The following is a 57671-nucleotide window of genomic DNA, read 5'->3' as shown; positions in this document are numbered from 1 at the left end:
CGGGACCTGCGTGGTGGATTTGTTCTACCCCGACGCCGGGATGGACGCGATTCACCTGCTGGAACGCGAAGGCATTCGTGTCGAGTATCCGCAAGGGCAAAGCTGCTGCGGGCAACCGGCCTACACCTCGGGTTACACCGAACAGGCAAGGACCGTGGCGCGCTCGCAACTGGCACTGTTCGCCGGGGATTACCCGGTGGTGGTGCCGTCGGGCTCCTGTGCCGGCATGTTGCGCGAGCACTACGCCGACTTGTTCAAGGATGAGCCGCAGACGTTGAAACAGGTTCAGGCGCTGGCTGCCCGGACGTATGAGTTGGCCGAGTTTCTGTTGTTCGTCTGCAAGGTGCAGCTCAAGGACCGCGGCACGCCGGTAAAAGTGGCGTTGCACACGTCGTGCTCGGCACGCCGGGAGATGAATACACACCTGCACGGTCGCGAATTGTTGGCACAACTGAGCAACGTGGAGCGGGTCAATCACGATCACGAAAGCGAATGCTGTGGCTTCGGTGGGACATTCAGCGTCCGTATGCCAGACATTTCCGGCGCGATGGTGGCGGACAAGACCCGGTCGTTGAAGGAATCCGGCGCGCACCAGGTAGTCAGTGCCGACTGCGGTTGCCTGATGAACATCAACGGCTCGCTGGAGAAACAGAAGGAAGCGCTGCGCGGCCAACACCTGGCCAGTTTCCTCTGGCAGCGGACCGGGGGTGTTCGATGAATGCTTGCGAGATTATTCCTACGGTTGCCGTGGAAGAAGACTTTCGCAGCCGGGCTCACAAGGCTTTGGATGACAAGCAACTGCGAAACAACTTTCGCACTGCGATGGATTCACTGATGACAAAACGGGCAGCGTCCTTCAGCGATGCCCACGAAAGAGAACATTTGCGCGCGCTGGGCAATGCTGTCCGCGCCCGTGCGTTATCGAAGTTGCCCGACCTGCTCGAGCAACTTGAACAAAACCTGACCCGCAACGGTGTGACAGTGCACTGGGCGGAAACGGTGGACGAGGCCAATGGCATCGTCCTCTCGATCATCCGCGCTCACGAGGGGCGGCAAGTGATCAAGGGCAAATCGATGGTCAGCGAAGAAATGGAGATGAATCACTTCCTCGCTGATCAGGGCATTGAATGTCTGGAATCGGACATGGGCGAGTACATCGTCCAGCTCGACCACGAGAAGCCTTCACACATAATTATGCCGGCGATCCACAAGAACGCCGGTCAGGTCGCGTCCTTGTTCCACGACAAACTTGGCGTGGAATACACCAAGGACGTTGACCAACTCATTCAGATCGGTCGCAAAGTCCTGCGACAGAAATTCTTCGAAGCGGACATCGGCGTCTCCGGCGTCAACTTCGCCGTGGCCGAAACCGGCACTCTGCTGCTGGTGGAAAACGAAGGCAACGGGCGCATGACCACCACCGTGCCGCCGGTGCACATCGCCGTCACCGGCATCGAAAAAGTCGTGGAAAACCTGCGTGACGTGGTGCCGCTGCTCTCGCTGCTGACCCGTTCGGCGCTGGGCATTCCGATCACCACCTACGTCAACATGATCTCCGGCCCGCGCCAGGAACATGAACTCGACGGCCCGCAGGAAGTGCACCTGGTATTGCTCGACAACGGTCGCAGCCAGGCGTTTGCCGACAGCGAATTGCGCCAGACCCTGAACTGCATCCGCTGCGGCGCCTGCATGAATCATTGCCCGGTCTATACTCGAATCGGCGGCCACGCCTACGGCGAGGTTTACCCTGGGCCTATCGGCAAAATCATCACCCCGCACATGGTCGGTCTGGCGAAAGTCCCGGACCATCCGAGCGCTTCGTCGCTGTGCGGCGCCTGCGGTGAAGTCTGTCCGGTGAAAATTCCGATTCCGGCGCTGCTGCGTCGCCTGCGGGAAGAGAACGTCAAGGCGCCGGACAACCCGCAGCAGGTCATGCGTGGCCAAGGCAGCAAGTATTCGCGCAAGGAACGGTTTATCTGGAACGCCTGGGCGAAACTCAACAGCTCGCCGACGCTCTATCGCCTGTTCGGTTTTTTTGCGACGCGATTGCGCGCCCTGACGCCGAACAACGTCGGCCCGTGGACGCAAAACCACAGCGCCCCCAAACCCGCCGCCCGCTCATTGCACGACATGGCCCGCGAGCATTTGGCCAAAAAGGGAGACCGTTGATGAGCGCCAAGCAAAATATCCTCGCCAAGTTACGCAAAAGTCTGACCGGCACCACGCCGGTGCCTGACGAGTTCGACGTCGAACTGCTCACCGCGCCCTACACCTACACCGCCGAACAACGCATCCCGCAGCTGCGCAAATTGATGGAAGCGGTGCACACCGAAATCCATCTGACGTCGGCTGAAGCATGGCCTGCGTTGCTGGCGCAGTTGATGCGGGATCGTCAATTGCCGAGCCTGTTGATCGCGCCGACCACGGCGCATGGGCAACGCATCACTCAGCACTGGGCGAAAAATCCTGGGCTGCCGACGCTCCAGTCCTACGACCGCCCCGTTGAAGAGTGGAAAACCGAATTGTTCAACGACACACCCGCCAGCCTGACCGGCACCCTCGGCGCAATCGCCGCCACCGGCAGCCTGATTCTGTGGCCGACGCGGGAGGAACCGCGCCTGATGAGCCTGGTACCACCGGTGCATTTCGCCCTGCTCAAGGCCAGTGAAATTCGCGATAACTTCTATCAGGTGCAGCAGGAATTCGAGTGGGCCCAAGGCATGCCGACCAATGCGTTGCTGGTGTCCGGCCCGTCGAAAACCGCTGACATCGAGCAAGTGTTGGCCTACGGCGCCCACGGCCCGAAAGACCTGGTAGTGCTGATTCTGGAGAACCAATGAGTCTACCGACGGCTTTCCTGCGAGATGCGCAGCAACTGATTCCCCAAGACCGACGTTTCGACGACCCGCTGTCGACCCTGGCCTTCGGCACCGATGCCAGTTTCTACCGGCTGATTCCGAAACTGGTGATCCGCGTCGAGTCCGAAGATGAAGTGGTCGCGCTGCTGCAACTGGCGCAGCGCGATCAGGTTCCGGTGACCTTCCGCGCCGCCGGCACCAGTCTGTCCGGCCAGGCGATCAGCGATTCGGTGCTGATCGTGCTGGGGGATAACTGGAACGGTCGCGAGATTCGCGGGCAAGGCACGCAAATCCGCTTGCAACCGGGGGTGATCGGCGCGCAGGCCAATGCGTGGCTGGCGCCGTTCGGACGCAAGATCGGCCCGGACCCGGCGTCGATCAACGCCTGCAAAATCGGCGGCATCGTCGCCAACAATGCCAGCGGCATGTGCTGCGGCACCGCACAGAATACCTATCACACGCTGGCCGGAATCCGCCTGGTGCTGGCCGACGGCAGCCGTCTCGATACTGAAGACGCCGTGAGCGTTGCAGCGTTTCGCCAGAGCCACGCGTCCCTGCTTGAGCGCCTGGGCACCTTGGGCCGCGAGACCCGCGCCAATGCCGTATTGGCCGCGCGAATCCGCCACAAATACCGCCTGAAAAATACCACCGGGCTGTCGCTCAATGCCTTGGTCGATTTCGACGAGCCTGTGGATATCTTGAGCCACTTGCTGGTCGGCTCCGAAGGCACGCTCGGCTTCATCAGCGCGGTGACTTACGACACCGTGATCGATCACCCGAACAAAGCCTCGGCGCTGATCGTGTTCCCGGACGTCGAAACCTGCTGCAACGCCGTCACTGTGCTCAAAAGCCAACCGGTGTCGGCCGTGGAACTGCTCGACCGCCGCAGCCTGCGTTCGGTGCAGGACAAACCCGGCATGCCCGCTTTCGTACAGCAGCTGTCGAACAATGCCTGCGCGCTGCTGATCGAGTCCCGCGCCGCGTCGACCACATTGCTGCGCGAACAACTGGCGCAGATCATGGCGTCCCTGACCGCGTTCCCGGTGGAGAAGCAAGTCGACTTCACCGAAGACCCGGTGGAAAACGCCCGGCTCTGGGCGATCCGCAAGGACACGTTCCCCGCCGTCGGTGCCGTGCGTAAAACCGGCACCACGGTGATCATCGAAGACGTGACCTTCCCGGTAGAACAACTGGCGATCGGCGTGAATCGCTTGATCGAGCTGTTCGACAAACATCACTACGACGAAGCGATCCTTTTCGGACACGCGCTGGAAGGCAATCTGCACTTCGTCTTCACCCAAGGCTTCAACAACCCGCAAGAAGTCGCACGCTACCAGGCGTTCATGGACGACGTGGCGCAACTGGTGGCCGTGGAGTTCGGCGGGTCGCTGAAGGCCGAGCACGGCACCGGTCGCAACATGGCGCCCTTCGTCGAACTGGAATGGGGCAGCGACGCCTATCAGTTGATGTGGCAACTCAAACGCCTGCTCGATCCCAACGGCATTCTGAATCCGGACGCGGTGCTCAGCGACGATCCGCAGATCCACCTCAAGCATCTCAAGCCATTGCCCGCCGCCGACGAGATTGTGGATAAGTGCATCGAGTGCGGCTTCTGCGAACCGGTGTGCCCGTCGAAAGGCCTGACCTTGAGCCCGCGCCAACGCATCGTCATCTGGCGGGACATCCAGGCGAAAAAACGCGCCGGCGTCGACACCGCCGAACTGGAAGCCGCCTACGAATACCAAGGCATCGACACCTGCGCCGCCACGGGTCTGTGTTCAGAACGTTGCCCCGTAGGCATCAACACCGGCGAGCTGGTGAGAAAGCTCCGCAGCCGTAAGGCGACGCGTGTGAAAACCGCCAACTGGCTCGAAGGAAATTTCGCCACCGCGTTGCAGGGCGCCCGCTTCACGCTGCACGTGGCCAACGGCGCGCGCATGCTGTTGGGCGCACCGCGTCTGGCCAGGCTTTCGGCGACGCTGACTAATTTGTCCAAAGGACAAGTCCCGCAATGGACCCACGCGATGCCGCAACCGGAAAAAGCCATTCGCTTCAGCCCGGCCGTATCGGACGACCGCCCGCGCGTGGTCTACCTCGCCGCCTGCGTGTCGCGGGTCATGGGGCCAGCGGCGGGTGATAAAGAGCAGATGTCGCTGTACGACAAAACCCGTGGCCTGCTGGAAAAGGCCGGTTATCAAGTGGTGTTCCCGGACAATCTGGACAGCCTCTGCTGCGGCCAGCCGTTCGCCTCCAAAGGCTACGCCGAACAGGCCGAACACAAACGACAGGAGCTGATCGGTGCCTTGCTGCACGCCAGTCGCGGCGGGCTCGACCCGATTTATTGCGACACCAGCCCATGCACCTTGCGCCTGGTTCAGGACCTGGGCGAAGTTCGCCTGGACTTGTATGACCCGGTGCGCTTTATCCGCACGCATTTAATGGATCGACTCGATTTCACGCCACAAGAAGCACCCATCGCATTGCACGTTACGTGCAGCACCCAGCACCTCGGCGAGAGCCAGGCATTGATTGATCTGGCGCGCAAATGCAGCAAAAACGTGGTTATTCCGGAAGGCATTCACTGCTGCGGGTTTGCCGGTGACAAGGGTTTCACGACGCCGGAACTGAACGCCCATTCGCTGCGCACGCTCAAGAATGCGGTGCAGCAGTGCAGCGAAGGGATCTCGACCAGCCGCACCTGTGAAATTGGTCTGACGCGACACGGCGAAATTGATTACCACGGGCTAGTCTATTTGGTGGACCGGGTAACGCAGGCAAGGGTTATGCAAAAAAAATAGAACCCTGATGCGCCACCGTAGTCCACAGCATAAGCCCGGACATACCGGGCTTTACCCAAACTCGGCAGCCCGTCCTGATGGCCAGCGAAGCCTGGACCCTCAGTTCAAGGAGATATACATGAAACGTTCTGTACTGTTAGGTCTGTTCGTTACTGCCTCATTGATGGCGTCCACCTCGTTTGCCGAAGACCTTTGTGCGGTCAATATAAAGACCATCGAAAATGCCAAGGCGCAAATTTCTCCGGATATGACTGATCAGGTGAAGGACAGCGTCGAGCAAGCCAAAGCCGATCAGGCTAAAGGCACCAAGCAAGGGACCGATGATTGCATCGCCGAGACGACCCAAACTATCCAGGACATCAAGAACGCGAACAAAGGCGGGAAATAACCCGGCATGACGCCAACCTTCGGGTTGGCCTTGTTGGCGTGCACCGCGCAGGCTTGTTGCTCATAGAAATCACTGGGCAGCAGGCCCGGGGCGGCTCTGCATTTGGTAAACCAAAACCCGCCACGTGCGGGTTTTGTTTCATCCGGGCTTGGCTGTGAACCGCCCGCGTCGCTGAGAGAAAGACTTGGCAGCTGTCAAAGAGACGGAAGGCGCAAGTGCTCCACCTTTTAGCGCTATCGCTTTGGCACTCGGAATTTTCATAACCTTTGCCAGGGAAACGAATTACTGCGCACCGCCGGAGTCTTTTAAGTAGGCGCGCTTCAATCGTTGCCAATTTTCAGACCTCGGCCAAACCGCCGCTCATACGGCAACACCGAGGCCATCCGTTCAAGGAGATACCCATGAAACGCACCGCACTCGCTGGTCTTTTCATTTCTGCTGCAATGTTGGCCTCTCCCGTGTTTGCTGCGGACAACAACCTGTGTACGAGCAAGCTGCAGGAGCTCGAAGCCAAAGTGAATTCGCTGCCAGCGACCTCCGCCAACGCACCAGAGATCAAACGACTGCTGGCCAGCGCCAAAGCTTCACAGGCCGCCAAAGATGACAAAAAATGTGCCACCGAAGCCAGTCAGGCATTGTCCATGGCGAACTGAGCAGTCACCTGCGATCACTTGCGGCCAACCTTCGGGTTGGCCTTCTGACGCGGGTTGGCGTACACTGCGCACGCCTGTCGCTCACTTTGATTCACCGAGCAACAGGCACGGGGCCGTTTAGGATTCGACGCCGGTCGCGAAACTTTAGGTGCATGCCGAGTTGGTAACAGAACTCGTAAATCCACTGTTGCAACTACTTATAGTTGCCAATGACGAAACCTACGGCCAGGAATTCTCTCTCGCTGCGTAAGCAGCTTTAGATCCTGAGCTTCTGGTACCTTCGGGTCCAGCAATCACCAGGGGATGTCTGTAAACCCAAAGTGATTGTCATATAGAACAGAATCGCCGTGCAGTACGTTGTGGACGAAGCGGCTAAAACTTACACAACTCGCCCAAAGCACCCTGCCCTTCGGGTCGCTGAGGGTTAACTTAATAGAAACGGCTACGCATGTAGTACCGACAGCGGAGTACTGGCGGACGGGGGTTCAAATCCCCCCGGCTCCACCAAACACGAAGCAAAACAAAACCCGCCAAGTGCGGGTTTTGTTGCATCTGGAGGTTGGGAATCATGATCCAAGCCAAGCGCAACGTTTAAATAAACCCGCCCCCTTTCCCGCACTTTCAATTTCAACGTCGAAATTTCAGCAAGCCCGGAGATCTGCCGCTACCAGGATCTCGCGGTCTCCCGCCCGCGTATGCCTGGGTATTACTCAGGCCCCCGCCAGTTTTCGTCGCAGCCTCAGCGAGTCAATGCGCTATCGCCATGCGACGCGTATCGTGTTTCCCATCAATGCCCTTGTTACGAATTGAGATGATGACCAAAAGCATTTTCTACGCCTTGGGGGCTGCTGCGCTCTTTGGTGCCAGCACTCCGCTCGCCAAGATTCTGGGACTCAATGTCTCTCCAGTCTTGCTCGCCGGTTTGCTGTACTTGGGAAGCGGCTTAGGCTTGACGGTCAGTAGACTGATCCGTGATCGCGGCTGGCAGCCTTCCGGCTTGACTAAGTCAGAGTGGCCATGGCTCCTCGGCGCGATTGCTTTCGGCGGGGTGTTGGGGCCGGTGTCTTTGATGTTCGGCCTTACCCTGACCTCTGGCACCACTGCTTCGCTGTTGCTGAACCTTGAGGCTGTGTTGACCGCCCTTCTTGCATGGATGATTTTCAAGGAGAACGCCGACAGGCGGATCGTCATTGGAATGCTCGCAATCGTTGCAGGGGGCGTTTTGTTGGGATGGCCTCAAACCTCAGCTGAGGTCCATGGGTGGATTGGCCCGGTCGCCGTTGCAATCGCCTGTCTTTGTTGGGCCATTGATAACAACCTGACTCGGAAGGTTTCAGCCTCAGATGCTTTGTTCATAGCAGGCATCAAGGGTTTGGTTGCCGGGGTCGTCAATTGCGCTTTGGGGATCGCCCTTGGATTGCATCTGCCCGAATTATCTCTGCTCGGGCCAACGCTGCTAGTAGGCTTCTTGGGGTACGGCGTAAGCCTGGTACTTTTCGTGCTGGCTTTGCGGGGACTTGGAACAGCACGGACGGGCGCGTACTTCTCTACTGCGCCATTCTTGGGAGCAGCTATTTCAATCCTGTTTTTAGGCGAGGCCGTGTCATGGGTGTTTTGGGGCGCTGCGGGCCTGATGGGGATCGGTGTCTGGATACACCTCACCGAGCGTCATTCACACGAACATCAACACGATCCGCAGACACATGACCATCCGCATGTTCACGACGAGCACCATCAACATGAACACGCCTATGAGTGGGACGGCACTCAACCTCATAGCCATTTACACAACCACGCGCCAATCCAGCACAGTCATGCTCACTTTCCCGATATCCATCACAGGCACCCACACTGAGCCACAGAATTGGCCCCTGATATCGTTCTGTCGACCGAACACGATCCGTGTTTTTCATGGCTATCGGCTGCCCATACGACGGCACCGCTGCCCGGCTCATTGATTAGCAGCAACCATCAGGTATCTGGATGCTCACTCGACACCGAGTTGTTAGCCTCCACATCAGACATGTCTTCCTCCAGCGGCACCTCGTCGTCCGCTGGCCGTGCAGCCTCACTTTCGCTGTGCTTGGGATCATGGCCCGTTTCGTTATCCGTCCCCCCCGTTACACCCTGCTGAGACAAATTCCCCGGTGCATTCTTATCAATGTCCATGCTGACTCTCCGTTGTGATGCGCGGAATACCCGTGCTTGAACATGAGAGACGGCACAGTGTTGCAAGTGCCAAGCATTGGACGAACGGAGGAAACAACAGTCCTCCCCTGGCACGCGGCTGCCTGCCGCCCATGAAAGACTGGAATTACACCGTGCGCCTGTATCGTCCACAGGAAGCTATCCTCTCCGGGGCCTGGAATTTCCTGGGTCTGAACCGGTTCAATAAGGTATGACTGAGGCGCCTGTTGATGCGTGGTTAAACAGCCCAGGCCCTACTCATCCGATCTACTCGCAAGGAAGCCGCCATGAAACTCAACGTTCTGTTTGTCGCGTTAACCCTGTCCCTGATGTCCGGGTGCGCGCACTACAACGACCGCACCACCGACACCAGCAAGAACGGGCGCATTGCCTGTGATGCCGAGCCTGTGAATCAGCCCGGTTGTTACACGAAAGAGTCGAAGGATTGGAATTGGGGCGGTTTGAAGTTTGGGGTTGGGGCTTCGAACTAGGTTCGGGGTCGACGAATCTTCTGGCGCTGGAAGCATTTTTTTAAACAAAAAATCTCGCACCGATCCTACAGACCTCGTGATTCTCACAGAGCTTTCCGACACGTTCCGGCGGTTGTCAGGTAGGAAGATGAGTGGATAGTCTCTGCCGGTCGCTGCTCATCAGCGACCGGGTCTGGAAACCCGAGGAATGAGCTAATCAGTAGTCTGCATGACATACTGCGGCGTTTTTTCGGCCAGCAGTTCTAAGTTATGGCGGCTGTGTGCGGGAGGCCTTCGGGTCTGCCAAGGGTTAGCTCCTACCTCGGTTTTCCAGCCCGCGCACAGCTGCCACCCACTCGCCTGGAAACGAAAAGTGGCAGCTCCAATTATTCAGGAGCTTTTGCAATGATCAAACCAACACCCAATCCGCCCCTAGCGGACGACGTTTCCCCCTACGAATTCCCCGATTCAAAAAAACTCAACGATGCCGCTGACCGCGCGCTCGATCATTACCTCAAACCCTTAAACCTGAAGTCCCCCGCCCCCCGCAAACCGAGCACGATGTTTTTCGTGTCGCCGGACATGAAGGACGAAGACCTGTTGGCCCATGCCTGTGAGTCGTTGGCCTCGGCGAGTGTGATGACGAGTGATTTTGCCGGGTATCTGGAAGGGCCGCATCGGCATACCGCGATGGCGATTCAGCAGATTGTGATGCTGGCGGAGCTGGCGGTGAACCGGATGCTGGATAACGTTGAAGTGCCGAAAGCTTTGCCGCGCAGTTGATCCCCCACTGTGGGAACGGGCTTGCTCCGGGTGGCGTTCCGACGAACGCGGTGTATTAGTTGATATCAATGTTGAATGACAAACCGTATTCGCGAGCAAGCCCGCTCCCACATTGGATTTGTGCAGGTCGTCAAATCCGCGATCATCGGGCAAAAAAAAGGCACTGCGCGATTTGATCGCCAGTGCCTTTTTTGTGCGGCGAAAAGGCTTAGCGCGACATCATGAACGTGTCGTACTCCAGGTCTTCCAGCGCGGTCGACAGCCTGTGCAGACCCAGCAACACGCAGATCAGCAACGACAAGGTAAACCCGTACCCGAAGAAGCTTGGGCCGAGGTACATGCTGAACAGCGTCAACATGGCGTTCAACACCGCAAACAGCACGCACAGTTCCAGTACCACGGTGCGTTTGTCGAGGTAGAAGAACACGTTGAGCAGCGCCATGAACACCACTTGAATACTCACACCGATCAGGTCGATGTAGAACAGCGGCAGGTAGTAACTGGAGATGCCCAACCAGTCCAGCAAGCGCGGGGCGAACAGGAACAACAGCACCGCCGTCAGCCCCTGGACCTTGCAGATTTCCAGCAAACCCTGGCGGATCGACAAGGTCATTTCGGTTTTCAGCTGGCCGATGTGCTGCAAGGTCTCGCCTTCACGAATCGCCCGGAACAGACGGTCATACCACTCGGCGAAGTCGGTCTCGATGCGCACCAGAAACACCGCCATGCCGGGGATGATCGCCAGGTACGCGAGGAAGATCGGCAAGTCGTAGAGGATCGACGCCCGCAGCGGGCCGACGATTTCGTTGGAGGTGCCGGGGTTGAACCAGAACAGGAACTTGTCGATCCAGATGCCCAGGTTGTAGAAGAAACCGGTGGCCAGCAGGCTGAGGAACACGTTGCGCCGGTCGAGGAAATCGAAGGCGATCAATTTCTCGGCGCGGTACTCGCGCAGGATGTCGTAGAGGAACAGAAACAGCAGCGTGCTGTGCCCGATCAACAGCGCCAGCAGCAAGCCCGGCATCTGCAAAAAGCTCAGCAGGTAAGCACTCGCGACCATCAGCGTGTAGCCCACCAGCATCACCAGCAGAATGCGGTTATAGGCCTTCATCCCCGAAAGGAAGATGATCACCAGCCACAGGTTGCACAGCACCACGAAGTTGGCCAGCACCAGCACGCGGTAGGTCAGCGGTTGATCGAACAACGTCGCCAGCACGATAATCCCGAGCACCCCGGCGCCCAATGTGACCAGCAGCAACACGCCCAACAGGTTGGGCAGGATCTGATCGTATTTTTGCTCGAACAAGCGGTCGGACACGAAGCGGGTGAAGAACAACTGCAAGCCGCCCGTCAGGATCAACGAACTGGCCATCAGGTACGTCACCGTCACCAGGAATTGCCCGACCAATGCGTTCGGCAGCAGCAAGCCGATGCTGATGATCCCCACCAGCATCACGCTGATGATCGACAACACCCACGGCCCGGAGCTGATCAGCCCGGCGTAGACGTAGGCGTGCAAGGTTGCGGTGTAGGAATCGCGCGAAAGGATTTTGCGCAGTTCAAAGCCAATACCAGCCATTTAGCTGTTCTCCATGGCGGCTTGATACAGGTCGCGGTAACGCTGCAGCATCAAGGCTTCGGTGTAATAACGAGTGACCCGCAACAAGCCGCTGGCCTGGGCGGCCTGCCAGCGTCGCGGGCTGCGCAACAGTTCAAGGATCGCGTTGGACGTGGCTTGCGGGTCGGCAATCGCCACCACTTTGCCGGCGTGCCCGAGGTCGCGGTCTTCAGCGCTGCCGCCCTCGATCAACTCGCGGCACGAACCGACGTCGCTGCTGACCACCGGCGTACCGGCGGCCCACGCTTCGAGGATCACCAGCGGCTGCGCCTCGCTAATCGAGGTCAGTACCATCAGCCCGAGTTTGGGCAGGATTTCCTGAATGCGCTGGAAACCGAGGAAATGCACCTTGCCCTCCAGGCCCAGGCTGGCCATGAGGCTGCGGCATTCGCTGACGTATTCCGGGTCTTCCTCTTCCGGTCCGACGATCCAGCCTTCGGCTTGCGGCATGGCGCTGATCACGCCGCGCATCGCCCGCAGGAAAGTTTTGACGTCCTTGATCGGCACCACACGCCCGATCAAGCCGACCACCGGGGCAATGCCCGGCGCGCGCGATTGCAGCGCTTCGGTCCACAGCGGCAAGTCGATGCCGTTGGGGATGACCTGGGTGCGGGACGGGTTGGCGCCGTCCTTGATCTGCCGCTGACGGTTGCCGTCGTAGAGCGCGATGATGTTGTCGGCGCTGTTGTACGTCAGTTGGCCAATGCGCTCGAAGAACCGCACCCACAACGTGCGGATGTAACCCGAGCCGGCATCGAGGCTGCGGTTGAGTGCCTGGCCGGAACTCTCGGCGATCCAACTGGCCTGGGCCAGGTCGATCTTGCGTTCCTTGGTGTAGATGCCGTGCTCGCTGAGCAGGTACGTGCAGTTCCAGCGCTGCTTGAGGATGCACCCCAAAAAACCCGCATAACCGGTGGAAATCGAATGCAGCACCCGCGCTTTCGGCATCCGTCGCGACGCTTCGGCGAGCATCAGCAACGGCGACTGCATCGAGCGCAGGGTCCAGAAATAATTGACGAAGGACGGGTCGGCGCAGTGCTGGCGATAGCCTTCGCTCAGCGTTTCCCAGCTGGCGCGGCTGCGCAGCACATCGTCAAGGGTCATGCGGCCCTGGGCGATGCAATCGAGCAGGCGTTCGCCCAATTCGAGGTCTGGCGCCTCCGGGTGATGCAGGAAGCGATACAAATCCTGCAACTGCTGTGCGTCCGCCACGCGCGGATCGTTCAGCGAGTGGGCCTGATGCGTGGCGTCTTCGAGGAACACTTCTTCGATGTGCAACACGTTGCCCGGCACTTCGTAACGCCGCGCGCCATAGGCCTGGCGCTGACCACCGATGAACATCACCGAGAAGGTCAGTTCCGGCAGGCCGAGGATCATCTGGTGAATCCAGCTGGAAACGCCGCCGCGCACGTAAGGCCAAGTGCCTTCGAGCAGCAGGCAGATGTCGGCCACCGGTGCCTGTTCCTTGTGCATCATGTCCAGCTCCTGACCAATGCGGCGAACGGCGGCCGCTGACGGGTTTCCTCGGGAAGGCGCGCGAGCAGGCCGGGGATTTCGTGGTAACGCCCGGCCTCGAACGCCAGCTCGGCACGGAACGGCAGTACTTGCGCGGCGCCCATGCCGTTTTCCTGCGCCAGGCTCAGCAGCACTTCAGCGCGCTCGATGTTGCCGCGCTCCAGCGCGATGCGACCGGCCAACAGCACCAGCTCACCTTCCTCGCCCGCCGCCAGGCCCAGCTCGGCGTGTTCGCTGGCTTGGTTCAGCACGTGATCGAGCACGCTGCCTTGCGCCAGGCCCAGATACGCCAGCTCCCAATACCAACGCGCCAACCGACCGTGCAGCAAACCGGCGGCCTGGGGCGTGGCGTCGACCAGTTCGCCGAGGGCGATCTGGATGTGCAGGTTGATGTCGCTCTCCTGCTTGTCGAGCATCGAATACGCCAGCAGCCGCACGTCATCGTTCGGATCACCGAGCGCCAGTTTGAGGATCGGCACCGCTTCTTTGCCGGGCATGCGGCGCGTGGCCAACAACGCGGCCAGACGCTGATCCGGGTCCGGCGCATGACGCAGCACGTCCTGCAAACCGCCGTCGGCAAAGATCGGCGAGTGCACTTGCAGTTGCGCGCGGTACGGCAGTTTCGGGATGCCCACCGCTTGCCAGGCCTGCTTGTCGCGTTTGCGCGGCAAGTACAGCGCCGGGAAAATCGCCGCCACCACGCCGACCGCACCGAGTACCGGCACGAAGAACGCCAGGCTGAAAATAAACAGCGGGCTCCACGGCAGCGGCGAACGATAACGCGCCGGCAACAACAGCCACACGGCCGCGCACAACATCACGCACGCCAGACCATGACTGAAGGTGAACACCAGCAATTGTTGTAACTCGGGCGCAGCGACCCACAAACTGGCCCAACTGCCCGCCTCTAACAACAAGGCTCCGCTAAACAGCCACTTGCTGATCATTCAAGCCACACTCGTTGAACAGGAAATTACGCAGCCCGTCGCGTTCACAGCCAGGCTCCAAATTGAACGGCAGCACGCGAACGCCGAGGCTTTCCAGGCTGCTTTCAATGCCGAAGTGTTCGTGCAGCAACAGGTTCATGCGCGCCAGATAACCTTCGGTGCCTTGCGGGCTGGTCAACGGCAAGAGCACCAGCAACAGCTGATGATCGCGGTTGTTGCGCAGCGGCAGTTGCAGGTCGAGGCCACGCTGGCTGCGTTCGAACAGACGCGACAGCTCATCGTTGGGGCGGGTCATTTCGAACGCAAATAACCCGGCCGCCAGCTTGTGCTGTTCAACGTCGACCAGCGAACGCTTGAGCTGCAACGTGAACTGCTGCGCATCGGCGTCGGCCAGTTGCAGCACTTGCGGGTCGCGGCGCAGCAGGTCGGCGATATGGCCGGCGAGCAACGCCAACAGGCTCAGGGTCCGATCCTGGAAGGCGAAAAACGGCATTTGCCGCACCGCCAGAATCGCCAGCAGGCGACCTTCGGCATCGATCAGCGGAATGCAGGCCTGCAACGACGAGAACTGCGCCGAGCTGCCGGCATCAATCAATTCCTGACGCACGCTGACCAGTTCGCCGCGCTCCAGGCACAGCTTGACCAGACCGTCTTCGGTGCCCAACGGCCCCATGACGCCAATGGTCGCCAACGCTTGCGGCAAGACATGTTCTTCACGCTCGTCGACGCGGTACAAACCGGCCACGCGCAAGGCGCCGTACTGACCCAGCAGGGTGACAATCGGCTCGGCCAGCGCCACCAGCGCATCACCTTCGTCCGGCATCACACGGAGCTTGTCGCGCAAGCCCAGCAACGAACTGCGCAAGCTCTGATCGCTGCCCGCCACGCGCTGCTCCAGCAGGTCGTGAGAGACCCGCAGAATCTGGTGCGCGCGGGTGAATTCGTCGAGACGATACTGGCGGTAATCGTTGGCCATCTGCAGACGCTGCAAGCGCCGCTCCCACAGATCGCGAACCTCGCCCACCAGCATGCCGCTGACCAGTACGCCGACAATGAACGACGGATCAAGCTGCGCGTAGCCTTCATGCCCGGTGTAGCGCAGGGCGAACAACGCCATCACCAACAGGCTGGCACTGACCAGGCCGCGCACAAAACCGTAACGCACACCAATCAACAGCGGCGCCAGCACCGGCCAGGGAAAACCGGCGTGCATTTGTAACGGGTCCTGCGGCGTCAGCCACAAGCCGAGGCCGATGGCCGCGCCGGTGACCAAAAGCGTTTCCAGCCAAGACACCGGGCCGCTGGCACGCGGCGCGAGGCTGTAATCCATGTGGGGAGAATTCATTGCATTCACTCGAACCGAAGGGCGCCAACAAGTGTGTCGAGCACCGTCTGCGCGGTGCCGGCGAGGCTTTCACGGGACCAGCCGGCGCGGGCGCCGCTTTTGCTCCAGAGCACACGTCCGGTGCTGGCTTCGAGCACGCGCAGGCTGATGCCCACCGCCGGTTCGCCGTCCAGACCGTTCTTGTATTGCCACTCTTCGACGCTGCCGGAGAGCACGTAATCGAGCTTCTGATCGCGGGCCCAATCGAGGGCGCCGGCCAGGCGTTCGTTATCGTCCATCAGTGCTTGCTCGCCCTGAGTGCTGGCCGGGTAGACCCGTGGTTGCAAGCCGTGGCTGCTGAGTACGCTGAGCAGGATTTGCTCACTGCGCTCGCCGGCCTGTGGCGTCTGCGAATAGTTGATCATCGGCACCACGCCCCACTTTGCAGTGCGTGGCAGGTTGGGGCTGGTGTCGCCGGTGAAGCTGGCGCAACCGGCGACGAACAGGACTGCCAGAGCCAGGCTCAGATTACGAATTGCTTGCATCAGTTTTTCTCCCGTAAACATTTCATGATCAGCGTCCGAAGCGCACGCCGTAGCTCACACCCAGTGTTCCGCCGGCCTGCCCATCCCCGCCCTGTGGCGCGGATTGGTAACCGAAGGTAAAGGCCAATTCGTCATCGCCCAGCACTTCGACGCCGATCCCGGTGTTGATGCCGTAGTTGAAGGTTTGATCCAGCCATTGCCAACCCGCCGTCACGTCCACCAGCCAGGTGTATTGCGGACGTGTACGCACCAGCGCGCCCGGCAGACCGCGACGCCATGAGCTGCCGACATACAGTTGACCGTAACGGCTTTGCAGCAGGTCGCTGGCGGTGACAATCGCCGGATCGTCCGAGTTATTGACGTTTTTCACCGGGCCGCCGTTGGCGCTGGACAGGTAACTCAGCTCGCGGTCTTTCACGTTGTTGTGCTGGTAATCGACACCGCTGCGCACGGTCCAGTTCGGCCCGGCGAATTCCAGCGTGTGGTTGTATTCCATCTTCAGTTCCTGGCCGCTGCCCAGGTCATCGCCGGCTCGGGTCGAGAACGATTTCTGCGCCACTTCCCAACTGATCTGATCCCGCGCCGACAAGCCATGACGACCGCCGACCCACAGGCTGTCGTGCTGACCGAAAGCGCGCATCAGGCCGCTGTCTTCGCTTTTGCGATTCCAGTCCAGGCCGGTTTCGATCTGATTGCTGGCGCCCAACTGCCAGATCCGGGAAAGGCCCAGACCATTGCGGTCGTCGTCCTTGCGTTGACTGGTGTCGGCGAACAGTTTGTAGCTGCCGTCTTCGACGAATCGTTGCAGGGTCAGCGCGGCGTTATGCTCGTCGCCCATGCGCGATTCAATCAGTTGATCGCTGTTGTAAGTGCCGTTCTCCAGCTCAACGTCGGCGTACCAGTTATCGCCCAGGTTATGCGCCACTTCCAGGCGCGGCCCGGTGTAATCCAGACCGCCGAAGTCCTGCTGATGCAAGGACAACTGCACGCCTTGCGGCGTCAACTCTTGAAGCTCAACCGCCTGACGGCGCAGTTGCTCACGCACGGCCGCCGGTTGATCGTCACCCAGCGACGACTGGCTGAGGTCAAGGGCTTCGCCGAAGCGACCGAGACGGCTGAGGGCCTGAGCGCGTTGCGCCGGGTTCAAGTCATCACTGGCCAACAGCGTTTCCACTTGCTGCTTGTTACGGCTGCGCAAGGCTTGCTGGATTTGTTCATAACGCTCGACTTTCAAACCTTGGCTGCGCGCCCAATCCAGCCACTGGTCTTTCTGTGATTCCTGGTTCGTCGCGTCGAGACGCGCCAGCAAACGCTCAAACCACAGTTGCAGCATGGCCGGCGAACCGTCGTGCCACTTCGCGACTTCCTGCGCGGCCTTGCCCGGCGAATAACTGCTGGCCATCAGGCGCAACCAGATCCCGTAGCGCTGCGACGACGGCTTGATGTCTTCGCCTTCAGGGCTGCGCAACAGCTTCAGGCGCAGACGTTGCGCGGCATCGCGGTAACCGGCGCTTTCGAGGGCATCGGCGTAGGCCGCGCGCACCAGCCAGTCTTGCGGACTGGTCTTGAGGTACATGCGATACCAGGCCAGTGCTTCGCTTTCACGGCCGAGCAACTGGCTGGCACTGGCGAACGGCAGCCACAGGATCCGGTCTTCGCGCGCCTGCTTGCGCCATTGCGTCAGCAACGGTTTGAGCGCGCTGGTGTCGCCCTGATCGATGTAGAGCCACATCAGGCGCTCGCGGAACTGGTTGTCATCCGGGTATCGCGCCAAGCCCAGCAGGTAAAGCCGTTTGGCTTCCTCGGTTTGCCCTTGCTCTACCGCCAATGCGCCACGGATGGCCATGACCTGAGCTTGCTCGTTAGCGTCCGGGTATTGTTCGGCGTCCTTGAGCAAGGCGGCCACTTGCGTCCAGTCCTGCAAATCCTGGGATTGTTGCAAGGCTTCAACCAGCCGCTGCGGGTTGTGCGTGCGCTGCCAGCTGCCGACCATCAGCGTCAACGCACGCTTCGGATCGCTGGCGCGATACATCGTGATCAACTGACCTTCGTCGCCCAAGGTGAGCGAGCCTCTGAGCGCGAGGAGCCGTTCCAGCGACGTCTGCAACTCGCTGTCGAGTTCCAGATCCCAGGCCAGCGACGAGCGCAGGCTCCAATATTCTTCGTCGGTGATCTTGCGCGTATCGATTTGCATCACCGCCCACGCCGACTGGTTATCAAACAACTTGAGGTAGGTGTTGGCCCAGTCGATGCGCTCGGTGGTGGTCAGCGCAAACCGTTTCGCGTAGGTCTTGTAAGCCTCGGTCTTCTTGGCGTACTGCTCGGTGTTTTCGAGGTTTTGCACCAAGCGGGTCCAGGCCAGGCGATGGGCCGGGTATTTGCTCACGTATGCACGCAGCCACGCTTCAGCCTCGGTCGGCGTGCCACGCGATTCGTGGCCGTAGATCAGCGCATCGAGTTCGACGTCGGTCAGCGCACGCTGGTCCATGATTTGCGCCAGTAACGGGATCGCCTGATCGAAGTCATATTGCTGACTCGCCAGACGCCAAGCGTGTTCGCGGGTTTGCGGGTCTTCGTGCAGTTTCAGCAAGCGAATCCAGTAAGCCAACGCGGCTTCACCGTCGCCACGCCATTCGCCCAGATGCGCCATCTGTTCGATCAGCGCCTGGTCGTCCGGGTGTTCGGCGACGAGTTGCTCGCCCGTTTCCCAGGCACCGGCCAGGTCGCCGAGGGCCAGGCGCATGCTGAATTCCTTGCGCTGGATTTGCGGGTTGTCCGGTTGCAGCACGCGCCACTGATCCAGAAAGCGCTGCGCCAGATCAAAGCGCTTGCTGCCGACCGCGACATCGACGCCCTGCTCCAGCCATGGCGAATCGGCTTGCGGATCTTTCAGTTGCTCCAGTTCATCGGCAAGTACCCGCGCTGCTTGCTCGCCACGGCCGGCGGCCAACAGGCTGTTGAAGGCCAGTTGCGCGTATTCACGACGCTCGGACGCTTGTTGGCTGTCCTGTTTGAGCAGCAGGTAAATGTCAGCGGCGCGCCCCGGTTGTTCACCGCCCAGATACCACTGCGCGGCCGACTTGAGCGACTCGATGCGCAGAGCCGGATCGCGCTCGGCGATTTCTTCGTAGACGCTGGCGGCGAAGGCTGGCGCCTGTAGCGTCAACGCGAGCTTCGCCAGGTTCTGCAACTGCGGCACCGGCAGCATGCGGTGATCGAAGCTTTGCAGGCGTTCGATCAAGGCTTTCTGCGCGACCGGATCTTCGGCTTTCGCCGCTTCCAGGGCATCGAGTTCCAGACGGTAATACGCCTGCAACCCAAGCTCCGGTTTCGGCCAGCTCTCCAGGTATTGACGGGCCTTGGTGTAGTCACCGAGACGGATCAACAGATCGACCAGTTGCAAACGCAAGTGATCGTCATCCGGGTGCGAAGCGAGCAGCAATTCGGCGTAGTTGGCCGACACCGCATCAGGCTCGCGGCCATCGGGCTGGAACACTGCCTCGCGCTGGAACGTTACCCACAGCAGGCCGCCCACGGCCACCGCCACCACCGCCAATGCCCAAGGATTGAGCAGGCGGCTGCTTTTAGTTGCCGAGGAATTAGATGCAGAAGAGTTGACCATGACTCACCTGCTTCATTGGTAATTGAAAAGTCCACAGACCGGCGGATGCCTTGCCTGCAAAATGTTGTCCGGCCACTTCAACCCGGCACGTGCCCGCCGCCCGCACGGAGAAGCTCAGGTCGACCTGCCCGGCGAACGAGAAATCCACCTGGCGCTCATCCACGTAGCGCCATTCCACCAACGGCAGGTTGGCCTCCTCCAGCGCCGGTCGGTTGTCCCGATCAGAGCGCAACACCAGCAACGCGTGATCACTGCTCAGCGCCACATAACGGCCTTGCGGCAAGTCACGCACGCCGGCAACGCCTTGCGAGCGCATCAGGTCCGGCCAGCCCATTTGCGGGTCGAGGCGCAGCGTGCGCAGCGCATCCATCCCGCGAATCTGCCAGGCGCCATCGGCGGTGCGGGCCATGCTCGCCTGATACAAACCGTGCAGACGATCCAGGTAATCGCTCATCCACAGCGACATCGGCTCCTGGGTTTTCATGTAGCCGTAGATCTCGGCCATGGCCTTGATCGACGCCTGCTTGGTGCTCGAATAGAAGTGGTAATACAGGTGCAGGCCGCGCAAGCGGCGCGGGCTGTCGGTGAGTTCGAAGGTATCGATCACATCGCGAAAGCCGTAGTACGGGCCTTTCCACAGGTTGGTGTAGAGGTTTTCGTTGATGATCGGCGCGTAGTACTGCAAGCCGCCTTCGGTGGGACGCAGCAACGGGTTCAGACCGGTCAGCGACGGGTTGGCCTTGGTCAGCATGGTCTCCGCGCCGTTGACGTTCTTCAGCCCGGCGTCATACGCCAGTTTGATGGTGGCCGCCGACGGCAGCGCATCACCCGGCCAGAACACCATCTTCACCGGTTTGTCCGGGGTGGTGAGGTGCTGGTTGATGTAGTCGCGCGAACCAAAAATCTCGCGGCGGAAATCGATTTTGTCGTAGCCCGGGATGGCCATTTTCAGGCCGTATTCCGGGGTGAAATTTTCGCGTTTTCTGGCGGCTTCCGGTTGCATGAAAAACGGATGGCTGAAGGTGTGCGTGGCGACTTCGACTTTCGGGTCAGCGAACAATTCGCGAGCAATCGGCTCCAGTTCGCGGGCAAGGAACGGGAACATCCCGCGCGGCGAAATTTCACCTTCGATCACCGACACCGAGGTCAGGAACGGATTGGGCCGAATGAAATCGTCGAGCACCTGTTTGCCGGCATACGGTGTGCCCCGCACTTCGGCGCGCGAGGGAAAACCATCGCCATCGATGTGCACGGTGGCGATGCGTCGACCGTTTTCAGTGGTGGTGTCCGGGCGCGGTTGCGCTGGCAGGCGCAGGCTGGCTTGCAGGAACGCGAACGGGTCGAGAATCCAGCGGCTGCGTTCGTTGTTCGCTTCGAGAATGTAGGGCGCCAGCGCCAAGCCGCCCCAATCGGCGACCGCCACCGGCGTGAAGGTCTGGCCGTCAGCAGCGGTCAACAGCAGCGCGGCTTTCGGGCCTTTGGGCAGCAGGGAGATCGGTGTCAGGTCACGGGATCGGGGCTGCACCGGTGCTTCGAACGCTCCGATCAGCGCCTTGTCCTGATAGGTAATGCTCAGCGCTTGCGTGCTGATGGGCGTCGAACGATTGAGGCCCAGACGTTTGAGCAGCAGCGGGTCCTGAATCGGCAGACCGGAAAAGAACACCACCGGCACTTGCTCGTCCAGGCGCTTGGCGATCCAGCTGTTGAACGCCGGAGCATCGTCGGGCGGCCCGCTGGTCATCCAGGTAATGACACCGGCGTACAAACCGCTGAAGCGATAGGCCGGCAGGTTGCCGTCGACCGGCAGGTAATCCACGCGATAGCCGAGGTACTCGAGCAAGCCGCCGAGCAACGTGTGCCCGGCGTTGCGGGTCAGGTCACCTTCGCGCGGGTCGTACAGCATCGCCACCCGGCGCGGCTGAACCTCGATGTTGCTGACGCCCATCGAATCCAGCTCGGGCGTACCGATGTACGGAATAAAGCCTTCATCGCGCAGTTGCTTGGCCAGTTTGCGCGCTTCGTCGCGACGCTCCGGCGGCAAATAGTCGATGGCGACCAGCGGAATGCCTTTGGCGCGCAGCGGCTGGATCTGGGTTTCCAGCCACTGGCGATCGGCTTCCGGCACCGGGCGATAGCGCTTGGCGCTGGCATCCCAACCGGCGTGAATCGACTCGACGGCCACGGCAGCGGCGACGCCATCGAGCTCGGGCAGCACTTCAAAGCCACGGTTGAAAAACAGCTTCAGGTTCGGCTGACGCTGGTGCAATTCACGCAGGAAACTGGCGAGCGCCTGACGCTGAGGTTCACGCGCCGCCTCGGGTTGCAGCTGGAAGCTGTCGAGGGTGTCGAGGAACAGCCCCGCGTAGCCTTCGGCTTGCAAGGTCTTGGCGCGACTGAACAAATGCTCACGCCAGGCCGGCGCGGCGAGGTTCATCACCTGACTGTCCCAGGCGCCGTTGCGCACCGGGCTGACGGCGCCGCTGAGGTGGGCCTTTTCGATGTCATCCTTGCTGCCGCTGAACTCGCCGATAGACAGGTAGGCGAACGGCTGGCTGCCCAGATCGCGCAGGGTTTTGACGTCACCCTTGGACATATGCCCCGGCTCGACCACCGACCAGTCGAACTGCGCGAGTTCAGAGATCGGCGGCTGATCGGCGTACCAGAACGTCACGCTGGAGGGTTGTGGCAAGGCAGCGGCCTGGGCGGCCGGGCCACTCACGATTAGCGCGATGGCAGCCAATAGCCGTTTAGCGGCCGAGCGGACACGCGTCCTGCGAAAAACGATTTCCATAACGCACTCTTGAGAATGACTGAGCTGATACCGCTTGAACGTCGGGCAGTGAGCCGAATGCGTTACAAACTGCGGATGAGTTGCGCTAGACCGTCGCCGATTGAAGTCGGTTCCGTCAGCTTGAATCGCTCGAGCAGTCGAGCATTGTTGGCGCGCGAATGGCGAATATCGCCCTGACGTGGCGCGTTATGAGTCACCTGCAAAGGGCTCCCGGTCGCGTTGCCCAATTCAGTGATCAAATCGTTGAGACTGGTGGAACGGCTGAGGCCGACATTCACCGCGCCAGGCTTGGGCTCGTTCGCCTCCACCGCCTGCACCAGAATGCTCACAAGGTCTTTAACGTAGACGAAGTCTCGGGTTTGTCCGCCGTCACCGAACACCGCCACCGGCCGCTCGGCCATGGCCATCTTGGTGAAAATGCTGATCACGCCGGAGTACGGCGACGACGGATCCTGGCGTGGACCGAAGATGTTGAAGAAGCGCAGGATCACTGGCTCCAGGCCATGCTCGCGGCGATAAAAGTCCAGGTAATACTCACTGGCCAGTTTGTCGGCGGCGTAGGGAGTCAGCGGCGCTTTGGGCGTGTCTTCGTCAATCGCCGAGCCTTCGCCGTTGTTGCCATAGATGGCCGCACTCGAGGCAAACACCACGCGCTTGATGTCCGCCTTCAGCATGTTTTCACAGACGTTGAGGGTGCCGACGAAGTTGCTTTGATGGGTGCCGACCGGATCGTCCACCGACGCCTGTACGGAAGCAACGGCAGCCAGATGCACGACGGCGCTGCAATCGCGCATGGCTTGCGCCACCACATCGATGTCGGCGACATCACCGACCACCACGTTCAGGTTGGCATTGCCCATCGGCAAATTACCGACCTTGCCGGTCGACAGGTTATCCAGCACACGCACTTTATAACCCTTGGCCAACAGCGCTTCGACCAGGTGAGAACCGATGAATCCCGCACCGCCAGTGATCAGTACACGCTCGACAAACATGAAGTTTCTTCCTGAAGATTCAAGCGGATTACTGAGGCGAGAGTCCGCTAACAGTGGTCTGTAGACATCGTCGTCCGGACTGATGGCATTTAGCCGATCCTGCCCTCGAATGCGACCGTCCGCCCTTGCGGTTGGTTCAAGATCAGCATTCAAACTGGCACGTCAATGTGTCGTTTCCATGGCGCAAGGCCAGCAAAACGCCGCCGATAATGTGAGATCAAACTGACACTGTCAATACTTTGTCAAATATATCGCCGACCGGTAATTTTCCCGCGAAAACGCCACTAATTTGACGACATTTATTAGTTACAATCTGTCATACAAATGCCACTCCGGAGCGGCAGACTGGGTCTGGGGCGGGGGTTTACATGCTTTTTGGCAAAGGGTCAGAAGAAGGGACGAGGCTGGGGTTGAGCGCAGCAAGCCATCAGCAGCGCTCTCGATTTACCGAAAGGTCATCGCGAACGGTGCAGCGGCCTGCTGAATGGCCCTGACAACATGCGGCGCCCGCTCGTGATGTTGCGGATTACGTTGCAGCACCACTTCCACGGCCGCCAGTAGTGTCTGGATACGCGCTTTGGGCTGGTCGATTTCACACGTCTGCGCGAACTCCAGCAGTCCCTGGCGGGAGGCAAACAATGATTTGTTTCCCGCCAGATCAAGCGCTAACACGTCTTCAGGAATATAGGCCGTGGTGTTGACGATGTCGTATGCCGGCGCCAGGCGCGCATCGCGCTGCGTCGGCACCGAATAGAGCAAGCCAAAGTTCTTAAGGTGAGCATCACCGTTGCCGACGATGCAGCTCAGGGCGACGCTATCGAACAGTTGATCAAGGGATGAACGCTGGTGCTCGGCAGGGCAAAACAGCCGCACCGCTTTGGCGATGGCCGCGTAACTCTTGCTGTACTTCTGATCCGCCGAAAGCCCCATCAACGCGGCCATGTCCTCGAAACCAATCGGGTTCAATTGATCGTCTCGATCAAAGCGACGCATCACAAAGAGCTGCGTATTGTCGGACAGGAAAAACTCCGGCACGGGTATCCCCGCCTCCTTGGCGATGGACATGCAAAGGAACTCGTTGATCGCAAGACCCGGAAATTCTTCACGACCACTTTTTATGATCAAGTCCGACGTTTTCGACGTGACCCGCGCCAGCCCGGCTTCACGCTGTTCAGGCACCAGCACTTTAGGCTGAACACCCGAAATGCCGGCGCGCAGGATGTAGCGATCAAGCAGCTCCTCGAAAAGATCTTCCGTGCCGTCCCACATCAGAATCTCTTCGAGTTTTTCGCCTGGGAATGGGTGATTGGCGAGCAAAGTGTCAACCGTTTCGGAACGCACCTGAACCCGCCCAATCGGTGAGCTACTGCCCGAAAGCGCCAGCAGCAGCATCGGATCAACGTTGACAGTTTTAGCCAAGCGGTTACGCAGTTGTTCCAGGACATAACCTTCAGGCAGGTTCATTTGAAAAATCGGGTGCAGATCTCGGGCTCTGAACTCGTCCGCTCGCACAGGCATCGACAGGCTGATAGCTGCGGGAGGTAATGCATTTTCGTCGTAGCGGAAAATGAAATCCCCGGAACTGATCAGCATCCGGCCGCTGTGCCCTTCAGGCGTACTGACATTGAGTGAATTCATTTTCATTCAAACAACTCCGCAAGTTCTTCAAGCGTCGGCATCGCGGCCGGGACCACGGCGAACTCACAATCAAGTGCGCCCAGTACCCGCGCATAGGCAAGCATGCTGACCGATAAAGTGCCCTGTTCCACCGCAATGACTTTCTGGCGAGTAAGGCCGGCCAGCTCAGCCAGTTTTGCCTGGGTGAAACCTCGATTTATACGTTTTTCGCGTATTAGCTTGCCCAATCGAGAGATTAAAAGAGCGTGGTCCATGTTCAGTTACCGTGACATTTATTGGTGAATGTAATGTATTCAGGACATTTAATCGACTCCAAAACCCAAATTCGCTTTTACCTCAAGCCAAACCCCAACGAAAATTGCCTCAAAGTCCACTTGAAACAAGGCAAGCATGCCCGCGAGTCGTCGGCCTCGGCGAGTGGGATGACGAGTGATTTGGCGAGGTATCTGACGGAGGCCGCATTCGGGATATCGCGATGGCGCAGGTTGGGAGGATGGCAGTGGCGGTTCGTGGCGCCGTCGTGAGCCTGCGCAGGCCTGGTAGCACAGATCAGAAGCGATAAGAAATCACCATTCTTAAAGCACCACAAAAATTCCGACAATTTTAAGTAATTAATGAATAAGCATAGTCACCACCACTAATGACCACTTATCTTTCTCGCTACTTCCTTCAATCTATCATCGCTTTCACGAACATGATCATGATCATGATCATGATCATGATCATGGGAGGATATGTAGCCTTCGTAATTTAGAAAAAATTTATCAACATTAGATTTAACTTCACTCCATTCTGTCTTACCGCCAGTACCATGCATTGGAAATAACTTTGAATGCACATGGTTGACTCCAAACCCTTCAAAAATCATCCCGGTCCGGCCAACATCATTGAATGCTTGGTCTATTAACCTCGCTACCTTTTTTGAGGCAATAACTAACTCTCCGAGCGTTATGTCGTCAAGGTCAAAGGCATAACTGGGGTAATGCTTTTTAGGTAAAACCACACTAAACCCCTCAGTATTTGGATAGATTGATAGTATTGCTATATATTTCTCATCTTCCCATATTTTGTGGCCTGGAGATTTTCCACTGACAATATCGCAAAAAATACACGGCATTTTGGCATCAGCCTCTTACTGATTTTCTTGGAAACACCATCGAATCCCAAAGATAGTTAAGACCTTGCGACCAGTTTCGGTTTGGGATTTTGCCAATTACATAATTGATCGTAAACGATGCAATCATTCCAGCAAGTTCAGTATTCGAAGGCCCGAAACTTGGACCAATAAAACCTGGATTTCGGCCATTGAATTTCATCAATAAAACAATTACTTCGAGTGAGGGATGCCCGCGCCTGCCAGGTTCAATGCTGTCAGCGAACCGATTCCACCACAACCAAATAATCAGCACTTTCAGCGCATCAAGCCTATCTACTGCCAGGAGCAAGTCGTGACAGTTCTTGGCACGGCCCAACATGCAGGAAGTAGTCCGATTTGTTCTGCTCGCTCGGCTTGTTATCTGTTGCAAAACTCTGCGCAGCAAAAAGCATTAAACCAACAGCTGTAATATTTCGCATATTAAAATCCATTTATATTATTCGAAAAGAAGAAGCCATCGAATGCTAACAGGCGCAACGAGATGAGTTCAAGTCTTATTATCATCTACACATCGTACTGCCTGATTCTACGGAGCCACACCGTTCAAGTGAACCTGATACAAAGCAAACATGAAGTTTCGTATGCGCAACATCTAAAGTGTAATATCGCGTTTACGAAACATTGACATACAACCCTACTTCAAAATAATTAACGTCCCCGCCATCCTGTCCAAACAACTGTTGCCAATGGCATTCCTTTCCAAGGCATGGCTGAGCTACGCCTGAAAACAGATTGCCAAGCGAAGATTCAATCGCGCCCCGAATACCTGAAATAAACCCGCAAAGCCCATCTACACTCAGCTCAAACTCGCCTAAAACGTCGATCAAAAGAGCCCCCATGACCACCCTCAAAGACCGCTTGAAGCAGGGCAAAGACGCTCGAAAGAAATGCCCTCGCAGCACTCAGGCCGCCACCGGAAAAATCAATCGCGACCCGCTGCCCCTGATCAAGCGTTCCAGCGAGGGCCGGGTTAATTCTCTGATCGAGTTGCGTTACGGGCGCATGCTGGTCTCGCCGTTCGCTTTCTACCGTGGCAACGCACTGTTGCAGGCGCACGATCTGGCCGGGACGTCGAACATGGGGCTGGTGTCGACGATTTGCGGTGATTGTCATTTGATGAACTTCGGCGGTTTCGCCACGCCCGAGCGCAATCTGCTGTTCAGCGTCAACGATTTCGACGAGGTGCATCCCGGCCCGTGGGAGTGGGATGTCAAACGCCTGGTGGCGAGTTTCATGGTGGCCGCGCGCGACTTGCGTCATGGCGAAACCGTGGAAGAAAGCGTCTGCCGCGAGGTGGTCGCCGCGTATCAACAGACCATGGTCGAGTGCGCCGAGCAGAGCGCGCTGGAAAACTGGTACGAGTCCATCAGTTACGACGATCTGCGCCAGCAAGCGACTAAAGCCACGGTGGAACACGTCGAGCGCGCCATCGCCAAGGCCGAGCGCCGCACGCATGCCGAGCTGCTGCCGAAAATCAGCGAGCGTGACGCCCACGGGCGCCTGATCATTCGCGATGACCTGCCGGAAATTTTCCACCTGCACAAAAACACCACGCTGCTGGATGCCGACGATGACTGGCTGCGACTTGCCGACTGGCGACCGCTCTACGAGACGTTGATGGGCGACTATCGCAACACGCTGCAAGCTGACCGACGCGGGCTGTTGTCGCGTTTTCAGGTGCAGGACATGGCGTTCAAAGTGGTCGGTGTCGGCAGTGTCGGTACTCGCTGCCTGGTGGCGCTGCTGACCGACGAGCAAGAGTTCCCGCTGTTCCTGCAATTCAAAGAAGCGCGGCGCTCGGTGCTTGCCGACTATGTAAAGGCCAAGTCCCGCGTGCGCCACAACGGGCAGCGTGTGGTCGATGGCCAGCGGTTGATGCAATCGGCCAGCGACCTGTTTCTCGGCTGGACCACCGGCCCCAACGAGCGGCACTTCTATGTGCGTCAATTGCGCGACATGAAAGTCTCGGCCGAACTGGAAACCTTCGACGCCGAAGCCTTTGCGGCCTACGGACGGATTTGTGGTCGCGCCCTCGCCCGTGCCCATGCCAAAGCGTCCGGGCATGCGGCGCTGATCAGCGGTTACATCGGCAAAAGCGATGCGCTGGCCGATGCACTGCTCAAATATGCGAAGGCATATGCCGAACAGAACGACCGCGACTTCGAACGCTTTCAGCAGGCGTGTCGCAAGGGGCGATTGCGTGCCCGTTCCGAGGCAGACTTTGCGGCGGATCACCTGCCGTAACCGCACTGGCCCGTGGCTGTTGATCTACATGAACTTTTCTTCACCCCACGGCCGTGCGGTAACCGGTACATTGCCCTCGCTCATTCAAGAAACTACGGTTTGCCCGCTCTCCCCGCGGGCTTTTTTTTGCCTGTCAAAAGCCCGTGGTGTTTGAGTTTTCATCGCGCCCGGGCAATTCTTGCGTTCCATCCCCCGACACCCGGTGCGCTCGATGTCACTGCTGACCCTGCCCTGCAAACGCCTGACGCTGGCGGTCCTCAGCCCCGATCAGGCCTCGATCGAAAGCGATTTCTACCAACGCAATCAACGGCATCTCGCCCGGTGGTCGCCGATTCGCCCCGCCGATTACCACAGCCCTGAACACATCCGCCCGCGCCTCGAGGTCCAAGCCAGTGCTTTCCAGGCCGGGCTGGCGGTGCACTTCGCGCTGCTGGATCCGGACAACGGGCAGATGATTGGCGCCTGCAATTTCAGCGGCATTACTCGCGGGGCGTTTCAGGCTTGCTATCTCGGCTACCACATCGACGAATCCCGGCAGGGCAAGGGTTTGATGCACGAAGCGCTGGAAGCGGGCATCGGCTACATGTTCGATGAGCAGAAACTGCACCGGATCATGGCCAATTACATCCCTGGCAATGAACGCAGTGCGCGATTGCTGGAACGCCTGGGATTTGAACGTGAGGGTTATGCCAAGGCCTACCTCAGTATCGCCGGGCGCTGGCAGGATCATGTGTTGACGGCGTTGATCAACGCTCACTTCGAAACCCCGGAACAGCGCTGGTCCAGACCGCTTTCGTAAAACTTCATCTGCCGTTCACATTTCGTTCAGCTCACCTTGCCTATGCTCGGGTTTCCCGCCCCCTGCCCGGTCACCAGAAACCATGTCGCGTCCCGCCACTTCTCTGTTTCTGCTTGCTGCCTTGCTGTTTTTTTTCGCGCTGGGCAACCATCAATTACAAGGCTCCACCGAGGCGCGGGTGGCCGGCATCGCCATGCAAATGCACCTGGATAACGACTGGGTGACGCCACGACTGTTCGGCGAACCGTTCCTGGAAAAACCGCCGTTGAGCCTGTGGCTCGACGCCGGGGCGATCCGCGTATTCGGAGGCACGCCGTGGGCGGTTCGGCTGGCCTCGGCACTGGCGGGGTTGTTTACCGTGATGACGCTGTACGCGCTACTGCGGCAGTTGGGCCGACCGAAAATGATTGCCTGGACGGCGGGCATGTTGCTGGCGACCATGGCCAGTTACTGGAGCAACGTGCGCGGCGTGGGTGAAGACGCATTGCTCGCCCTTGGCGTGACCCTGGCGTTGCTGGCGTTTTTTGAAGGTCAGAGACCGGGGCAACGCCGACCCGACCTCAGTAACGCGCTGCTGTTTACGCTCGGGATTGCCATCGCCACCTTGAGCAAAGGTGTGTTGGGGCTGGCGATGCCAGGGGTTGTGATCTTCGCGTACTTGCTGGCTGAATCCCTGATCGACAGGCGCGTGACCCTCTCGAAATGGCTGCGCCCCGGGCTGCTGACGATGCTCGGGCTGATTCCGCTGCTGCTCTGGCTTGCCGTGCTGTATCAGCGCGGCGGCGGGCAAGCGCTGGCCGAAGTGCTGCTGACCAACAGCGTCGGACGCTTCAGCGGCTCTTTCGTCGAGGCCGGGCATTACGAACCGTTCTACTACTACCTGACCAAACTGCCGCAAGCGTTTTTGCCGTGGAACATCCTCGTGTACCTGGGGCTGTGGCACTTTCGCAAAAGCCTGGTGGCCAATCGGTATTTGCTGTTTTTCACCCTGTGGATACTGGCGCAGTTCGTGATGCTGACGTTGGCATCAAGCAAGCGCACGGTGTACCTGATGTCGATGACACCAGCCGCTGCCGTGATCGCGGCGGAGTATGCGAGCGTGTTGTTCGAGCGGCTGAAACACCGCGCGCCGATACGCCGACTGGCAATCGGGGTGCTCACTGTGGCCATCGGCAGCTACCTGATCGCCGCGCAATGGACGCTGCCTCATGCTGATCGCACGTTGTCGTTCCTGCCGTTGACCGAACACATTCAGACGCTGCAAGCCAACGGGCATCAGGTCGCGCTGTTCCAGGCCAACGAACGGGTGGGCGGCGCCAGCGTGTTCTACACCCGGAGCATGCTCAAGGGGTTGGACACCGAGGCGCAACTGCATGAGTTCCTGACGGCGTCACCGACCCACGTCGCGGTCATGGCCGGTGACACCGAACCGGCCCCGCCACTGAACGTGCTCAAGACAATGAAGGTCGGACGTCAGGCTTACTACTTTGTAAGTCAGTAGGCGCATCCGCTCGCTCTGACTTTTTCAGCACCGGCAACTCCAGCCGTGCACGCCCGTAAAACGCCAGCGCCGTCAGCAGGCACGACAGCCACACGAAGATCCCGGCCCAGAAGGTGTGGGACATGTAATGCCAGCCTTGCAACACCCGGGTGGTGCCGTAGATGAAACCGAGCAACAGCGCGCCGACCATCAATGCCTTGGCGTGGCGCCAGCGGTAGGCACGCGCGACGAAGTACAGCGCGAGCATGGTGAAACCGCCCGATGCATGGCCGCCAGGCCAGCAGCGGCCATCGCCCGCTTCCTTGAACAGCTGGAAGTTGTTGTACCACTCCAGGTGCGCAATTTTGCCGCCGTACAGCGTCGTCTCAATCGGGCAGTACACGCTGGTGTGCGCCTTGAGGAAGTGAATCACGCCGGTGCAAATCGCAAACGCGAAGACCACGAACAGAAAATCCCGACGATGCTCGCAGGCGAACCGCAACACAGGCGCGGCTTTACTCCGTTGCAGAAAGTTGTCCAGGCGCGGACGCTTGTGCGTTTTGAGCAACGGCCAGACAAACGACAGCATCGCGCCGACCAAGGCGATTTCAGCGGTCCAGTTCGGGATGATGCGCGCCCACTTGTGGGTGATTTTCTCGAAGAGGTGCACCTTGTCGAGGGGGAAGGTCTGGGTGACGGGATCAAACAGCAGATTGCTGAAGGCAATGTCGATGCGGGTCATGTCGAACATCAGGAACACCACGGCCGCGCAGACCAATGGAATTGCGAAGTTCGCCGCGTAAAAGCGCGTGCGCGAAGAGGTCAGCATTGTGCATCCCGAACCGGAGGAACATTCATTCGCTGGTCACCGAGCGCCAGTCCGGGGCTTCAATGAAACCCAGCACCTGTGGCGCTTGTGGTCGTTCGGCGGAGATAAACAAAGAGGCGCCGTAGCCGAGGCTGGAGGTGCGCAACTTGAGGTCTTTTTCGAGCTGCGCCATGCATTCGCTGTGGGTCACCAGAATCAAGTTGCGACCGGCCACTTTGTGCGCCAATGCGTCGCGCAACATCGTGCCTTTGCAACTGATCAACCAGTCCTCGCCGACGCCGACCTTGTTGAACATGTAGCCAGCCGTCTGCGCGGTGCGAATCATCGGGCTGTTGTAGATATCGGTATTGTCCAGCCCCAATTGTTCGAAATGCGCACCGACATTTACCGCGACGCTGCGCGAGCGAGCGGTGATGCCGTCGTTGCCGCTCAGGCACGCAGCCTTGGAGTGATCACAGCGCTCGACGTGACGCACCAGCACAATCATCTCGCCCTTGGCCCAACCGGATAACAGTGCCTGGGCGCCGGCCACATTACCGTGGGCCAGGTCCGGCGCAGCGGCGGGTCGCAACAGCCACACGGTCAACGGGATCACCAGCAACGCCGAGGCCAGCACCACGGCGGTATTTCGATAGCGAGCAAAACGGCTCAGGTTAATCGAGCGTTTTACGCCGAACAGACTCAGTCTCAATTCCACATCAGGCCGCCTCGCCGGCATGCATCACTGTCATTTGATGCCGCGAGGATAGAAAGGCGTCCGTTGGCTGCGAGTGAAACGCTTGTGAAAAAAAGCTTAAGGGCCCGCCAGACGACCGCCGCTTTCGATAATGGCTGCACACGCTGGCAAAACTTCGATCGGTGATTTGTCCTACAAAAAACCTTTCAGCTCTCGCAAATGCTGCCGATACAAGCGTGCTACTCCCTTGCTGGCTCCCAAAAACAACAATCTCCAGCCAACTGACGATCAAGAAGTACAACGTTCCTGGAGGAATTGTGATGAATAGCTGGTTCGGCAACATCAGCGTGAATATGAAACTGGGCCTGGGATTCGGCCTGGTCCTGGCGCTGACCTGCGTCCTCGCCCTGACCGGCTGGACGAGCCTGGGCAGTCTGATCGACCGCAGCAACTGGATGAACGACATCACCCAGCTCAATGCCGGCCTGACCAAGCTGCGCGTGGTTCGCCTGCAATACATGCTGACCAACGGCGACGAAACCGCCGCGCAAACCGTGCAAACCACACTCGACGCTTTCTCTGCCCAGCAGCAAGCGTTGCAGTCAAGTTTCAAAAGCCCGGAGAACCTCAAGCTGCTCAAAGAGCAAGGCGCGGTCGTTGTGGCTTATCAGGCGTCCCTGAACAAAATGCGCAGCGCCTACCGCACCGGTAACAGCGCCCGCGACGCCATGGGCGCCAACGCGGAGACCGCCAGCGCGCTGATCAACTCGATCAACGCCAGCGTGAAACAACTGCCGCTGAGCGATCAGCGCTCGGAACAATTCCAGGCGATCACCGCCGCCAAGGAAGCGTTCATGCTGGCCCGCTACGAAGTGCGCGGTTATACCGCCAGCGCCAATGCCGACACCGAACAGAAAGCAGTCGCCCAACTGGACGTCGCCATCGACGGCCTGAAACAACTCAACACTTATTTCGCCGACAGCCAACAAGACACGTTGCGTCAACTGGAAACGGCGCTGAGCAACTACCGCAGTGCTTTGCAGGCCTTTAAAAACGCCACCAACGACACGGTGCAATCGCGCAAGGAATTGACCGATCAGGGCGCCGCCATCGTGAGCCTGAGCGATCAGCTGTATCAGATCCAGGTCGAACGCCGTGACGCCGAAAGCGCCCAGGCCCGCACCCTGCAACTCATCAGCGCGTTGCTCGCGCTGCTGGTCGGCGTGATCGCGGCGGTGATCATCACCCGTCAAATCACCGGCCCGTTGCGCGACACCCTGGCCGTGGTTGAACGCATCGCCAGCGGTGACTTGTCCCAGGATGTCCAAGTCACTCGTCGCGACGAACTCGGCGTGTTGCAGCAAGGCATCGCGCGCATGGGCGTGACCCTGCGCGACTTGATCAGCGGCATTCGCGATGGCGTCACGCAGATCGCCAGCGCTGCCGAAGAATTGTCGGCGGTGACCGAGCAAACCAGCGCCGGGGTGAACAGCCAAAAGATCGAAACCGATCAAGTCGCCACCGCGATGCACGAGATGACCGCCACGGTGCAGGAAGTCGCGCGAAACGCCGAGCAAGCCTCCCAGGCAGCCGCCGCCGCAGACGGTGAAGCCCGCGAAGGCGACAAAGTGGTCAACGAAGCCATCGCCCAGATCGAACGCCTGGCCAGCGAAGTCGTACGCTCCACCGAAGCCATGAGCGTGCTGCAACAGGAAAGCGACAAGATCGGCAGCGTCATGGACGTGATCAAAGCTGTCGCCGAACAGACCAATCTGCTGGCGCTTAACGCGGCGATTGAAGCTGCGCGTGCCGGTGAAGCCGGCCGTGGTTTTGCGGTGGTGGCCGATGAGGTCCGAGGCCTGGCCCAGCGCACACAGAAATCCACCGAAGAAATCGAAGGCCTGGTGGCCGCGTTGCAAAATGGCACCCATCAAGTGTCGGCCGTGATGAACAACAGCCGTGCCCTCACCGACAGCAGCGTCGCCCTGACGCGCAAGGCCGGTGTGTCACTGGAAAACATCACCCGCACGGTGTCCAACATCCAGTCGATGAACCAGCAGATTGCCGCCGCTGCCGAACAGCAAAGCGCTGTCGCCGAAGAGATCAGCCGCAGCATCATCAATGTGCGCGATGTGTCCGAACAGACCGCCGCCGCCAGCGACGACACCGCTAAATCCAGTGTTGAACTGGCGCGCCTGGGCGGTCAGTTGCAGCAGATGGTCAGCCACTTCCGGGTTTGACCTTCACTTTGCGGTGAATGAAACAACCATTCGCGAGCACGCCCGCTCCCACAGGTACGGGGTCGAACACAACATTTGTGAACGACCCCAGTTCCCTGTGGGAGCGAGCTTGCTCGCGAATGCGTCAGGTGAGTTACCGCGTCCCGCGCTGACGCAAGGCCGACGGCATGAAGTACGCTTCTTCCGGCACCGGCTGGGCGAAGTCGACGGTTTCCGGCTCTTCGTTATCCAGGTTCTGCACGTAGTAACGACGCGCCTGCAAGTCGTGGAACACGTCGAGTGCGCTCCAGGTGGTGGGCAGGTCGTAGAAGTTTTTCAGGTAGGCCATCGACACCCGCCACAACTCGCCTCGGCCGTCATATTGATCGACCAGTGCGGCGCCCCAACTGTCTTCGTCCAGAAACAGCACGCGTTTGGAATAGATATGCCGCGAGCCCGGCTTGAGCGTGCCTTCGACGACCCACACCCGGTGCAACTCATAGCGGGTGTATTGCGGGTTGAGATGGCCGGGGGTGAGCAATTGCTCGTACTTCACCTCGGGGCTGCCAACCTTGTAGCTGTTGTAGGGAATGTAGATTTCCTGCTTGCCCTTGAGCTTCCAGTCGTAGCGGTCCGGCGAGCCGTTGAACAGGTCGGTATCGTCCGCCGTGCGCAAGCCGTCCGACGAAGCGATGGGCGTGTCATACGCCAGGTTCGGCGCCCGGCGCACGCGACGTTGGCCGGCGTCGTAGACCCAGGCCTGACGCGGGTCTTTGAGCTGGTCCAGGGTCTCGTGGATCAACGCGGCACCGCCGGCCAGCCGGGCCGGGCTTTTCACGAACGCCAAGTAGTAGAACAGGATGTTTTTCAGGTCGGCAAACTGCCCGCCCGGGCGATAGTAATTGAACAGCCCCTCTTGCTGCGACGTCACCAGGGCGAAGCTGCCGTTGCGCTGTACCGGCGCTTCGGAGGCGCGGCGCACCACGTAGATGCCGCGATAACGAGTGATGTGGTTCCACAGCGCCTCGATCCCGTCCTTGGGTACCGGGAACGGCACGCCGCCGTAGGCATCGGCAAATCCGGTACCACCGTCGAGCAACTTGGCCGAGGTCGCATTCTTGAAGGTGTTGTCGTACAGCCACTGCGGCGCCGAACCCGAGCGGCGAGAAGGATAGACCGGCATCTGGAAGGTGTCGGGGTAAGCGTTGAACAGCGCAATCTGGCCTGGGCTGAGGTGCGCCTTGTACTGCTCAAGGTTGGCCTTGGTGATGGTGAACAGCGGTTTGTCCGCGGCATACGGGTCCGGGTGATGCTGGCCCGGTTTGTAGCCTGCCGGTGCCTGGGTAATGCCACCGACCCAGGCCGGGATGGTGCCGGCGGCGTTGCCGGCACGCTCGGCTCCCATCGGCGTCAGGGTGGTTTTCAGTTGCTCGGCTTGCTGCGGCGTGATGGCCGCCAGCGTGTTGCCGGCGGCGAGGCCAAGCACCAGCGCCAGCGCGATCCTGGTCAGTCGTGAAGTGTGAAACATGATCGTTCTCCAAAGTACAAAACCTGTGGGAGCGGGCTTGCTCGCGAAGGCGATGTATCAGGCGACATCCGTGTTGAATGTGCCGGCCTCTTCGCGAGCAAGTCCGCTCCCACACTGGGTCTGTGTGTAGCAATCAAAGGAAGTACTTGATGTTGAAGCCGACGTTGTCACGGTCGCGCAGACCGTTGTCCCGCCCACCGCCGTAGAAATTGGTGTATTGCAGTTCGGCTTCCAGCTTGTTCTGGTAGTTGGCCTTGATCCCCAGGGTGTAGGCCTTGCGGCCCTCGATGGTGTTGCCCGCCTGGTAACTGTTGCCTTTGAAGTCATCCTTGTAGACGACGTAGGGCGAGACGTTGACCCCGGCATACACGTCGTTCCAGGTGCCGTTGAACATGGCGGTGTAGCTATAGGAATTGCGGTTGACCTGATCGCCGCGATCACCGCCGGACACATAGGAAAAGTTACCGGTGCCGGCGTAATAACGGTCGCTGCCGTCATACGCGGTGTATTGCAGGCTGCTGCCGCGCAGGTGCTCGGACGCCAGCTCGAACACGCCGAACATCGAGTCGAACGACAGGCTTGGGCCGAAGTTGTAGATGCTGCCCAGGGACGTATTGAACGCCTCCACCCGCTCGGCGTTGTTGATTTGGCTGTCGAGCGTGACGCTTTGCCCGCCGATGTTGATGGTCTGGCCGGCCGCCGCCGCGGCAGCGCCGTGGGCCAGGTCGCCGATCAGGTCGTTGGTGGCGGCGACGCCGATGGGCAAGTTCGGCCGATAGGCCACTTCACCGAATACCGACGCCTGGCCCAGGGTGGTGTTGAAACTGAAGCCGTACATGCGGATGTCTTCGGCGTAGCGACGATGCGCCTGAATATTGCCCAGCACATCGGCTGTCGCCAGACCGTTGGCCAACTGCCCGGCCTGACTGCCGGCGACACCGGTCAACAGGTTGGTCAGGGCGTTCATATCGATGCCCTTGTAACCCCCCAGGTCAGCGGAAACGGTCGGCTCCTTCGCGTGGTAATTGACCATGTACAAGCCGAACTCGGTGCTGTTGAGTGCTTCGGCGATGTAGCGAAAGGCGAAGCCGAACTGGCCGTCGTTGCGCGCGTTGTAATCCTTGCCGACCGAGGCCACTTTGAGGGTGTTGCCGAAGGCCGGCGTCACCCCATTGGCGTAAAGGCCAGTGGTGCGCAGGGCCTGGTTGAGCAACGGGTTATCGCCCAGCGCGCTGTACAGACTGATCACATTGCCGAAGCCGGGCACCGGCGTGTCCAGCGCGGTCCCGGTGAAGTTGTTGTAGGCGGTGTTGCCACCGTCGGCGAACAGGTCCGTTTGCGAGTAGAACGTGCCGACCGGGTCGATGCGGGTCTCCTTCCAGTTCATCTGGTAGAAACTTTCCATGGTCAGGGTGTCGGTCAGGCCGATGTTGAAGCTGAGCGCTTCCACCGGTATCAGCACTTCCTTGACCTCGGCCCCCGGCAAACGGTACTTGGCGGCGTCCACCGGGTTGGTGGTGTTGACCCCGCCGCGATAGAAAATCCCTTCGCCCCAGTTGAACACCTGACGCCCCAGGCGTGCGGTGACCGGCATCTGCGCCACGTCCCAATTGCCATAGACGTAGGCATCGAGCATCTCCACCCGGCTGCCGGCAATGTCGCGGGTCTGGGCGGTGAAGTGGTCGTCCTGCGGGTAACTCTGGCTCGGTTGCGACGGGCTGTTGTTGCGGTAGTAGTCGTTGCGTTTGTCCATCAGTTGGGTGTCATAGAACGCGGTGCCGCGCACGAACATCCCGTAGTTCTGATAGTTGGCCTCAAGCTCCGAGGTGATTTTGTAGACCTCGGAAACCAGCCCGGTATCGAAGTTGCGATTGCCGTCGTTGGTGTTGACGTCGTCGTTGTTCTTGTCCCGGCCCTGGACCCGCCACAAGCGGCCATAGGACAACGTACTGTCAAACGAGCCGGTGACCTGTTTGTCCAGCACGCTGAACTCCATGGCCTGCGCCCCGTCGACTGCGCACAATTGCAACAGCCCCGCCAGGCCGACTCCGGGTAGCGCCGCGCCAGACAGGCGCAATCGAATCCTCATGGTCTGTTTCTCCTTCCCTATTATTTTTTTTATATCCGGCCAACGGTGTTGCGATGGTCAGGGCGCCAACCCCGCGCTGACATAAATCCGGCTGTGCGCGCCGAAATGCCCCAGTAGCGTGAACAGTTGCTGGTTAAGTGCCGGATGGTCGTAGCTTTCGCGCGCCAGCTGATTCGCAGCGCTGAAATCGCTGGTGATCGGCGCAGTCTCCAGCCACTGGCCGATGGCCTCGTCAAAGGCTGCGGAATCGTCGGCGGACTCGGCGCTCACCACGTTGCGCAGGTAATCCACCGAGTACGCTGGATAACGGACGTCTTGCGAGAGATCGGCGTAAGCCTGGAGCATCGGATGGGCCTGACCGGCACGCAGCAAGCGCCGCAGCCAGGCCGCCTGATATTTCTCCACTTCCATGTGCCGGGTGGCGACTCGCTCGATGGCCGCATGCTTGTCGGCATCGAAGCCGGCCAACGCCTTGCCTTCGATCAACAGCAGGCTCGCCAGCTCGACGCCGGGCAGCGGTTTGGCGTGATAAGGCTGGGTCAGGTCTTGAACGTGGTGCAGGCCCCAGCCGAGAAAACGATAACCCCAGTAAGGGTGGCCACTGGCAAACGCCAGTCGCGCCAGCCCCATGTACTGGTAGGCGCGCCAGTCCGGCCAGCTGCGTTGAAGAAATCCGGCAGCGGCATAGACCACCGCGTTTTCATGGAAGAAGCCCATGTGGAACGGCGCCTGGGAGCTGTACTGAAAACGCGCATCGCCGAACGGTTGCGGCCCGAACTCGTACAACGCGCCGACCTCGCCGGGGTTGTCGCTGAACAGGTTGATGTCGTGGCCGTAATCAGGCTCGTCGGCGGCACTGGCGAGCACCGTCAGCGGCGCGACTTTTTCGCCGTCGGCCACGCGGATGAAACGCTGGCGGTTCCACGGCGAGAGCGTCTGTTCGACCATCACTAGCTCGGCCTTGAGGTGTTCACGCCCGGGCACGTCCTTGCCTGGCAGCGGCTGGATGACCATCGCCAAGTGAATGTACGGATTGATGCGCAGCGCGGTCAGGAAGTCGTGCCGCAAATTTTCTCCAGGCACGGCGGGCAGTCGCAAGCTGTCGGGGCGCGGCGGGTACTGGGCGAAGTGCTCACGGGCGAAACGCTCCTGTTCATCCAGCAGCGCGCTCACGGCGCCGTATTGCTGCGCGAGAAATTGCTCCAGCGGCTCGACTTCAACCTGAGGGGCTTCGCGCAAGGCCGGTAGATCCTGCAAGGCGAGGTAGCTGCCCACCGTATGGTTGGACCAGCCCCAGGCGGTCGGAACCGTTCCACACAACAGCAGCAGGAGAAATGTCAGCTTCATCGCAGGGGTTCTTGTTGGAGTTGTAGTGGGGTTGAGCCTAACAACCGACTCCGCCCCTGACACTGTCCAAACTCACCAGAAAAGTTCTCCGATAGCGCCATATTCACCGGCCAAAAAAACACCGCCGGCCATTGTGGGAGCGGGCTTGCTCGCGAAAGCGGTACGTCAGTGAAATCAACGGTGACTGACACGGCGCCTTCGCGAGCAAGCCCGCTCCCACAGGGGACTTCGGTGTTTTCTTAAGCCGGGTAGCCGGTGATCTTGCGGATGCTTTGGTACAACGGCTTGAGCTGTCGGTACATGCGCAAGTAGACGTCTTTGTACAGTCGCTGATAGACCTTCTGCGCCTCGGGCTGCGGCGTGAATACCGCGCCGACCCGGGTCATGGCCGCCATTGCCGAAGCAAAATCGGCGTGCAGCCCAAGCCCGACCGCGCAGCAAATGGCCGCCCCCAGGCCAGACGCTTCGTAGACATGTGGACGCTCGGCCGGCAGACCGAAAATGTCCGCCGTCAGTTGCATCGCCGCATCACTCTGCGAGCCACCGCCCGCGACGCGCAAACGCTTGATCGACACCTTCGAACGCTTCTCGATATTTTCCATGCCCTGACGCAAGGCATACGCCAACCCTTCGAGGATCGCCCGATAGATGTGCGCGCGGGTGTGCACGTCGCCGAAGCCGATCATCGCGCCCTTGGCTTCCACGCCCGGCTCGCGAATGCCGGGCGACCAGTAGGGTTGCAGCGTCAGGCCCATGGAGCCCGCCGGCACCGCATTCACCAGCGCATCAAACAATTGCTCGGGTTCGATGCCCTGCGCTTTGGCCTGCTGCATTTCCCGCAGGCCGAACTCGTTCTTGAACCAGCTGACCATCCAGTAGCCGCGATAAATCATCACCTCGCAGTTGTATTGGTTCGGCACCGCAGACGGGTAAGGCGGAATCAACGGGACGATTTCCAGGTAGCGCGAGCGGGTGCTGGTGATCGTCGCGGTGGTGCCGTACGACAGGCACACCGTATGCGCGTCAACCACGCCGGCGCCCAACACTTCGCAGGCCTTGTCGGCACCGGCAGCGATCAGCGGCAAGCCCTCGGGAATGCCGGTGTGACGGCTGGCCTCGGCGCTGATGTGGCCGAGGGTTTCGCCGGGTTTGTGCAGCGTCGGCAGTTGCTCGGGACGCACCTTCAGCGCCTGCCATTTCCAGTCGCCAGGCGCGGCCCAACGCAAGCGTTTGAAGTCGAACGGCAAGTAGCCGACGCAACACCCCACCGAGTCGACAAAACGACCGCACAACCGGTGGGTGAGAAACCCCGAGAGCAGCAGAAACTTGTCGGTCGCCGCCCAGATGTCAGGCTGGTGGCGCGCGATCCAGTTGGCCTCGGCCTGCGCGCGAAAATAATCCACGGTGGCTTGCGCGCCGACCAGTTTGAACAGCCAGCCCCACGGTCCCTTGATCCCGCCCTCGACCTCGCTCTGGCGTTGATCGAGCCACAGAATCGCCGGGCGCAGCGCTTTGCCTTGGGCATCGACGTTGATCACCGTGCCGCGCTGGGTGGTCAGCGAGACGCCGGCAATCTGTGAACGGTCGATGCCGGTTTGCTGCCATAACTGCTGGCAGGCCTCGCCCAGTTGTGCCCAGTAATATTCCGGGTCCTGCTCGGCCCAGCCCGGGTGGGTCGAGTAGTAGGCCTGCAAGTCGACCTTGCCTTTGCCCAGCAGATTGCCCTGCAAGTCGAAGAGCAGCGCGCGCACGCTCTGGGTGCCGTTGTCGATCGCCAGCAGGTAACGCTTGTTCGGGTGGTTATCCATGGAGCTCTCTTCAATGGGCATCAATGCGCGGCATCCGGCAAACCGTGATGGCGTTGCCACAACGCCTTGTAACGCTGCAGTTCCTGCTGCCAATGCTCATCGTCCCAGCCCAGTCGTGGCTGACAGAGTTGGCGAATGGCCGGCCAATAATCCTCGCCACCTCGCGCCAGCAACAGGCCCAGGCGCGTGCGACGCAGCAGCAGGTCATCCAGGTGCAGGACCATTTCGGTGTCGCAGGCAAAGGCCAGTTCCGCCCACAAGGTGTCGGTGGCGCCGACGCGGTCATGGCCCAATTCTGCGATCAGTTGCGCCAGCCTCGGCAGGTCACGGCCATGCCGACCGGCCAGGCGCCGCCATTGACGGGCGCCGAGCCCGGCAATCGCCAGCGGCGGCACGGCGGCAAACACCGGCGCGCCGTCGTCGCTGAAGGGGCGCCCGAGCATGGTCGCGCAGGCCTTGAGCACCTCGACGGCCTGCGGGCGAAAGGTGGTCAGCTTGCCGCCCGCCAGGGTCACGCAGCCGGGTTCCTGCCACAGCACGTGCTCGCGGGTTTCATTGGACGGCTTGCCCTGAGGCTCACCCGCCGCGCTGCCCACCACCGGGCGCACCCCCGACCAGGTCGACAGCACATCGGCGGCACCCACGCTGGCCTGGGGAAACTGCTGGGCGCAGGCCGCCAGCAGGTAGTCGAGTTCCTCGGCGCTGATGCTCGCGCTCTGGTCCAGATCCTCGTGATGATCGAGGTCCGTGGTGCCGACCACCGTGGCGCCTTCCCAAGGGAAAACAAACACCGGTCGACGGTCGCGCTCGTGCAAAAAGGTGAAGGCCTGCGCCACCGGCAAACGCCAGCCCGGCAACAGCAAATGACTGCCGCGCAACGGGCGCAACTGACGAGGGGTGTCGGGCGCGCGCAAGCGTTCGGCCCAGGCGCCGGTGGCCACCGCCAAGACAGCGCAACGCAATGGCAGCGAAGCGCCGGCCTCGCAGTCCTCGATCTGCACGCCGCACACCCGCCCCTCTTCACGCAGCAAATGCTCCACGCGCACGCCGTTGAGTATCACGGCGCCATCGGCCCGGGCCTCACCCAATACACGCATCACCAGACGCGCATCGTCGGTCAGCGCATCGACAAAACAGGTGCCGCCCAGCAGGTCATGTTCCTTCACCCCCGGCGCGAGATAACGCAGCTGCTGCGCATCATGGAAGCGATGGCTGCGCCGCCCGGCCAGCGCGTCATACACGCTCAACACACCACCCAGCACGCGCCGGCCGGGAAAGCCGCCACGGTAATGCGGCATAAGGAAACTCATCGGCTCAACCAGCCCTGGCGCTTCGTCGAGCAGCCGCTGGCGTTCGCGCACCGAATCACGGGTCAAGCGCCACTGGCCCTTGGCGATGTAACGCAAGCCGCCGTGGACCATTTTCGAGGAACGACTGGAGGTGCCCCAGGCGAAATCCCGCTGCTCCAGCAGCAGGCAGCGCCAGCCACGACGCGCGGCCTCGCGCAGGATGCCGGCGCCGCTGATGCCGCCGCCAATGACGATCAGGTCCCAGGTTTCATCCCGCAGCGTGGTCAGCGCTTGCTGTCGCCACGCCGCGTTCCAGTTGCAGTTCATGGCCGTCACTCCAGCAACAACGTGCCGGGATTGAGTCGCCCGGCCGGATCGAAATGCCGGCTCAGCGCCTGCAACGTGTCCAGCGCCAGCGCGCCTTTCTCCCGCAACAGGTACGGCGCGTGATCCTTGCCCACGCCATGCTGGTGACTGATGGTGCCGTGGTTGGCGACGATGGTCTGGCTGGCCGTCTGCTTGAGCGCCTGCCAGCGCGCCAGCGTCGCCGGATAGTCGGCCGCCGGACGGAACACGTAAGTGGTGTAGATGCTCGAGCCTTCGCCATAGACATGGGACAGGTGCGTAAACACATGCACCCGCTCGCCTTCAGCGGCCAAACCGTCGCGCAGGCTGTTTTCGATCAGGGCGAGCAGGTTGTCGACGTTGCTCCAGTCGGTCGCGGTTTCCAAGGTGTCGACCACATAACCGGCGTTCCACAGGTTCTCGCGCAGGTAGGGGAAACGAAAGCGGTTCTGCGCCCACTTCTTGCCGAGCAAGGTGCCGGTGAACACACCGCCAAAGGCCTTCAGGTGTTGCCGGGCCTGGCTCAGCGACAGCGCATTCTGCCGCCGATTGCCGGTCACGCCGAAGGTCAGCAGGCATTTGCCCACACCGGCGCCACGCAGGGCCAGGTACTTTTCCAGCCAGGCAATCTGCTGCGGATGACCGGCCAGCGCCAGTTGGGTTTCGGTTTCGACCGCGTTGGACAAGCGCAGCATCGACAGCGGCACGCGTGCCTGGGCCAACTGGCGGATGGCTTTCAGCGCCTGCGGCCAATCGGGCAGAAACACGCCATAGAAACGCTCATCGGCGGGCAATGCGCTGACCCGAACCTTGACCTCGGAAATGATCCCGAAACGGCCCTCGCACCCCAGCACCACTTCGCGCAGATCGGGCCCCGCCGCCGACGCCGGGAAGGTGGGGATTTGCAGCGGACCGGCGAACGTTTCCAGGGTGCCGCCGGCGAACAGTTGCTCGATTCGCCCGTAGCGCAGCGATTGCTGGCCACTGGAGCGGCTCGCCACCCAACCGCCCAGCGTCGACAGCTCCCACGACTGCGGGAAATGCCCGAGGGTGTAACCCCGGGCGCGCAACTGACTTTCGACCTGCGGCCCGGTGGCGCCGGGGCCGAACGTGGCCAACAGGCTCTGTTCATCGAGGTCCGTCAGGCGATTCATGCGCGCCAGCGAAACCGTGACCACGGGCCGCGCGGAACGCAGCGGGTTGATGTGCCCGGCCACCGAAGTGCCGCCGCCGTACGGAATCAGGCACAGGTCCTGCGCCTGGGCCAGCGCCAGCAGCTGACGAATCTGTTCGGCACTCTCCGGGAAGGCCACGGCGTCGGGATAGACGCCTGGCGCCCCTTCGCGCAACGCCAGCCAGTCCGGCAGGCTCTGGCCGCGCGCATGCAGCAAACGATCCTGCGCCGCGACGCTGTACAAGCTGTGATCGCCCAGCCGCGAGGCCGGCACGCGGGACAATGCCGTCTCAAGCGTGGCATCGGGCAGCGCGCGACCGGCACCGACCCGTTCAGCGAGAAATCCCGCGCCCCGGGCCGGCAACTCGACCACCGTGGTTGCATCTCCCCAGCCATTCCAGCGTCGCATGCGTGTGTCCTTTTGCGGTTCTGATCAGTGATGTTCCAGGCCTACATACTAGTCAGCTGCCCGAAAGTGTCACGGTCGCATCCGGCCAGTTCGAGTAGCCAATTGAGTCAAACGTCGCGCAAACCCCAGCCATTTACTTTAGCGGTGGTTTCAACTTACCTTTCAGCGCATTCATCCGCGCCTGCGGGCCTTGATCAAAGGAAGACGGTCATGCAATCCCTGGGTTTCACCTCGGTTCCGCCGCTGCTCAAATACCTGCGTCATGCCGAACAAATGGGTCTGGCCATCGAGCCTGCGTTGGCGGCGGCCGGGTTGCAGGCGCACCAGTTGAGTGACAACAGCCTGCGGTTGCCGGGCGAAGCCCATGAACGGTTGCTCGATTATTTCTGCGAACACTCGGGCGATCCGTTGTTCGGCCTTAACGCCGCGCGTTTTGTCTTGCCCAATTCCTGGAGCGTGCTGGGTTACATCACCATGAACTGCGCGACCCTGGGCGATGCCATGAGCCGGATCATGCCGTTCGAGAAACTGGTGGGCGACATGGGGGTCAGCCGCGTCGAGGTGCAGGACGGTCACGTGCACCTGATCTGGACCTGCCGCTATCAACGCCCGCGCATCCGCCGCCACCTGGTGGAAAACGTGCTTGGTTCCTGGTTGCAATACGCGCGCTGGATTGCCGATACGCAGCTGTCGCCGGCCGCCGTGTGGTTTGAACATGCGCTCCCGGCCGATACGACGCTGGCGCAGTACGAACAATTCTTCGATTGCCCGGTGCTGTTTGACCAACCTTACGCGGCGCTGATTGTCCCGCTGCCGTATTTGCAATTGCCCTTGCGCCAGGCCGATCCGCAATTGCTGCGCACCCTGGAGGAACATGCCCTGGGGTTGATGGCCACGCTGGAGGACGCGTCGCTGGAGCTGCGGGTCAAAAGCATCCTGCGCCAGTTGCTCAAGGAAGGCCTGCCGCGCAAAGAGCAGGTGGCCGAGCAGTTGGCGGTGTCGGTGCGCACGCTGCAACGCCAGTTGCATCAGGCCGGCACTTCGTACCAGCAGATCCTCGATGACCTGCGCCAGGAGCTGGCCGAGCATTACCTGCTGCACAGCAATTTGCCGATCCAGGACATCTCCCAGTACCTGGGCTTCACCGAACCCCGCTCGTTTCACCGCACCTTCAAGAGCCGGCGCGGGATGCCGCCGGGCGAGTTTCGCCAGACCCACCGGATGTGACGGCACTGGCCTCTTCGCGAGCAAGCCCGCTCCCACAGTGGATCTTTATTGGCCTCTATTTTGTGAACGACACAAACCCCCTGTGGGAGCGAGCTTGCTCGCGAAGGCGTCAGTCGCAACGGCGCAATAAACGTCTTTCAGTGCGCATGTTTAAAGACACTCGGCGTTACGCGACAGCGCCCACAAATCCTTGCGATGCGGCCTTATTAGGAATGGCGGTCAATCAAGTGCTGGATAAACTAGTGCCCACCGAGTGATCGATGCGGTGACGCGGCGCTTGCCACATTGGCCGCTGATCCCTGAACGAAGAAGCCCGCTGCCAAACCACAAGGGTTTGTGAGCGGGCTTCTTCGCGCGCCTTATAACGATTGCAGTCAGAGGCTGATCGCGTTGGTGAACACCAGCCGATTGCCGAACGGGTCGGCGATGGTCATGTCCTGGCTGCCCCACGGCATGGCCTGAATTTGTGGGTGTGCGAAGGTGTATTCCTTGGCCAGCAGTTGCTGTTGAAAGGCTTCCAGTTCATCGGTCTCGATGCGCAGTGCCGAGCCCGGCGTGGCATCGCCGTGATGCTCCGACAGGTGCAGCACGCATTCACCCCGGGAGAGTTGCAGGTACAGCGGGAAGTTCGCTTCGAAACGGTGTTGCCAGTCGATCTTGAAACCGAGGAAGTCGACGTAGAACTCGATGGCCTTGCTTTCGTCGAAGATCCGCAGGATCGGGGTGGTTTTGCCGAAGCTCATAGGAGTGTTCTCGCCAGTGGGAAGGGCCCGTGTTCAGCGGGCCATGTGTCTGGTTCAAATTGCCGGATCAATGCACCGTCTTGAGCGCGAGATCGTTGTAGTGAAAGCGGTTCTTGTCAGTGCGCGCAAAGAAGAAGTAACCATAATCCGACAAGTAATAGTAGGTATCGACCCGTTTGTACTCATCGTCTTTTTGACTGCACGTCAACTCTTTGGCTGAACCGCTCAAGGTGACATTGAGTTCGCTGGCCGACAGCTCGCGAATGACCGTGCAATCGCTACTGTCCTGACGCTCCTCGACCTTGCCGATCAGCGTGTTGGTGTTGCGCACGGTCGCGCTGTAGCTCAACCGCCCGTTGATCGGCATATGCTGCCAGTCGCCGGTGAAGCTCAAGCTGATGACACTGGAAGTGTCTTTCATCAAGGGCCCCTTCGAGATGCTGAATCGACTCAAACGCGCCAGATCGAACAGGCCGCGAAAGGACACGGCATCGCTCTCGTAATTGGCCCCTGACATACGCACGGTCATTTGCTGCGAGGCGCTATCGATCCCGATGAATCGCTCTTCATGCAGGTCCGAGGTCTTGGCCTTGTAAGTCGACTGTCCTGCAACTTCCACATAGCTGAGCGGTTTGACGGCAACCGGCATGTTCAGATTCTTGATGGCCGATCCCACCGCCGGGGAAAGCGGCGGCAGGGTCACTGGCGCGGCTTTCTTCGCACGGGCAACGAACCTCGGAAGTTGTGCCTCCGACTCCGGTTTATCGCAGGCCAGTTTGAACAGCCGTTCGTAGTCGTCGTTGCTGCCGCTGATCGCCGTGGACGTCAGTGCAACTGCATCCTGACCGTCCGTGACGGTGTTGTTGGCATCCAGGTCGTATCCCGCCACCACGCGATAAGTTTGCTTGCCACAATCGACCGCGTAATGCTCGCGTTTCTGGGCATAGGGCGCGTCGTAAGGCGCATCGTATCCAATCAACGGGTTGTCGTAGGCCGCCCAGAATCTCAGTTCAGAACCGTCCTTCTTGAGGCTGTTGCGATCAAGCAATACCCATTGATCCTCGCCGCTGCCTTTGACTACACGCCAATCCGACGATGGAGTAGTGGCACACGCCTTGATGAAATCCGGGTTGCTCTTCAACACCCCGAGCACGTTGGCCGGAACCGCCCTGCCCGTCGAATACTGGTGAGCATTGAGACCTGGATACATCCGGCCGCCACCGCCCAGGTAGAGCAAGTTGGCCCGATCGGAGGTACACGAAGCTTCCATTTGAAAAACCAGACCTGCCGCCGCCTGGGCATTGCCGGACTGGCTGATCTGGAAACTCAGGATGTCGCCTTCACGCATGATCGAATCACTGACCAGGGGCTTCGACAGAACGCCATTGAACAGTGTCTCGGCTTCGGCTGCCCGCCGTGCCTGAGGGCTGACGCAACCGGCCAATAACGTAACGGCAACCAGCAAACAAACGCGGTACATGAAACTCCCTGGGCGAGTCACGCCAAATCAACTGAATGTCAGCGCTTCGGCTTGCTGGTGGCTTTCTTTAATTGCAATGTGCCACCAGTGTGACGGACAGCAAAGAATGCCTACTGGAAGCCGTCACGCAAATCCCCTTGCCGCGCCAGAAACCGCCCTGCCCTTTTACCGTTCGCCTGGCCTTCGCTGTAACTCAACACGCCGTTGACCCACACCCCGTCAATCCCTTCCGCCGCCCGTTGCGGATCATTGAAATCCGCCACGTCGCGAATGGTCGCCGGATTGAACAACACCAGGTCCGCCCAGTGCCCTTCTCGAATTTCGCCGCGCTCCTTCAAGCCAAACCGCGCCGCCGACAGCCCGGTCATTTTGTGCACGGCGGTGTGCAGCGGAAACAGCCCGACATCGCGACTGAAATGGCCGAGCACCCGTGGAAAGGCGCCCCACAAGCGTGGGTGCGGGAACGGGTCTTCCGGCAAGCCGTCCGAGCCGACCATCGACAGCGGGTGCGCGAGAATTTTGCGTACGTCGGCCTCGTCCATTCCGTAATACACCGCGCCGGCCGGTTGCAGACGGCGCGCCGCGTCGAGCAATGGCACGCCCCACTCGGCGGCGATGTCCATCAAGTCACGGCCGCCCAGTTCCGGGTGCGGCGTGGACCAGGTGATGGTGATGCGATGGGCGTCGGTGACTTGCTTGAGGTCCAGCGTCGAGGAGCTCGCCGCGTAGGGGTAACAATCGCAGCCTACCGGGTGGGTGAGCGCCGCTTTTTCGAGCGACGCCAACAGTTGCGGACTGCGTCCCCAGTTGCCCGCGCCCGCGCATTTGAGGTGGGAAATGATCACCGGGGATTGGGCATGACGACCGATCCGGAACGCCTCATCCATCGCCTCCAGCACCGGCTCGAATTCACTGCGCAAATGGGTGGTGTACACCGCACCGAATGCCGTCAATTCTTCGGTCAATTGCATCACTTCATCGGTGGACGCCGAGAACGCACTGGCGTACGCCAGGCCTGTGGACAAGCCCAACGCGCCGGCCTCAAGACTGTCGCGCAGTTGCCCGCGCATCGCGCTGATTTCATCCGGCTTGGCGGTGCGGAACAAGTCGTCGAGGTGATTGCTGCGCAGCGCGGTGTGGCCGACCAGCGCGGCAACGTTCAACGTTGTGTTGGCCGCTTCGACCGCTGCGCGGTAATCGCGGAACGTCGGATAAACGAATGCCGCGGCGGTGCCGAGCAGGTTCATCGGGTCTGGCGGATTACCCTGCAACGTCACCGGCGAAGCGCTGATCCCGCAGTTGCCGACGATCACCGTGGTCACGCCCTGGCTGAGTTTGGGCAGCATCTGCGGCTGGCGGATCACCACCGTGTCGTCGTGGGTGTGCACGTCGATAAAACCCGGCGCCAGCACCCGGCCGGCAGCGTCGATTTCTGCGCTGGCCGTGGCCGCGTGCAAGTCGCCGATGCGCTCGATGCGGCCCTTCAGGATTGCCACGTCGGCGGAGTAACCGGGGCGGTCACTGCCGTCGATGATCAGGGCGTTGCGGATGAGCGTGTCGTAGATCATTTCAGTCTCCCAGCGGCAAGTGATCGTCGCCGCCGCGGTAATCGTCGAGGGCGAGTTTGATCCGCCGCAGACGTTCTTGATTGTCTTCAGGATTGGCCAGCGCCAGCTCGGTGGCGAGCACATCGATGGCCAGCAGCATGCCGTAGCGCGCCGCCGTGGGTTTGTAGATGAACGAGGTTTCGACGCCTTGCAACGGCAGCAGCACATCGGCCAGTTGCGCCAGCGGCGAATCGGCGCGGGTGATGGCGACGATGCGTGCACCGTAGTTGCGGGCTAGCGCCACCACTTCGAGCAATTCGGGCGTGAGGCCGGTCAGCGAGCAGACGATCAGCGCGTTATCGGCACCGAGGCTGGCGGCGGTCACGCGCATCATCACCGGGTCGTGGCACACCGCAATCGGGTAGCCGAATCGCACCAGCCGCACTTGCAGTTCATCGCTGCACAAGGTCGAGCAGCCGCCCATGCCGAACGCATGAATCATCCGCGCCTTGCCCAGCAATTTCACCGCATCGACGAAACGCGACTCGTCGAACGCCGACAGATGCTGGCGCAACGTCGACTCGATATCACCCACGATCTGCCCGTAGAACGCCGACTGTTCGGGCGTGCCCGCCGGGTCGAGAAAACGGCTGCCGACGCCGCTGGCCTGGGCCAGTTGCAGACGCAGATCACGCAAGTCGCGGCAACCGACGGTGCGGGCAAAACGCGACAGCGTCGCCGTGCTGACTTCCGCTCGCAGCGCCAGCTCATCGAGGCTGGCGGACGAGGCGAACCCGACATCGTCGAGCATCAACCGCGCGATGCGTCCTTCGCCGGCGCTGAAGGAATCCTGACGGGCGCGGATCTGGTAGAGGATGTCCATGGCGGGCGGCTCCGTTAGATCAGGTAAGAAAGACCAACCGTCAGCCCGAACGCGACCAGCGAAATAATAGTCTCGAGCACGGTCCAGGTCTTGAAGGTCTGGGCGACGGTCATGTTGAAGTATTCCTTGATCAACCAGAAGCCTCCGTCGTTGACGTGGGAGAAAATCACCGAACCCGCGCCCGTCGCCAGCACCAACAGTTCCGGATGCGGATAGCCCAGACCCACGGCCACCGGCGCCACGATTCCCGAGGCCGTGGTCATCGCCACCGTCGCGGAACCGGTGGCGATGCGCATCAGCGCGGCGAACAGCCAGCCCATGATCAGCGGCGACAAGTGAAATTCGTGGGCCAGACTGACGATTTGATCGGTAACGCCGGCGTCCACCAGAATCCGGTTCAAACCACCGCCGGCGCCGACCAGCAAGGTGATGCTGGCCGTCGGTGCCAGGCATTCCTGGGTGAATTTGAGGATCGATTCGCGGCTGAAGCCTTGGGCGATGCCCAGAGTCCAGAAGCTGAGCAAGGTCGCCAGCAACAATGCGATCACCGAGTTGCCGATGAACAGCAGAAACTGGTTGAAACCGCTGCCCGGTGTCGAGATCAGGTTGGCCCAGCCGCCAATCAGCATCAGCACCACCGGCAACAGAATGGTCGCCATGGTAATGCCGAAGCTTGGCAAGCGGTCGCGCGGCTCGCGGTCGATGAACTGCCGCTCCAGCGGGTTTTCCGCTGGCAGTTGAATGCGCGGCACGATGAATTTGGCGTACAACGGGCCGGCAATGATCGCGGTCGGAATGCCGATCAGGATCGCGTAGAGCAAGGTCTGCCCGACCGAGGCCTGATACGCCTGCACCGCCAGCATCGCGGCCGGGTGTGGCGGCACCAGTGCATGTACCACCGAGAGCCCGGCGACCATCGGCAAACCGACCATCAGAATCGACACGCCCACCCGCCGCGCCACGGTGAAGGCAATCGGCACCAGCAACACAAAACCGACCTCGAAGAACAGCGGCAGCCCGACCAGGAACGCGATGCAGACCATCGCCCAATGCGCGTTCTTCTCGCCGAAACGGTCGATCAAGGTCCGTGCCACCTGCTCGGCACCGCCGGACTCGGCCATCATCTTGCCGAGCATCGTCCCCAGCGCCACCACCAGCGCAATGTGCCCCAGGGTTTTGCCGACCCCGGCCTCGTACGCACCGACCACGCCAGACGCCGGCATCCCGGCCAGCAAGGCCAGGCCGATGGAAACCAGGGTGATCACGATGAACGGATTGAGTCGATAACGGGCGATCAGCACGATCAGCGCGATGATGGCGATGGCGGCGTACACCAGCAGCCAATAGCCGAAGGACAGGGTCATGCGGTACTCCTCGAAAGGGTCACGTCGAAATGTTTGTGAAAGTCATAAATCATTTCAAGGCGTGATTTTCAAACGGAGTGAAACTAATTTTCGTGCAGAGGTAAGGAATGTCGCGCAGAGGTATGCGCGGTCGATGGATATGAAAATCAGGCAGGTGGATTTACATCCCCAGCCGGAGGATCAGTCGTGATGCACCCGAGCGCGCTTGAGCAGTTTCTTGCAGCGTTCCGACAAGTGCAGCACGCGCAGCTGCTTGCCGGCCTTGGCATAGCGCTCACGCAGGGTCTTCAGCGCGGCGATGGCCGAGTAGTCGACAACACTCAGGTGGCGACAATCGACGGTCACGACCGCTGGATCGTTGGCCGGGTCGAACTGATTGAGGAACGGCGTGGTCGAGGCGAAGAACAGCGTGCCATGCACGTGGTAGCGCTTGCTGCCGTCGGCTTCGAGATGCGCGTCGGCATACAGTTCGCGGGCCTGCTGCCAGGCGAAGTTGAGCGCGGCAATGATGATCCCGCAGAGCACGGCAGTGGCGAGATCGGTGAGCACGGTGATGACCGTCACCGCGACGATCACCAACACGTCGTTCAGCGGCACTTTGTTAACCACCCGCAACGAAGCCCAGGCGAAGGTTTGCTGCGACACCACAAACATCACGCCCACCAACGCCGCCAGCGGGATGCGCTCGATCAGCGGCGACAGAAACAGAATGAACAACAGAATCAGCACCCCGGCCACGACGCCGGACAACCGCCCGCGACCGCCGGAACTGAGGTTGATCACCGTCTGGCCGATCATCGCGCAGCCACCCATGCCGCCGAACACGCCCGAGACCATATTCGCCGCGCCCAGCGCCACACACTCGCGATCAGGGAAGCCACGGCTCTCGGTGATTTCGTCAGTGAGGTTCAGGGTCAGCAGGGTTTCCAACAGGCCGACCAGCGCCATCAACGTCGCGTAAGGCGCGATGATGCGCAGGGTGTCGAGGCTCCACGGGATGTCCGGCCAGGCAAACGTCGGCAAGCCGCCCGCGATGTGCGCCATGTCGCCCAGGGTACGCGTTGGCAAACCGAGCACATACACCGCCAGCCCGACACTCAGGATCGCCACCAGCGCCGGCGGCACAGCACGCGTCAGGCGTGGCAGCAGATAAACGATGGCCATCGTCAACGCCACTAGCCCCGTCATCACATACAACGGCGTGCCGCTGAGCCAGGTGTCAGCGCTTTTGAAGTGCTCCAGTTGCGCCAAGGCAATGATGATCGCCAAGCCGTTAACAAAACCGAGCATCACCGGGTGCGGCACCATGCGCACCAGTTTGCCCAGCCTCAGCAGCCCGAACGCGAGCATGATCAAGCCGCCCAGCAACACGGTCGCGAGCAGATACTGCACGCCGTGCTGCACCACCAACGCCACAATCACCACCGCCATCGACCCGGCCGCCCCCGACACCATGCCCGGCCGCCCGCCGAACAGCGCGGTCAGCGTGCAAATGATGAACGCCCCGTAAAGCCCCATCAGCGGGTTGAGGTGAGCCACCAGCGCGAAGGCGATGCATTCGGGTAGCAGGGCGAAAGAAGTGGTTAGCCCGGCCAGGACATCGGCGCGCAGACGTTGTGGTTTCATCGAAGACCGGACACAGCAGAGAAAGAAGGCAGCGGATGTTACGGAATTGAGCGCGGCGCGGCCAGTTGTGGGGCGTAGAAGTCATGCTGCGCTATACTCGCCACTCGCGCCCCAACTGAGCCACCGCCATGACCACTTCACGTCGCCACGGTAAAAAACTGAATTCCGACGCAGTGATTCGTGCCGTCGCCAGCTCTACTGCCATTGAAACAGGGCAGAGCGTCGAAGCAGTCGAACGCAAACTCAAAAGCAAAACCAGCAAATTCCTGCATCTCAAACTTGCGCAATAGTGCGCCGAGTCAATGTCACCGTGAATCACTCCAGCAACGCTTGCCGGACCCAATGTTTCATCGGTTCGTAATCACAAGTGAGTCCTTGATTGATCGCCGCAAAGTAAGCGTCTTTGTGGGCTTCCCACGCGCTGTAATCCAAAGGCATGCGGCCAGCCTGTACAGCCATCACATCCGCTAACAGCCGCGACAAACGCCCGTTACCTTCACGAAATGGGTGAATCAGGATGAACTCCACGTGGGCGATGGCAATCGCCTCGATCAACCCTTCGCCATCGACACTGCAAGGGGTGAATTTCGCGAGGCAGCCATTTTCAAAATCGCTGAGCAACCGGGGAATTTGCGGGGCGGCGGCGAAGAAGAAACCGCCTTTCCCCATGTTCACCGAGCGAATGTCTCCCGCCCACGGATAGATGTTCCCAAGCCACCTGCGATGCCAGTCTTTCAGATCCTGGACAGTCAATCGCCGATCAGGCAGGTGTTCGACCAAGACCGACTGATACAGTTTTTCCAACAGCATCAACTCGGCATCGTCCATGTCATTTGGATCAGTAATACCCAGTCGGTTGGCCAGGACCTGTTCATCCGACCCCGGCTCATAAGTACCTTGCGCCCCGTCGGAGTCATAGCGATTTGTCATTTTTCGCGCCTCCTGACCCTGCCTGATTGAAAGAATCCACCATAGGCTCGGGCGCGGTCCTTGATCAAACCCAAAAACAAAAACGGCCGCCCCAAGGCAGCCGTCTTTTAACGGTCAAACCAGCAACGCTGCGCTCCTGCGACGTTCAAACCATTTCATTACGAATCCATTCAACCACCGACGTCCGCTTCGGCGCCCATCCCAGCAACTCACGCGCCTGTTTGCCACGCACACGGCTGTTGGAGCCCAGGCCGTAGTTGGCCATTTCGTAACCCCATTCGGCCTCGGCGTCTTTGAGCGGCCAGTCTTGCGGCGCGCCCAGTTTCAGCGCTTGGGCCATGGCGGTGGTCATGTCGATGAACGACGCTTCGCCGCTTTCGACGAAGTAGAACGTGCCCGATACGTTTTTGCTCAGCGCCAACAAATAGAGAGAAACCACGTCTTCGATGTGCACGTTGGACCAGATGTTGCGCCCCGTGCCGACATGGCGAACCACACCGCTTTTACGCGCCTGTTTCAGCAAGCGCGGCAGTTGCACGCTGTCGCGCTGGACGCCCAGGCTGTGGCCGTAAATCAGGGTGTTGCAGATCACCGCCGAGTTCACGCCGTCGTTGGCGGCAGCGAGGATCAGGTTGTCGATGGCCACGCGGGCGGCCTTGTCGACGGTCGGCTCGGGCAGGTTGTCTTCGTAATAGATGACGTCGCTGGATTTACCGCCGGATGCATCGCCGACGATGCTCGAACCACTGGTGTGCAGAAATACTTTGTTGGAGCCGCGCAAGGCATCGAGCAGGGCTTCGACCGCGCCGCGATGGTCGCTGCTGGCGGCGTTGATCACGGCGTCGGCCGCGCGGGCCTGTTCCGCCAATAGTGCGCTGTCGTCAAGAGTGCCGATCACCGGGGTGATGCCCAGTGCACGCAACTCATCGGCTTGTTGCTGGTTACGCACCAGGCCAGTGACCTGGTTGCCAGCCCGGATCAGGCCGGTGGCGATGGAGCCGCCGATGAAACCCGCTGCGCCGGTAAGGAATACGTTCATGGAGAAACTCCCTGCGTTAATAAGTGATGCCGCGAGTATCGAGGACCGACCGGGAGCAAAACAGGCCCGTTTGCCCAATTCACTCTTGCGCAGGAATCACGAATCAACCCTTGAAGTTCGCATTCGCGTAGACCGCCAATTTGCCTTGAATGAAGTCCAGGAAGCATTGAATCCGTAGCGCAAGTTGCGAGTTACGGTAGTACACCGCGTTGATCGGCTGACGATAGCCGCTGTTGAAATCGGCCAGCAGCACCTTCAACCGCCCGGCGCGGATGTCATCGATGGTCATGAAGTGCGAGAGGCAGGCAATGCCCTGACCGTCCAGCGCGAGGTGGCGCAGCGTCTCGCCGCTGGAGGCGCTGATCGATGCCTGGATCGGCCAGCGATCACCGTGCACATAACGCAGCGGCCACTGGTTGAGGCCGTCGTTCTGGGTGAAGCCCAGCAACCGGTGTTGATCCAGCTCGGCCACCGCTGCCGGCGTACCGTGTTGCTCAAGGTACGCCGGGCTCGCGACGATGTGCAGCGGGCTGCAACCCAGCGAACGGGCGTGCAGGGTCGAGTCGGCCAGGATGCCGATGCGGATGGCAATGTCGGTGCTTTGCTCCAGCAGATCGATGATCAGGTCGTTGCTGTTGAGTTCGAGCTGGATGTCCGGGTAGAGCCGGCGGAACTCATCGATGTGCGGCACGATGGCGTGCAGCATGAACGGTGACGCGGCGTTGATCCGCAAGCGTCCGGACGGTGTCTGCTGGCGCGAATTCAGGCGTTCTTCAAGTTCATCCATCTGATCGAGAATCAGCTTGGACTGCTCGAAGAAATACTTGCCCTCCTCCGTCAAGTCCATGCGCCGCGTGGTGCGGTTGATCAGCGTGGTCTCGAGCTTCGCCTCCAGCCTCGACAGCGTGCGGCTGACGGCCGAAGGCGTTTGCCCGACTTGTTCAGCCGCAGCCGAAATCGACCCGCACTCAATCACACAGACGAAAATCTGCAACTCATCGGATCTGGCTTTCACGGCGGCCCCTTATTCAAAACTGGCTTGATAGTAGCTGGATACGGGGCGAATGGAACCTCAAGCCGGGAGCCCGAACACCTGCGTCAGGTGTTGTTCGTAGCGGGCGATATCGGCGTCGACATTCGGACGTTTCATCACGTCAACGCACAGAAACGTCGGCAGACCGGTCATGCCGAGGAACTCGTTGGCTTTGTGGAACGGCAAGTACACCGCGTCCACGCCTTTGCCTTCGAAGAAGTCGGTCGGGTCGTCGAAGGCTTGCTGCGGCGCGTTCCAGGTCAGGGACAACATGTATTGCTTGCCCTGCAACAAACCGCCACTGCCGTACTTTTGCGAGGCATCGGAACGGGTGCGGCCGTCGCTGGCGTAGAGGCTGCCGTGACCTTCGGTGAGCACTTCGTCGAGGTATTTTTTGACGGTCCACGGCGCGCCCATCCACCAGCCGGGCATTTGATAAACGATCACGTCGGCCCAGAGGAACTTGGCGACTTCTTCGGCGACGTCGTAACCCTCGTCGATGAACGTGGTTTTGATATCCAGGCCGCCACGATCCAGCGCGCTCAGCGCGGTTTCGTGCATCGTCGCGTTGTAGCGACCGTCGGAGTGGGCGAATTGTTTGCCGCCATTGAGTAACAGAACTTTTTTCATGGGAAGACTCGAAAGGTCAGAAATCGGATGGCGGCAGGTTAACCGCGTACCTCGCGCGGAATAAGCCCTGGTTTCGCAATACTCATTTGACCAATACGCACGAATCGACCATCGATTGTTGCCATAAACTTGCGCCGATTCTGAACTTGAGGAGTTTTCTGATGAGTGAAATGCAAGGCTTCATCCTGCACGCCAAGACCCGCCCGGAAAAATCCGACGCGTTTGAAGCGCTTTTCAGCGGTTACGTAGAGGCGAGTCGTGCCGAGCCCGGCTGCATCGAGTACCACATGCTGCGCGACAAGCAGGACCCGACACTGTTTATCTTTTACGAGATCTGGCAATCCCAGGCCCACCTCGATGTGCACGCCAACCTGCCGCACATGAAGCAGTTCCGCGACACGCGCATGGATTATCTGGAACGGGATTTCGACATCCGCGCCATCGACATGCTCAGCCCGTCGTCCGCTACCCGCTGATCAGCAAGTGGCCGCCGAGCAAGCCGAGGCCGATGAAGAACACACGCTTGAACAGCACGGCGCTGATCCGTTGACGCAGCCATTGGCCGAGCAACATGCCCAGCACTGCGGGGATCAGCGCCAGCAACGACGCGCTCAATTCTGCGCCGCCCAACGCGCCGCGCCATAG

At 60.3% G+C, this 57671-nt stretch carries 48 protein-coding genes, 1 other RNA gene and 2 pseudogenes (1 of these 51 running past the window's edge); 18 read left to right on the top strand and 33 right to left on the bottom strand.

Translation table 11 applies throughout. The features are described 5' to 3' along the window. From ACQKP4_RS12725 to ACQKP4_RS12690, 8 genes are all read left to right on the top strand, one after another. Positions 1-718: the 3' portion of a (Fe-S)-binding protein gene (locus ACQKP4_RS12725; protein ID WP_427633575.1), read on the top strand. 107 nt of this gene lie to the left of the window's left edge; only the last 718 of its 825 coding nucleotides appear in the window; its start codon lies beyond the left edge, outside the window; the stop codon is at positions 716-718. Further along, positions 715-2169, top strand: coding sequence for a LutB/LldF family L-lactate oxidation iron-sulfur protein (locus tag ACQKP4_RS12720; RefSeq protein ID WP_427633573.1), 1455 nt, complete (start codon positions 715-717; stop codon positions 2167-2169). The genes ACQKP4_RS12725 and ACQKP4_RS12720 overlap by 4 nt, the downstream gene beginning before the upstream one ends. Beyond that, positions 2169-2840 carry a LutC/YkgG family protein gene (locus ACQKP4_RS12715; protein ID WP_427633571.1) on the top strand — a complete coding sequence of 224 codons (672 nt, stop codon included), beginning with the start codon at positions 2169-2171 and terminating at the stop codon, positions 2838-2840. Before ACQKP4_RS12720 ends, ACQKP4_RS12715 begins: the two co-directional genes overlap by 1 nt. Beyond that, entirely contained in the window at positions 2837-5656 is a 2820-nt protein-coding gene (locus tag ACQKP4_RS12710) for an FAD-linked oxidase C-terminal domain-containing protein (RefSeq protein WP_427633569.1), read from the top strand. The genes ACQKP4_RS12715 and ACQKP4_RS12710 overlap by 4 nt, the downstream gene beginning before the upstream one ends. 118 nt (positions 5657-5774) lie before the next feature. Next, positions 5775-6044, top strand: coding sequence for a hypothetical protein (locus tag ACQKP4_RS12705; protein ID WP_427633567.1), 270 nt, complete (start codon positions 5775-5777; stop codon positions 6042-6044). Between the two features lie 401 nt (positions 6045-6445). Beyond that, positions 6446-6697: a hypothetical protein gene (locus ACQKP4_RS12700; protein WP_427633565.1), complete on the top strand. Its 252-nt coding sequence runs from the start codon at positions 6446-6448 to the stop codon at positions 6695-6697. A 109-nt stretch (positions 6698-6806) separates the two neighbouring features. Continuing rightward, positions 6807-7204: a transfer-messenger RNA gene (gene ssrA, locus ACQKP4_RS12695) on the top strand. Positions 7205-7511: 307 nt separating this feature from the next. Then, entirely contained in the window at positions 7512-8552 is a 1041-nt protein-coding gene (locus tag ACQKP4_RS12690) for an EamA family transporter (protein ID WP_427633563.1), read from the top strand. Positions 8553-8668: 116 nt separating this feature from the next. On the opposite strand, the gene ACQKP4_RS12685 is transcribed toward ACQKP4_RS12690, so the two are convergent. Beyond that, positions 8669-8866, bottom strand: a complete 198-nt coding sequence (locus ACQKP4_RS12685) for a hypothetical protein (protein ID WP_427633561.1) — start codon at positions 8864-8866, stop codon at positions 8669-8671. A gap of 305 nt (positions 8867-9171) precedes the next feature. On the opposite strand from ACQKP4_RS12685, the gene ACQKP4_RS12680 reads away from it, so the two are divergent. Further along, entirely contained in the window at positions 9172-9375 is a 204-nt protein-coding gene (locus tag ACQKP4_RS12680; RefSeq protein ID WP_427633559.1) for a hypothetical protein, read from the top strand. 384 nt (positions 9376-9759) lie between these two features. Next, positions 9760-10137: a DUF6124 family protein gene (locus ACQKP4_RS12675; protein WP_427633557.1), complete on the top strand. Its 378-nt coding sequence runs from the start codon at positions 9760-9762 to the stop codon at positions 10135-10137. Positions 10138-10345: 208 nt separating this feature from the next. On the opposite strand, the gene pelG is transcribed toward ACQKP4_RS12675, so the two are convergent. The 13 genes from pelG to ACQKP4_RS12610 form a co-directional block, all read right to left on the bottom strand. Continuing rightward, complete coding sequence (gene pelG / locus ACQKP4_RS12670; protein WP_427633555.1) at positions 10346-11716, bottom strand: exopolysaccharide Pel transporter PelG; 1371 nt, start codon at positions 11714-11716, stop codon at positions 10346-10348. Beyond that, a complete protein-coding gene (gene pelF / locus ACQKP4_RS12665; RefSeq protein WP_427633553.1) occupies positions 11717-13231 on the bottom strand; it encodes a GT4 family glycosyltransferase PelF in 1515 nt (504 codons plus the stop codon). After that, positions 13228-14217, bottom strand: a complete 990-nt coding sequence (locus tag ACQKP4_RS12660; protein WP_427633551.1) for a HEAT repeat domain-containing protein — start codon at positions 14215-14217, stop codon at positions 13228-13230. The genes pelF and ACQKP4_RS12660 overlap by 4 nt, the downstream gene beginning before the upstream one ends. After that, complete coding sequence (locus ACQKP4_RS12655; protein WP_427633549.1) at positions 14195-15562, bottom strand: PelD GGDEF domain-containing protein; 1368 nt, start codon at positions 15560-15562, stop codon at positions 14195-14197. The genes ACQKP4_RS12660 and ACQKP4_RS12655 overlap by 23 nt, the downstream gene beginning before the upstream one ends. Positions 15563-15567: 5 nt before the next feature. Further along, on the bottom strand, positions 15568-16086 hold the full coding sequence (locus tag ACQKP4_RS12650; protein WP_427633547.1) for a penicillin-binding protein activator LpoB: 519 nt from the start codon (positions 16084-16086) through the stop codon (positions 15568-15570). Between the two features lie 28 nt (positions 16087-16114). Continuing rightward, on the bottom strand, positions 16115-19708 hold the full coding sequence (locus ACQKP4_RS12645) for a tetratricopeptide repeat protein (protein WP_427633545.1): 3594 nt from the start codon (positions 19706-19708) through the stop codon (positions 16115-16117). After that, positions 19686-22499: an endo alpha-1,4 polygalactosaminidase gene (locus tag ACQKP4_RS12640; RefSeq protein WP_427633543.1), complete on the bottom strand. Its 2814-nt coding sequence runs from the start codon at positions 22497-22499 to the stop codon at positions 19686-19688. The genes ACQKP4_RS12645 and ACQKP4_RS12640 overlap by 23 nt, the downstream gene beginning before the upstream one ends. A gap of 62 nt (positions 22500-22561) precedes the next feature. Then, positions 22562-23494 (bottom strand): NAD-dependent epimerase/dehydratase family protein, encoded by a 933-nt coding sequence (locus ACQKP4_RS12635; RefSeq protein WP_427633541.1) that lies wholly within the window; start codon positions 23492-23494, stop codon positions 22562-22564. Between the two features lie 444 nt (positions 23495-23938). Then, positions 23939-25138 (bottom strand): type II toxin-antitoxin system HipA family toxin, encoded by a 1200-nt coding sequence (locus tag ACQKP4_RS12630; RefSeq protein ID WP_427633539.1) that lies wholly within the window; start codon positions 25136-25138, stop codon positions 23939-23941. Continuing rightward, positions 25135-25386, bottom strand: coding sequence for a helix-turn-helix transcriptional regulator (locus tag ACQKP4_RS12625; protein WP_427633537.1), 252 nt, complete (start codon positions 25384-25386; stop codon positions 25135-25137). The genes ACQKP4_RS12630 and ACQKP4_RS12625 overlap by 4 nt, the downstream gene beginning before the upstream one ends. Before the next feature lie 383 nt (positions 25387-25769). Next, positions 25770-26249 carry an HIT family protein gene (locus tag ACQKP4_RS12620; RefSeq protein WP_427633535.1) on the bottom strand — a complete coding sequence of 160 codons (480 nt, stop codon included), beginning with the start codon at positions 26247-26249 and terminating at the stop codon, positions 25770-25772. Between the two features lie 7 nt (positions 26250-26256). Continuing rightward, the gene (locus ACQKP4_RS12615; protein WP_427633534.1) at positions 26257-26607 is read right to left on the bottom strand and encodes a hypothetical protein; all 351 of its coding nucleotides are present in this window, start codon (positions 26605-26607) and stop codon (positions 26257-26259) included. 292 nt (positions 26608-26899) lie between these two features. After that, entirely contained in the window at positions 26900-27127 is a 228-nt protein-coding gene (locus ACQKP4_RS12610) for a hypothetical protein (RefSeq protein ID WP_427633532.1), read from the bottom strand. On the opposite strand from ACQKP4_RS12610, the gene ACQKP4_RS12605 reads away from it, so the two are divergent. The 3 genes from ACQKP4_RS12605 (at position 27126) to ACQKP4_RS12595 (ending at position 30832) form a co-directional block, all read left to right on the top strand. Beyond that, positions 27126-28532, top strand: coding sequence for a DUF2252 domain-containing protein (locus ACQKP4_RS12605; protein WP_427633530.1), 1407 nt, complete (start codon positions 27126-27128; stop codon positions 28530-28532). The genes ACQKP4_RS12610 and ACQKP4_RS12605 overlap by 2 nt on opposite strands. A gap of 211 nt (positions 28533-28743) precedes the next feature. Then, positions 28744-29331 carry a ribosomal protein S5-alanine N-acetyltransferase gene (gene rimJ, locus ACQKP4_RS12600; protein WP_427633528.1) on the top strand — a complete coding sequence of 196 codons (588 nt, stop codon included), beginning with the start codon at positions 28744-28746 and terminating at the stop codon, positions 29329-29331. Positions 29332-29413: 82 nt separating this feature from the next. Continuing rightward, positions 29414-30832, top strand: a complete 1419-nt coding sequence (locus ACQKP4_RS12595; RefSeq protein WP_427633526.1) for an ArnT family glycosyltransferase — start codon at positions 29414-29416, stop codon at positions 30830-30832. Here ACQKP4_RS12595 and ACQKP4_RS12590 read toward each other — a convergent pair. Continuing rightward, on the bottom strand, positions 30783-31640 hold the full coding sequence (locus ACQKP4_RS12590; RefSeq protein WP_427633524.1) for a phosphatase PAP2 family protein: 858 nt from the start codon (positions 31638-31640) through the stop codon (positions 30783-30785). The genes ACQKP4_RS12595 and ACQKP4_RS12590 overlap by 50 nt on opposite strands. Before the next feature lie 25 nt (positions 31641-31665). Continuing rightward, positions 31666-32337: a histidine phosphatase family protein gene (locus tag ACQKP4_RS12585; protein ID WP_427633522.1), complete on the bottom strand. Its 672-nt coding sequence runs from the start codon at positions 32335-32337 to the stop codon at positions 31666-31668. Positions 32338-32636: 299 nt separating this feature from the next. On the opposite strand from ACQKP4_RS12585, the pseudogene ACQKP4_RS12580 reads away from it, so the two are divergent. Together ACQKP4_RS12580 and ACQKP4_RS12575 are read left to right on the top strand one after the other, a co-directional pair. Beyond that, positions 32637-33650: pseudogene (locus ACQKP4_RS12580) on the top strand (methyl-accepting chemotaxis protein); the annotation flags it as partial. Positions 33651-33692: 42 nt separating this feature from the next. Then, the gene (locus ACQKP4_RS12575) at positions 33693-34556 is read left to right on the top strand and encodes a methyl-accepting chemotaxis protein (protein WP_427633578.1); all 864 of its coding nucleotides are present in this window, start codon (positions 33693-33695) and stop codon (positions 34554-34556) included. A gap of 133 nt (positions 34557-34689) precedes the next feature. Here ACQKP4_RS12575 and ACQKP4_RS12570 read toward each other — a convergent pair whose 3' ends face one another. From ACQKP4_RS12570 to ACQKP4_RS12545, 6 genes are all read right to left on the bottom strand, one after another. Next, complete coding sequence (locus ACQKP4_RS12570) at positions 34690-36063, bottom strand: DUF1329 domain-containing protein (protein WP_427633520.1); 1374 nt, start codon at positions 36061-36063, stop codon at positions 34690-34692. A gap of 133 nt (positions 36064-36196) precedes the next feature. Beyond that, positions 36197-38152, bottom strand: coding sequence for a DUF1302 domain-containing protein (locus ACQKP4_RS12565; protein WP_427633518.1), 1956 nt, complete (start codon positions 38150-38152; stop codon positions 36197-36199). A gap of 57 nt (positions 38153-38209) precedes the next feature. Beyond that, the gene (locus ACQKP4_RS12560) at positions 38210-39499 is read right to left on the bottom strand and encodes a phospholipase (protein WP_427633516.1); all 1290 of its coding nucleotides are present in this window, start codon (positions 39497-39499) and stop codon (positions 38210-38212) included. Between the two features lie 239 nt (positions 39500-39738). Further along, entirely contained in the window at positions 39739-41307 is a 1569-nt protein-coding gene (locus ACQKP4_RS12555; protein ID WP_427633514.1) for an FGGY-family carbohydrate kinase, read from the bottom strand. A gap of 20 nt (positions 41308-41327) precedes the next feature. Further along, on the bottom strand, positions 41328-42923 hold the full coding sequence (locus ACQKP4_RS12550; protein WP_427633512.1) for a glycerol-3-phosphate dehydrogenase/oxidase: 1596 nt from the start codon (positions 42921-42923) through the stop codon (positions 41328-41330). 5 nt (positions 42924-42928) lie between these two features. After that, positions 42929-44524, bottom strand: coding sequence for an FAD-binding oxidoreductase (locus tag ACQKP4_RS12545; protein WP_427633510.1), 1596 nt, complete (start codon positions 44522-44524; stop codon positions 42929-42931). A 210-nt stretch (positions 44525-44734) separates the two neighbouring features. On the opposite strand from ACQKP4_RS12545, the gene ACQKP4_RS12540 reads away from it, so the two are divergent. Further along, positions 44735-45751, top strand: coding sequence for an AraC family transcriptional regulator (locus ACQKP4_RS12540; RefSeq protein ID WP_427633508.1), 1017 nt, complete (start codon positions 44735-44737; stop codon positions 45749-45751). A 374-nt stretch (positions 45752-46125) separates the two neighbouring features. Here ACQKP4_RS12540 and ACQKP4_RS12535 read toward each other — a convergent pair whose 3' ends face one another. The 6 genes from ACQKP4_RS12535 to ACQKP4_RS12510 all read right to left on the bottom strand — a co-directional run bounded on the left by ACQKP4_RS12535 (position 46126) and on the right by ACQKP4_RS12510 (position 53394). Continuing rightward, positions 46126-46494, bottom strand: coding sequence for a glyoxalase superfamily protein (locus tag ACQKP4_RS12535; RefSeq protein ID WP_427633506.1), 369 nt, complete (start codon positions 46492-46494; stop codon positions 46126-46128). A 67-nt stretch (positions 46495-46561) separates the two neighbouring features. Then, positions 46562-47974 carry a surface-adhesin E family protein gene (locus ACQKP4_RS12530; protein WP_427633504.1) on the bottom strand — a complete coding sequence of 471 codons (1413 nt, stop codon included), beginning with the start codon at positions 47972-47974 and terminating at the stop codon, positions 46562-46564. A gap of 110 nt (positions 47975-48084) precedes the next feature. Further along, the gene (locus ACQKP4_RS12525; RefSeq protein ID WP_427633502.1) at positions 48085-49542 is read right to left on the bottom strand and encodes an N-acyl-D-amino-acid deacylase family protein; all 1458 of its coding nucleotides are present in this window, start codon (positions 49540-49542) and stop codon (positions 48085-48087) included. A 1-nt stretch (position 49543) separates the two neighbouring features. Then, positions 49544-50404 carry a MurR/RpiR family transcriptional regulator gene (locus tag ACQKP4_RS12520; protein ID WP_427633500.1) on the bottom strand — a complete coding sequence of 287 codons (861 nt, stop codon included), beginning with the start codon at positions 50402-50404 and terminating at the stop codon, positions 49544-49546. Positions 50405-50418: 14 nt separating this feature from the next. Next, complete coding sequence (locus tag ACQKP4_RS12515; RefSeq protein WP_427633498.1) at positions 50419-51768, bottom strand: gluconate:H+ symporter; 1350 nt, start codon at positions 51766-51768, stop codon at positions 50419-50421. A gap of 180 nt (positions 51769-51948) precedes the next feature. Continuing rightward, on the bottom strand, positions 51949-53394 hold the full coding sequence (locus ACQKP4_RS12510) for a SulP family inorganic anion transporter (RefSeq protein ID WP_427633496.1): 1446 nt from the start codon (positions 53392-53394) through the stop codon (positions 51949-51951). Between the two features lie 128 nt (positions 53395-53522). Between ACQKP4_RS12510 and ACQKP4_RS12505 the strand changes: the two genes are divergently transcribed. Continuing rightward, on the top strand, positions 53523-53684 hold the full coding sequence (locus ACQKP4_RS12505) for a hypothetical protein (protein ID WP_427633494.1): 162 nt from the start codon (positions 53523-53525) through the stop codon (positions 53682-53684). A 25-nt stretch (positions 53685-53709) separates the two neighbouring features. Here the strand turns inward: ACQKP4_RS12505 and ACQKP4_RS12500 are convergent, their stop codons facing one another. The 4 genes from ACQKP4_RS12500 to ACQKP4_RS12485 form a co-directional block, all read right to left on the bottom strand. Continuing rightward, a complete protein-coding gene (locus ACQKP4_RS12500; protein ID WP_427633492.1) occupies positions 53710-54324 on the bottom strand; it encodes a Fic/DOC family protein in 615 nt (204 codons plus the stop codon). A 145-nt stretch (positions 54325-54469) separates the two neighbouring features. Next, positions 54470-55363, bottom strand: coding sequence for an NAD-dependent epimerase/dehydratase family protein (locus ACQKP4_RS12495; RefSeq protein ID WP_427633490.1), 894 nt, complete (start codon positions 55361-55363; stop codon positions 54470-54472). A gap of 103 nt (positions 55364-55466) precedes the next feature. Beyond that, positions 55467-56378: a LysR substrate-binding domain-containing protein gene (locus ACQKP4_RS12490; protein WP_427633488.1), complete on the bottom strand. Its 912-nt coding sequence runs from the start codon at positions 56376-56378 to the stop codon at positions 55467-55469. 57 nt (positions 56379-56435) lie between these two features. Then, entirely contained in the window at positions 56436-57026 is a 591-nt protein-coding gene (locus ACQKP4_RS12485; RefSeq protein ID WP_427633486.1) for an NAD(P)H-dependent oxidoreductase, read from the bottom strand. 161 nt (positions 57027-57187) lie between these two features. Between ACQKP4_RS12485 and ACQKP4_RS12480 the strand changes: the two genes are divergently transcribed. Continuing rightward, the gene (locus tag ACQKP4_RS12480) at positions 57188-57502 is read left to right on the top strand and encodes a putative quinol monooxygenase (RefSeq protein ID WP_427633484.1); all 315 of its coding nucleotides are present in this window, start codon (positions 57188-57190) and stop codon (positions 57500-57502) included. On the opposite strand, the pseudogene ACQKP4_RS12475 reads toward ACQKP4_RS12480, so the two are convergent. Continuing rightward, a pseudogene (locus tag ACQKP4_RS12475) lies at positions 57492-57671 on the bottom strand (sulfite exporter TauE/SafE family protein); the annotation flags it as partial. The gene ACQKP4_RS12480 and the pseudogene ACQKP4_RS12475 overlap by 11 nt on opposite strands.

The sequence above is a fragment of the Pseudomonas sp. NPDC086278 genome, from assembly GCF_050280905.1.
Lineage (GTDB): Bacteria > Pseudomonadota > Gammaproteobacteria > Pseudomonadales > Pseudomonadaceae > Aquipseudomonas.
This window is presented reverse-complemented; position numbering and strand designations above follow the sequence as displayed.

What these genes read in the sequence shown, in the direction of transcription:
- ACQKP4_RS12720 (WP_427633573.1), top strand. Translation starts at nt 715, where the DNA reads ATGAATGCTTGCGAGATTATTCCTACGGTTGCCGTGGAAGAAGACTTT.
- ACQKP4_RS12715 (WP_427633571.1), top strand. Translation starts at nt 2,169, where the DNA reads ATGAGCGCCAAGCAAAATATCCTCGCCAAGTTACGCAAAAGTCTGACC.
- ACQKP4_RS12710 (WP_427633569.1), top strand. Translation starts at nt 2,837, where the DNA reads ATGAGTCTACCGACGGCTTTCCTGCGAGATGCGCAGCAACTGATTCCC.
- ACQKP4_RS12705 (WP_427633567.1), top strand. Translation starts at nt 5,775, where the DNA reads ATGAAACGTTCTGTACTGTTAGGTCTGTTCGTTACTGCCTCATTGATG.
- ACQKP4_RS12700 (WP_427633565.1), top strand. Translation starts at nt 6,446, where the DNA reads ATGAAACGCACCGCACTCGCTGGTCTTTTCATTTCTGCTGCAATGTTG.
- ACQKP4_RS12690 (WP_427633563.1), top strand. Translation starts at nt 7,512, where the DNA reads ATGACCAAAAGCATTTTCTACGCCTTGGGGGCTGCTGCGCTCTTTGGT.
- ACQKP4_RS12685 (WP_427633561.1), bottom strand. Translation starts at nt 8,866, where the DNA reads ATGGACATTGATAAGAATGCACCGGGGAATTTGTCTCAGCAGGGTGTA.
- ACQKP4_RS12680 (WP_427633559.1), top strand. Translation starts at nt 9,172, where the DNA reads ATGAAACTCAACGTTCTGTTTGTCGCGTTAACCCTGTCCCTGATGTCC.
- ACQKP4_RS12675 (WP_427633557.1), top strand. Translation starts at nt 9,760, where the DNA reads ATGATCAAACCAACACCCAATCCGCCCCTAGCGGACGACGTTTCCCCC.
- pelG (WP_427633555.1), bottom strand. Translation starts at nt 11,716, where the DNA reads ATGGCTGGTATTGGCTTTGAACTGCGCAAAATCCTTTCGCGCGATTCC.
- pelF (WP_427633553.1), bottom strand. Translation starts at nt 13,231, where the DNA reads ATGATGCACAAGGAACAGGCACCGGTGGCCGACATCTGCCTGCTGCTC.
- ACQKP4_RS12660 (WP_427633551.1), bottom strand. Translation starts at nt 14,217, where the DNA reads ATGATCAGCAAGTGGCTGTTTAGCGGAGCCTTGTTGTTAGAGGCGGGC.
- ACQKP4_RS12655 (WP_427633549.1), bottom strand. Translation starts at nt 15,562, where the DNA reads ATGAATTCTCCCCACATGGATTACAGCCTCGCGCCGCGTGCCAGCGGC.
- ACQKP4_RS12650 (WP_427633547.1), bottom strand. Translation starts at nt 16,086, where the DNA reads ATGCAAGCAATTCGTAATCTGAGCCTGGCTCTGGCAGTCCTGTTCGTC.
- ACQKP4_RS12645 (WP_427633545.1), bottom strand. Translation starts at nt 19,708, where the DNA reads ATGGTCAACTCTTCTGCATCTAATTCCTCGGCAACTAAAAGCAGCCGC.
- ACQKP4_RS12640 (WP_427633543.1), bottom strand. Translation starts at nt 22,499, where the DNA reads ATGGAAATCGTTTTTCGCAGGACGCGTGTCCGCTCGGCCGCTAAACGG.
- ACQKP4_RS12635 (WP_427633541.1), bottom strand. Translation starts at nt 23,494, where the DNA reads ATGTTTGTCGAGCGTGTACTGATCACTGGCGGTGCGGGATTCATCGGT.
- ACQKP4_RS12630 (WP_427633539.1), bottom strand. Translation starts at nt 25,138, where the DNA reads ATGAAAATGAATTCACTCAATGTCAGTACGCCTGAAGGGCACAGCGGC.
- ACQKP4_RS12625 (WP_427633537.1), bottom strand. Translation starts at nt 25,386, where the DNA reads ATGGACCACGCTCTTTTAATCTCTCGATTGGGCAAGCTAATACGCGAA.
- ACQKP4_RS12620 (WP_427633535.1), bottom strand. Translation starts at nt 26,249, where the DNA reads ATGCCGTGTATTTTTTGCGATATTGTCAGTGGAAAATCTCCAGGCCAC.
- ACQKP4_RS12615 (WP_427633534.1), bottom strand. Translation starts at nt 26,607, where the DNA reads ATGTTGGGCCGTGCCAAGAACTGTCACGACTTGCTCCTGGCAGTAGAT.
- ACQKP4_RS12605 (WP_427633530.1), top strand. Translation starts at nt 27,126, where the DNA reads ATGACCACCCTCAAAGACCGCTTGAAGCAGGGCAAAGACGCTCGAAAG.
- ACQKP4_RS12610 (WP_427633532.1), bottom strand. Translation starts at nt 27,127, where the DNA reads ATGGGGGCTCTTTTGATCGACGTTTTAGGCGAGTTTGAGCTGAGTGTA.
- rimJ (WP_427633528.1), top strand. Translation starts at nt 28,744, where the DNA reads ATGTCACTGCTGACCCTGCCCTGCAAACGCCTGACGCTGGCGGTCCTC.
- ACQKP4_RS12595 (WP_427633526.1), top strand. Translation starts at nt 29,414, where the DNA reads ATGTCGCGTCCCGCCACTTCTCTGTTTCTGCTTGCTGCCTTGCTGTTT.
- ACQKP4_RS12590 (WP_427633524.1), bottom strand. Translation starts at nt 31,640, where the DNA reads ATGCTGACCTCTTCGCGCACGCGCTTTTACGCGGCGAACTTCGCAATT.
- ACQKP4_RS12575 (WP_427633578.1), top strand. Translation starts at nt 33,693, where the DNA reads ATGGGCGTGACCCTGCGCGACTTGATCAGCGGCATTCGCGATGGCGTC.
- ACQKP4_RS12570 (WP_427633520.1), bottom strand. Translation starts at nt 36,063, where the DNA reads ATGTTTCACACTTCACGACTGACCAGGATCGCGCTGGCGCTGGTGCTT.
- ACQKP4_RS12565 (WP_427633518.1), bottom strand. Translation starts at nt 38,152, where the DNA reads ATGAGGATTCGATTGCGCCTGTCTGGCGCGGCGCTACCCGGAGTCGGC.
- ACQKP4_RS12560 (WP_427633516.1), bottom strand. Translation starts at nt 39,499, where the DNA reads ATGAAGCTGACATTTCTCCTGCTGCTGTTGTGTGGAACGGTTCCGACC.
- ACQKP4_RS12555 (WP_427633514.1), bottom strand. Translation starts at nt 41,307, where the DNA reads ATGGATAACCACCCGAACAAGCGTTACCTGCTGGCGATCGACAACGGC.
- ACQKP4_RS12550 (WP_427633512.1), bottom strand. Translation starts at nt 42,923, where the DNA reads ATGAACTGCAACTGGAACGCGGCGTGGCGACAGCAAGCGCTGACCACG.
- ACQKP4_RS12545 (WP_427633510.1), bottom strand. Translation starts at nt 44,524, where the DNA reads ATGCGACGCTGGAATGGCTGGGGAGATGCAACCACGGTGGTCGAGTTG.
- ACQKP4_RS12540 (WP_427633508.1), top strand. Translation starts at nt 44,735, where the DNA reads ATGCAATCCCTGGGTTTCACCTCGGTTCCGCCGCTGCTCAAATACCTG.
- ACQKP4_RS12535 (WP_427633506.1), bottom strand. Translation starts at nt 46,494, where the DNA reads ATGAGCTTCGGCAAAACCACCCCGATCCTGCGGATCTTCGACGAAAGC.
- ACQKP4_RS12530 (WP_427633504.1), bottom strand. Translation starts at nt 47,974, where the DNA reads ATGTACCGCGTTTGTTTGCTGGTTGCCGTTACGTTATTGGCCGGTTGC.
- ACQKP4_RS12525 (WP_427633502.1), bottom strand. Translation starts at nt 49,542, where the DNA reads ATGATCTACGACACGCTCATCCGCAACGCCCTGATCATCGACGGCAGT.
- ACQKP4_RS12520 (WP_427633500.1), bottom strand. Translation starts at nt 50,404, where the DNA reads ATGGACATCCTCTACCAGATCCGCGCCCGTCAGGATTCCTTCAGCGCC.
- ACQKP4_RS12515 (WP_427633498.1), bottom strand. Translation starts at nt 51,768, where the DNA reads ATGACCCTGTCCTTCGGCTATTGGCTGCTGGTGTACGCCGCCATCGCC.
- ACQKP4_RS12510 (WP_427633496.1), bottom strand. Translation starts at nt 53,394, where the DNA reads ATGAAACCACAACGTCTGCGCGCCGATGTCCTGGCCGGGCTAACCACT.
- ACQKP4_RS12505 (WP_427633494.1), top strand. Translation starts at nt 53,523, where the DNA reads ATGACCACTTCACGTCGCCACGGTAAAAAACTGAATTCCGACGCAGTG.
- ACQKP4_RS12500 (WP_427633492.1), bottom strand. Translation starts at nt 54,324, where the DNA reads ATGACAAATCGCTATGACTCCGACGGGGCGCAAGGTACTTATGAGCCG.
- ACQKP4_RS12495 (WP_427633490.1), bottom strand. Translation starts at nt 55,363, where the DNA reads ATGAACGTATTCCTTACCGGCGCAGCGGGTTTCATCGGCGGCTCCATC.
- ACQKP4_RS12485 (WP_427633486.1), bottom strand. Translation starts at nt 57,026, where the DNA reads ATGAAAAAAGTTCTGTTACTCAATGGCGGCAAACAATTCGCCCACTCC.
- ACQKP4_RS12480 (WP_427633484.1), top strand. Translation starts at nt 57,188, where the DNA reads ATGAGTGAAATGCAAGGCTTCATCCTGCACGCCAAGACCCGCCCGGAA.